The following is a 54674-nucleotide window of genomic DNA, read 5'->3' as shown; positions in this document are numbered from 1 at the left end:
GCCTCTTTGGTCCCGTTTTTTTATGCGTTGCCGGCTGCGGTGCGGACTTAGGTCCCCCTCGGCCGGAATCCAAGTTCGCAGAGCAGTGAGAACAGAAACGCCAGCTACATCTGCCTGAACAACTCCACATAATTCCTGCTCACCACCAGCTGCTCCTCCCGCCCCTTGAGCCGCACCAGCAACCTCCCGCGAAAATCCGTCCTCGTCCCGGCCACATGCTTCGCCGCGACAATGACCCCGCGATGAATCTGCCAGAACCGCTGCGGATCGAGCTGCTCCTTTAACTTGCTGAGCGGCGTCCGGATCAAGCTCTCCCCATCCGCCAGGAACACGCTGGTGTACTTGTCGTTGCTCTGAAAGTAAATCACCTCGTCGATGGAAATCAGCCGCGTCTCCTGCCCATGCGCCGCCCGGATCCACTGCAAAGGCGCGGGCGTCCCGACGCCGATCTGGCGCAGCAGCGCCTGCAGCGCATCCGCCGCCGGAACCGGCGTAGGCAGGGCCTGCTTGAGCCGATCCACCGTCCGCTGCAGCCGCTCCAGCCCGATCGGCTTGAGCAGGTAATCGAAGGCCGCATGCTCGAATGCCTGCAAGGTGTAATGCTCATACGCCGTCGTGAAAACCACCCTCGGCGGCTTCGGCCCAGTGCACAGGCGGGCCGCCAGCTCGATCCCGGTCAGCCCCGGCATCTGGATGTCGAGGAACACCACGTCCGGCGCCAGTTCGTCGATCAGTTCCAGGGCCTGTATGCCGTTGGCGGCGCGCGTGACGCGCAGCTCCGGCCAGGCTATGGCCAGTTGGGAAGCGAGGTAGTCGAGCAGATGCGGTTCGTCGTCTGCGATCAGGGCGCGGGGATGGTCGATGATGTCACCGTCGGAGAAGGGAGCAGCAGGCGCGCGGTCACGCCGCCCTCCGGGTTTTCAATCAGCTGGACCTGGCCGCCGAGCTGGCGCAGCCGCTCCCGCAGGTTCGCCAGCCCCAAGCCGCCGCCGGGACGCGGCGGCGCCAAGCGCAGTCCGAGGCCGCTGTCGGCCACTTCGACGCACAGCATGCCGCCGTCCAGGCGCGCACGGATGACGATCTCGCCGCCGTCCAGCTTGGGCTCGATGCCGTGCATGATCGCGTTCTCCACCAGCGGCTGCAGCAGCATCGGCGTCATCGGCAGGGCGCGCACCGAAGGCTCGGCCTCGATCCGCCAGCGCAGGCGCCCGGCCATGCGCACGTCCAGCACGTCGAGGTAGGCACCGGCCAAGTCGAGTTCACTGCCCACGGTCGCATGCTCGGCGCGGCTGGCCGCCAGGCTGGCGCGCAGGTAGTCGATGAAGCGCTCCAGCATGCGGCGCGCCTGCGCCGGCTGGCTGTCGATCAGGCTGACTACGTTGGCCAGGGTGTTGTAGAGGAAGTGCGGTTCGATCTGCGCCTGCAGCGCGCGCAGGCGCGCCTCGGCCACCAAGCGGCCGGCGGCGGCGATCTGTTCCTGCTGCCGCGCCATCTCGGCCGCGCGCCGCATGCGCCGTTCGCCAGCGGACAGCACCATGACCATCAATGCCGCCGTGATCAGGGCGAAGGCCAGCAGGAAGGTCAGGGTGTCGGTGTACTGGAAAAAGCGCAGCGGGCTCCTGCCGACGACCAGCGCATTGCCGAAGGGGATGCCGATCACGCTGGCCAGCGCGATCGCCAGCACCTGGGCTGCACGGAAGCGCCACAGCTTATCGCGCGGGAAGTTACGTTCGAGGAGCTCCAGCATCCCGTGGATCATGAAGCCGATCAGGTTGCTGATGACCAGGGTGGCGAACAGCAGCCGCGCGAAGGACATGCCCGAGCGGCCCATCAGTTTCTGCAGCACGGTCAGCACGAGCGCGAGCGCGCTGCTCCAGATCGCCGTATAGAGCAGGTTGCGCAGGAGCGAAGGCGGCCAGCGCCGGAACAGCGGAATCAGTTCCAGCGGATGGTGGCCGCGCTCGCGGGCCAGGTTGGCGGCGGCAGGTTCTTGGGTAGTGATCATGCGGACAAGAAATTACCATGAAAGCAGTGCGGCGTGCGATAGGGCAGCCTCGCCAGCGCCAGCGGCCCGGCGCTGACCCGCGCCGCATCGAACACGGTCAGCACGCCCACGCCTTTGCGCAGGTCCTGCGCCACGCCGACCAGGTAGCCGTCGGTTTCGGAGCGTGCATGACGGCGCGGGACCAGGACGTGCTCTTCCACCTGCCAGCCGGCGCCGAAGCGGTAGCTGTCCACCGTGCCCGTGTCCGTGTCCACCAGGTTGACGCTCGACAGCACGGCCTCGCCGCCGTCGCCGAGCAGGACCAGGCGGCGGTGGCGGCTGCCGACCACCTGCGGCGCCACGCGCGGGAATTCACTGGGCCCGAACAGGCGGCTGGTGCGCGCCTGGCCGGCCGCATAGTCGAGGCAGACCTGCACCGCTTCGCTACGGGACTGCAGGCTGGCGGGGCGCTCGCCGGCCATCAGGCCGCCCAGCTCGGCCAGCACGTCGCCCGCATGCAGCACCACGTCGAAGCGGGTGCAGGCGCCGTCTTCCCAGGCGTTCCCGAAGTGGAACACCATCTGCGGCGGCAGCTCGAACACCTTGCGCACGGTTAAGCTGTCTTTCGACACCACGACCACGCGCAGCGGACGGGCCGAGGGACCGTCGCCGGCCCAGCGGTGGCGCTCGGCGAAGCTCATGCTGTTGCCGGGCTGCAGATCGTAGGGCGGCACCAGGAAGATCAGGTGGCTCGCGCTGACAGCGAAGTCGTGCACCATGGCTTGCCGGGGCACCTCGATCACGCCCGTGCGCAAGACCTGGCCGTCGCTTCCGATCTGGTACAGGGCAATGCGGCCCGAGCCGGGCAGGGCGCCGAAGTTCCACATGCCGCCCTGGGGATCCAGCTTGGGATGGGCCGAGAAGGGCATCGCGCGCAAGTCATCGCGCCAGGTCTTGAGGCCCACCGTGGCCAGGGTGTCCGGATCGACTTCGGTGGCCGACCCGCCTTCCCACAGCGCGTACACGCGGCCATTGAAGGGCAGCAGGTTGGTATTGGCGGCGTTCAGGGTGTCGTTGTCGCGAAAGCCCCGGCGCGCCAAGTGGGTGCCGAACGAGGGGTAGAGGAACTGCCCAGCCTGGGTTTCATCGAGGTAGCGGCAGGTTTCGACGAAGCGGCCCCGGTGGCTCACGCGGCCGCCGGCGATGGTCCAGCGCTGGGCGAAGCCGTCGCCATCGAACCAGTGTTGGTAACGCTCGCCGCCGAGTTCGAAGCGGCCAGGGCCGTTACGGTAAAAGCTGCCCTGCAGGTCGGCGGGAAGCCGTCCGCTGATCACCGCCTGGCCGGCCTGGCTGCCGACCGTGTCGGCATACACGGCCAAAGCCGGCTGGCGGGCGAGGGCGGCGTGAAAGCGGCGGTAGGTTTCCGCATCGGCGCGGGCGGCGCCCGTGAGCGCCAGGGCGGCCAGGCCGAGTCCGGATTCGAGAAAGCGGCGGCGGTTCATGGCCTTAGCGCAGCGAAATGGTGGTGGCCGTGCCGGCGGCGGGAATGGCGAACTTCACCTGCTCGAAGGATGGCGGGCCCATCTTGCCGAGGGCATTGTTGCTGAAGGCATAGTCCTCGGTCGGGATACCGACCAGGTTGCGGTCCATCTTGCCGTTGCCGTTGGCGTCATGGAACAGGCTGAAGCCGAACTCTCCTTCCGGCACGTCCTTGATCAGCACATTCACCGTACCGGCGCTGGCCGGCACGCGCGCTACCTTGGCAGGGCGTTTCAGGAAGCTGTCGGCGGAATCGAAGAGCGCCACCATGATGCTGCCTTCGGAGGATTTGACGTCGTCGATGCGGATCGCCAGGTCGCCGGCCTGGGCGGCGGCGGACATCAGGAAGAGACTGCAGCAGGCAGCGGTGCGGATGAGGGTCATTGGTGTCTCCATTCGTTGGTTGATGGAGGCACTGTAGCGGCCCGGATGCGCGCGTGCGGGGGCGTGCGACGAGCCGGGGCCCGGACGGCGCGAGTTGCAGCTTAACGGCGCGAAATGTCATGACCCAAGCGTGCGCCGGTTGCCGCCGGCTGGCGAATCGTTATGATGGCGGCATGAGGCGGCAATTCCTTTGCCGCGGTCGCGTCTGGCTCAGGAGGCTGACATGGACGAACACGGCAATGAATACATCGGCACGGTCTTCGTGCTGCCCGAATCCCGCTGCTTCGAACTCAAGACCACGATCCGCGGCGAACCCGGGACCGTGCACGGCACCATTTCCCAGCAGTTGGCGGCCCGTTTCGAAGATCACGGGCAGGACGCCATCGATCCGCGCCAGGTGGCGCTGCGCCCGAGGAGGGTGGAGGTGGTGACCCGCGAGATCCACGAGCGGCACCGGGCGTCACGCACGGTGCATTGCTTGACGCGGGTGTATGACATGGAGGATTTGGGGTCGGCGACGCCGGTGCCGGTGGCGACGGTTTGAAGTTAGTGGTTTGCGTAGTTCAACCAGCGCCTGCAGAAACAAGCAGACGAAAAAAAACCGCCCAGTAAATACTGGACGGTTTTTTGCGACCCTACGCCTGCTCAGCCGAAGCTGACGAAGCGCTGCGGAATATCGATTGCCCCCGACTGCGCAGCAGCCGCGTAGGCACGCATTTCGGCAACGACGGCTTCGAGCTGTTCATTGCCGGGATTTTCGATAAAGCACTTCATGCGTTCTTGCAGCGACGCCTGCTGGTCACGCCATTCGTAACGGGAAGACTTACTCATGCTGCCTCCTCGCGGTGCGCCGCTGTTGTGTTGTTAGTATTCATGACATCCTCCTGTAAAGGCCTTCAGGGTCTCACACAAGGCAGAGGCGGGTCGGTGCGATGACGCACAATCTTGCCTTATGGACTCTTGAGAATACTACGATAAAACAGTTCCATGCGCTGACTCAGCAGGCGCTGCGCTTCCTCGCCACAGGGTTCCTGTTCAGGGAACAGGAAGCGGCCGATCGGATCGCCGCTGATGCAGCCGATCAGGTAGGCCGGCAGCAGCTCGTAGGGCAGGCCTTCGCGTAATTGCGCGCGCACCTCTAGCCGGGAAAAATAACGGTCCAGCATCTCGCGCGTCAGGCGCGGCCCGGCGTCGTAGAAGGCTTCCGCCAGTTCCGGATTGCTGGCCGATTCCGCGATCACCACGCGCTGCAGGGCCACGGCTTCCGGCTCGCACAGCAGCACGGAAAACACACGGGCGAAGTCGTCCAGCACCTCGCGTATGGGACGCGTGTCGTCTTCCATGCTGCCGGCAGGGAAGAAGCGCTCGCGTCGCGAAGCCAGCGCGGCCTTGAGCAGGCCCGCCTTGCCGCCGAATTTCACGTAGATGGTGCGCACCGCCACCCGCGCCTCGCGCGCGATCGCCTCCAGGCTCACCTTGGTATAGCCATGCTTGAGGAACAGGCCGGCTGCGGCCTGGATCAGTTCCTGGGTACGTGCTTCCACCTCCGACGCTTTCGGCCGGCCGGCTGATTTGACGCCGCAGGTGTGAGGGGACATCGGTTTGCTCATGAAGCGGACTTTAGAGGAAACTCTAATGAAATGCAACCGTTTCATTTCTTGACTTCCGGCGCGGAGTGGAAAATAATGCGCATAACCCATTTCATTTCTTCGGAGTACTCCATGGCAGAAGCGCACACCCCGGCCGAGCACAAGCCAGCCGCAGCCGCATCCAACCCCGCCGCACCCGTCCCGCCGTCGGCCCCTGCCAAGGCGCCGCCGAACAAGCGCGTGCTGACCGTGGTCGGGCTGATCGCGCTGGCGGCCCTCGGGGCGGGTGGACGCATGTGGTACAAGAGCCAGCACTTCGTGGAGACCGAGAACGCCTACGTCACCGGCCGCGTGCACCCGGTGTCGGCACGCGTGGCCGGCGTGGTCACCCGCGTGCTGGTGGACGATAACCAGATGGTCAAGGCGGGCGACGTGATCGCCGAGCTGGATCCGGCCGACCACGCCGTGCGCGTCGAGCAGATCGAAGCCCAGATCGCCAGCGTGCAGCAGCAGATCGAACAAGCCGGCGCGCAAGTCGCGCAGGTGCGCGCCCAGGCGGCCGCGGCCGGCGCCCAGGTCAAGCAGGCCGAGGCCCAGCTGGTGCGTGCGCGCCAGGATGCCGAGCGCTTCGGCCAGCTGTACAACGAGACCATGAAGGCGGTTTCGAAGGCCGAGGTGGACGCCTCCAGCGCCGCCCGCGCCGGCGCGGTGGCCGACGTGGCCGCGCGCCGCGAGAGCGCCAGCGCGGCCCAGGCCCAGGTGGCCTCCGCCGATGCCGCGCGCGACGTGCTCAAGGCCCAGGTCAAGGTGCTGGAAGCCCAGCTCAAGGACGCGCGCCAGCAGATGGCCTACAACCGCATCGTGGCCCCGGTGGCGGGCCGCGTCGGCAAGCGCAGCATCGAAGTGGGCGCGCGCGTGCAGCCGGGCCAGCAGCTGCTGGCCGTGGTCGAGGACAATGTCTGGGTCGTCGCCAACTTCAAGGAAACCCAGCTGGCCGGCCTGGAGCCGGGCCAGCAGGTACACCTGGAAGTCGATGCGCTGCCGGGCAAGGAACTGGTCGGCCGCGTGGACAGCTTCTCGCCGGCCTCGGGCAACCAGTTCGCGCTGCTGCCGGCCGATAACGCGACCGGCAACTTCACCAAGGTCGTGCAGCGCGTGCCGGTCAAGATCACCCTCGATCCGCAGGACATGAAGAAGTACGCCGGCCGCCTGGTGCCGGGCATGTCGGTGGTGGCCGAGGTCGAACTGGGCCAGAAGGCCGCACACACCCAAACCGCCTCCGCGGCGCACTAAGGAAGCGCCATGACTTCCCTGAGCAAGCCCGCGACCGCGGGCGGCGCTCCCGCCACGCCTTACTCGCCGCCGGTCGGCGCGCGCGTCGACGCCCGCACCTGGGTCGCGGTCGCCGCCGGGATGCTGGGCGCCTTCATGGCGGTGCTCGACATCCAGATCACCAACTCCTCGCTGCGCGACATCCTCGGCACCTTGTCGGCCACGCAGGAGGAGGGTTCCTGGATCTCGACCGCCTACCTGTGCGCCGAGATCGTCGTGATCCCGATGACCGCGCTGCTCACGCGCGCCTTCGGCGTGCGCAACTACATGATGGGCACGACCGCCTTGTTCCTGCTGTTCTCGACCCTGTGCGGGGCGGCCTGGAACCTCGAGAGCATGATCGTGTTCCGCATGCTGCAGGGCTTCACCGGCGGCGCCCTGATCCCGATGGCGATGACCCTCGTGATCACCCGCCTGCCCGCCAACAAGCGCGCGGTCGGCATGGCGATCTTCGGCCTGACCGCGACCCTGGCGCCGGCCATGGGGCCGACCCTGGGCGGCTACCTGTCCGAGCTGTACGGCTGGCCCTCGATCTTCTACATCAACTGGGTGCCGGGCGTGCTCCTGATCGCCGGCCTGATGTATGGCCTGGACAAGGAAAAAGCGAACCTCAGGACCCTGGTCAACGCCGACTGGCTCGGCATCGGCCTGATGGCGATGGGCCTGGCCTGCCTGACCATCTTCCTGGAAGAGGGCAACTCGAAGGACTGGTTCGAGTCCGAGTTCATCGTGACCTTCGCCGCGCTGTCCTTGACCGGCATCCTGGGCTGGGTGGCGGTGAGCTTCTCGCGTCCCGATCCTTTCGTGAACCTGGCCCTGTACGGGCAGCGCAACTTCCTGGTCGCGACCACGCTGTCGGCCGTGACCGGCATGGGCCTGTACGGCTCCTCGTTCCTGCTGCCGCTCTACCTGGGCCAGATCGCCGGCTATACGCCGATGCAGATCGGCGAAGTGATCGCCTGGGTCGGCCTGCCGCAGCTGTTCGTGATGCCTTTCGCGGCGGCGCTGTCCTCCAAGGTCGACAACCGCATCCTGTGCTCCTTCGGCCTGCTGCTGTTCGGCGGCTCCTGCCTGATGAACGCCTTCATGGACGCGAGCACCGGCTACGACCAGCTGATGCTGACCCAGATCGTGCGCGCCATCGGCCAGCCCTTCGTGATGCTGACCCTGTCGAACTTCGCCATGTCAGGCCTGCCGCCGCGCGACATGCCTTCGGCCTCGAGCCTGTTCAACATGACCCGCAACCTGGGCGGCTCGATCGGCATCGCGCTGCTGGCCACCTCGCTGACCAACCGCGAGCACTTCCACTCGGCGCGCCTGGGCGAGGCGGTGTCGAACTACGCGCCGGCGACCCAGCAGCGCCTGGAACAGCTGACCCAGGGCTTCATCGCCAACGGCATGGACCCGGCCACCGCCGCCAGCCAGGCGCTCGCCGTGATCGACCGCATCGTGCGGCGCGAATCCTATGTGATGGCCTACAACGACGGCTTCCTGATCATCGGCCTGGTGCTGATCGGCTGCATCGCGGCGATCTGGATGGCCGACAAGGTCAAGTCGCCGGGCGGCGCCTCGGGTGCACATTGAATACGAAAGCAGAGAACATGAAGAAGCCATTCGCACTTACCATGATCGCCGCCTCGCTGCTGCTGGCAGGCTGCACCACTGTCGGTCCCGACTTCAAGGCCCCGGCCGCGCCAGGCGACGCGGCCTTCCGCCACGCGGCAGCCGGCGGCGACAGCGCGCGCCTGCCCGCCAGCTGGTGGACCGTGTTCGGCGACGCCACGCTCGACAGCCTGGAGCAGCGCGCCCTGCGCGACAACCCGGGCGTGCAGGCCGCCGCGCAGCGCCTGCTGCAGGCCCAGGCCCAGCTGGGCGTGGTGCGCGTCGGACAGGCGCCCACGGTCGCCGTCGGCGCCGGCATCTCGAACTCGCGCACCTCGTCCGAGACTTCGCAGGGCATCGCGCTCGGCCGCCGTTCGATCGAGGGCAACAACTTCAGCGTCGGCGCTTCGCTGTCGTATGAGCTGGACCTGTGGGGCCGCGTGCGCCGCGTGGTCGAAGCGGCCGACGCGCAGGCGCTGGCGGCCCAGGATGACCGTGACGGCGTGATCCTGCTGCTGTCGAGCCAGGTGGCGTCCTCGTACTGGCAGCTGCGCGGCCTGGACACCGAGCTGGCGATCCTGCGCGGCGCGCTGGACACCCGGCGCGAGGCCCAGGAACTGGTCGAGGCGCGCTTCAAGGCCGGCCTGTCGAACGAGCTGGATGTCTCGCGCGCCCGCATCGAACGCGCCAACGCCGAGGCCGACCTGCACGAAGTGCAGCGCCAGCGCAACCTGGTCGAACACGCGCTGGCCACCCTGGTCGGCGCCTCGCCGAGCGCGCCGCTCATGCAGGCGTCAAACGCCGCGCTGCCGCAGCCGCCAGGCATCCCGGTCGGCCTGCCGGCCAGCCTGGTGGGCCAGCGCCCGGACCTGGCGGCCAGCGTGGCCCAGCTGCGCGCGGCCAATGCCCAGGTGGGCGTGGCGGAAGGCGCCTTCTATCCCTCGCTGTCGCTGACCGGTAACTTCGGTTTCGCTTCCGAGCACCTGCGCGACCTGGCCAGCGGCGGCGCGCGCCAGTTCTCGGCCGGTCCGCTGGCGCTGTCGCTGCCGATCTTCGACGCGGGCCGCAACCGCTCCAACCTGGCGCTGTCCAAGGCGCGCTACGAGGAAGCGGTGGCCAGCCACCAGGGCAAGCTGCTCACGGCGCTGCGCGAAGTCGAGGATGCGCTGTCGGACGTGGAGCAGCGCCAGAAGCAGGGCGAGGTCCAGGCCCAGTCGCAGCAGGCGGCCAGCCGCGCGCTGCTGGTGGCGCAGGCGCGCTATGAGCGCGGCGTGTCGACCTACCTGGACGTGACCGACGCCCAGCGCAGCGCGCTGGCGGCGGACCGGGCTGCCGCGCAGATCCGCACCCAGCGCCTGCTGGCCACCGTGGCCGTGGCGCGCGCCATCGGGGGCGGCTGGGAGCAGGGGCCCGCGCTGGCGACCGTCCGCTAGAGCATAGGCCGGTTGAACGCGTCGGCGGGTTTCCCGCCGCCGCGTTCAACCATCTTATGCATACCTGATAATTCATCTTTCCTTATCCCTTGCGGTTTACAATGGTCCGGTTGCCAACACAACCATAAGAGACCATGAAGAATCTCCTCGCACCACTCGTGCTCGCCGCAGCCGTCGGCGCCGCCTTCAACGCCCAGGCTCAACAGGCCACGGGCCCGGCCACCGCGGAACAACTGCAGGCCATGAGCAAGCGCTTCGCCCCGGCCGAGCTGCGCGCCGACGTATCGAAGCTGTCCAAGGGCGACCGCGTCGCCATCGCCAAGCTGATCGATGCCGCCAAGATCGTCGACACCCTCCAGCTGCGCCAGCGCTGGGCCGGCAACGAGGCCCTGCACGCCGCGCTGCGCAAGGACACGACGCCGCTGGGCCGCGCGCGCCTGGAAGCCTTCTGGCTCAACAAGGGCCCGTGGTCGGGCCTGGACGACAACCGCTCCTTCATGCCGGCCGAGTACGCGGGCATCAAGATCCCGGCCAAGAAGCCGGAAGGCGCCAACTTCTATCCGGAAGGGGCCACCAAGGCCGCCCTCGAAAGCTGGATGAATGGACTGAATGCCGAGGACAAGCAGCAGGCCCAGTGGTTCTTCACCGTGATCCGCAGCGACAGGGACGGCGGTTTCCGCACCGTGAAGTATTCGGACGAATACCGTCCGGAGCTGGAACTGCTGGCCAAGCTGCTGCGCGAAGCGGCCGCCGCCACCGACAACGCCTCGCTCAAGAAATTCCTGACCTTGCGCGCCGACGCCTTCCTGTCGAACGACTACCTGGCGTCGGATTTCGCCTGGATGGACCTGGATTCGCCGGTCGACGTCACCATCGGGCCCTACGAGACCTATAACGACGAGCTGTTCGGCTACAAGGCCGCCTTCGAAGCCTATGTCAGCATCCGCGATCCGCAGGAAACGGCCAAGCTGAACTTCTTCGGCAAGCACCTGCAGGAGCTGGAAGACAACCTCCCGCTCGACAAGCGCTACCGCAATCCGAAGGTGGGCGCGATCGCGCCGATGGTGGTGGTGAACGAGGTCTATGGCGCGGGCGACGGCAACATGGGCGTGCAGACCGCCGCCTACAACCTGCCCAACGACGAGCGCGTGATCCGCGAGCGCGGCTCCAAGCGCGTGATGCTCAAGAACGTACAGCAGGCCAAGTTCAGATCGACCCTGACCCCGATCAGCAAGCAGGTATTGCGGGCGCAGGACCAGAAGGACCTGGATTTCGAATCCTTCTTCACCCACATCCTGGCCCACGAGATCATGCACGGCCTGGGACCGCACCACACGAAGAAGGACGGCAAGGACTCGACCCCGCGCCAGGACCTGAAGGACACCTACTCGACCATCGAGGAAGCCAAGGCCGACATCACCGGCCTGTGGGCGCTGGGCTACATGATGGACAAGGGCCTGCTGAAAGACACCCTGGGGCAGGGCGAGGCGGCCGAGCGCAAGCTGTACAACACCTTCCTGGCCTCCGCCTTCCGCACCCTGCACTTCGGCCTGACCTCCTCGCACGCGCGCGGCATGGCGATCCAGATGAACTACCTGCTCGACAAGGGCGCCTTCGTCGCCCACCCGGACGGCACCTTCTCGGTCGACTTCAAGAAGATTAAGGCCGCCGTGGCCGACCTGGACCGCGACTTCCTGACCATCGAGGCGACCGGCGACTATGCCGCGGCCCGCCAGATGATGGACAAGTACGTCGTGATCCGTCCGGAAGTGCGCAAGGCGCTCGACAAGCTCAAGTCGGTGCCGAACGACATCCGACCGGCCTTCGTGACAGCGGCGGGCTTGACGAAAAAGTAAAGCGCGCAGCACCTGGTGGACGCCGCGCTGTGGCGCGGTGTCCACAAGCGCTCGGGCGATTGGCGTCATTACAACGCTTGTGCCGTTAAAGTGGGTAAAAGCGGAAGGGCTGTCTAATAATGAAACGACAGCCATGCTATATTCGTTTCCGTTGCTTTACGGAAAAGCGGCGAACGCTCCCCGCATTCTCGCCGCATAGCGAACCATGATTCCCACGACCCCGACCATTGGCGCCCGGCTGAGACTCAGCTACGGCGTGGTCTTCCTATTGATGATCTGCCTGAGCGCGCTGGCCATGATGCGCATGGGCGAGGTCAGGAAGGACCTCGACCGCATCGAGGACAACAAGATCAAGCTGCGTTATGCGGCCGAGATGCGCGTCAGCGTGCACGACCGCGCCACCGCGCTGCGCGACGTGGTCCTGGCGGCCGACCCCGCCGCGGCCACCGCCCCGATCAGCCAGATCAAGCTGCTCGACGACAGCTATGCCCGTTCGGCCGAACCGCTGGACACGCTGTTCAAGGAATTGAAGGGCGTCCTGCCCGAGGAGAAGGAAGCCCTCGCCGCGATCAGGGCGCAGGAGCACCGCGCCAAGACTCTGATGAATCGCGTGATCGAACTGCATGCCGCCGGCGAGGCCGCCGAGGCCAGCCTCCTGCTGTCGCAGCAGGCCGCGCCGGCTCTGGTGGACTGGCTGGCGACCGTGAAGCGCTTCATCGAGCTCGAGGACAAGCTCAACGAAGAAGCGGCGCTGAATGCGCGCCGCACGGCCGGTGGCTTCTCCGGCTGGCTGGCGCAACTGTGCGTCATCGCCATCGCCGCCGCCGCGTTCAGCGCCTGGTTCGTGGGACGCGGCCTCGGCAAGCCGGCTGCGCAGCCGGAGGAACCCGCCGCCGAACCCGCGGCGCCGATATCGGACAAGGCCGCCGAGTTGATCGGCGTTATCGACGGCATCGCTTTCCAGGCGCATATCCTGGCCCTCAACGCCGCGGTCGAGGCCGCCAAGACGGCCGAGCAGGGCGGAGAGTGCGCGATGGCGGTTGCGGACGTGCGCGACCTGGCCCGGCGTTCGGCGACGGCCGCGCGCGACATCCGCACGCTGGTCGGCCGCTCACCCGGTCAGACGCCGGCCGAGCCGGTCGGGGAAGTCGAAGCATAGGATGCGAATACAAGGGCTGCCACGGCAGCCCTTTCTATTTGCGCCTCGGCGTTGCATCCTGTCCTCGTTTTATTGCCGTCTTAGCCATCCCCAAATATTTTCTTTAAAGCAGGCCTTGATCCAGGGCTAGAATTGCCGATAGGCATTTCATCAATCCTGGGAGCATCATCATGTTCAAGCCCCTGCCGTCGGTGGCCATCCTTGCGGCAACTCTCGCCGCTCATCTCCCGCTTCACGCCGCTGACCTGACGGCGCAGGAAACGCGCTGGCTGCGCGCCGCGGCCCCGGTGCTGGGCTACTCGAAGCAGCTGAAACTGCCCGTCGACATCATTGTCCAGCCGAAGGCCAAGGCGGGCGACGTGCCGCTGGCCATGGGCTTCGCCAACGGCCGCTGCAAGCTGGTGCTGTCGATGCGCGGCAACCCGGACGCGGAAAACGTGCTGGCCGGCGTGCCCGAAGCCGACCAGGAACTCCTGATCGAAGCCATGGCCGCGCACGAGCTGGCGCATTGCTGGCGCTACGCCGAAGGGGCCTGGCATGCGCTGCCGGCCGGCTTCGTCGAAGTGGGCGAAGAGACGGCCCAGGACGCCGAGCTGCTGGCCGCCTCCAAGGCCATGCGCGAGACCCGGCGCGAGGAAGGGTTCGCCGACCTCGTGGCCCTGGCCTGGATCCAGCGCAGCCATCCGCAGGACTATGCGCGCGTGCACGGCTGGCTGGCGAAGGTGCGCGGCAATGTGGCCGTGCCGGGCAGCGGCCACGACACCCGCGTCTGGGTCAAGCTGGCGGAAAACGGGACGCGCTTCGGCACCTCCGCCACGCCTTTCGAAGCGGCAAACCTCATGTGGCGCGAAGGCTTGCTGCGCGACGAGTAAGCGCCTGCCGCCGAGTTTCCCGGCCAGCGTTCGCTGTCGCACAGAGCTCTCCCATGTGGAGGAGTGTAATGACACTTCCATAACAACCCTCGGGAGACCCACAGTGAAAACCATGATCGCTTCCCTGGTCGCGGCCCTTGCCGGCGCCAGCTTCGCCGCCGCTCCGGCCTTCGCGGCCGACACCACGGCCTACGACAAGATGGTCGACAAGGCCAAGACCGACTACCGCGCCGCCAGCAAGAAATGCGGTTCCCTGAAGGACAACGCGCGCGATGTCTGCCGCGAAGAAGCCAAGCTGGCGCGCGCCCGCGCCGAACTCGACGCCGCCACCAAGCACAACACCGACCGCGTGAAGGCGGCGCGCCGCGGCGTGATCAATGCCGAGCACGAAGTATCCGAAGAGAAATGCGAAGTGCTGCGTGGCGAAGCCCAGGACGATTGCGAAGACAAGGCCGACGACGTGCGCGACAAGGCACTGTCGGCACTGGTCGACTGAGTGACCGAGGCAGTGAACTAATCAGGCGTTGCGTCCATCGGACGCTGGCCGCCGTGTTTCAGCGGCCAGCGTTCGGTGTCGCACAGATGCTACTTATGGTGGAGCGTTTAATGACGCTATCACAACAACTGAATGGTAGGGACCCCTCATGAAAACCCTCATCGCTTCCCTGATCGCGACCAGCTTCGCCGTCGCCCCGGCATTTGCCGCAGACACCACGGCCTATGACAAGGCAGCCTCCAAGGCCCAGGCCGACTTCCGCACCGCCAGCAACAAATGCGACGCCCTGAGCGGCAACAAGCGCGACGTCTGCCGCGAAGAAGCCAAGCTCAAGCGCGCCCGCGCCGAGCTCGACGCCGCCACCAAGCACGACAAGGACCGCATGAGCGCGGCCCGCCGCAACGTGATCCAGGCCGAGCACGAAGTGGCTGAAGAGAAATGTGAAGTGCTCCAGGGCGAGGCCCAGGACGATTGCGAAGACAAGGCCGACGACGTGCGCGACAAGGCCCTGGCCAAGCTGGGCGACGGCGACATGCGCGCTGTCGGCGCCAGCGCCGCCGGCCAGACCGCCACCAGCGACGACCGCGCAGCCGCCAAGGCCATCGAGCGTTGCGAAAAGATGACCGGCGACGACAAGACCGCCTGCGTCATGGATAACAAGGGCAACATGACCGCCGGCGCAGCCGCCGGTGCCGGCGCCACCCTCGGCGAGCGCACCCGCGAAGCCCTGCACAACGTCAAGGAAAAAACCAAGGACGCCTTCACGCGCGCCGATGACAAGGCCGAGAACGCGGCAGACCGTGCCGGCCGCGCCACCTCGGACGCCGCCATCACCAGCAAGGTCAAGGCCAGCCTGGTGGCCGAGAAGGACCTGAGCGGCATGGACATCAATGTCGACACCGAGAAGGGCGTGGTGATGCTGAGCGGCTTCGTCGAATCGAAAGCCGAGGCCGACAAGGCCGTGCGCGTCGCCAAGGGCGTCGATGGCGTGAGCAAGGTGAAGAGCACCCTCAAGGTGAAGTAATCCTTCGCTCGATGCCGGGCCCGCATGCTTTGCATGCGGGCTTTGTCTTTTTAACAGTTGTGGATCGCTCGCCACAGCGCGGCGGCAGGAGAGGGAAAGGCAGGGCCCCGGCCGCAAGAGTTGGTCACACAGCAAGGTATAATTCGGCGCGTGAATAAACTCGAAGCCTTCGGATACATCGCGGCGCAGGCCGTACGCGGTGAGATCTCGTTCCCCACCAGCGTCAATGCCGTGCTGCGACTGCAGCTCGCCCTCGACGATCCCGATTGCCATGTGGAAGAGGCGATCCGCCTCGTGCTGTCCGAACCGCAGCTGGCCGCGCGCACCGTCGCCATGGCCAACACGGCCGCGTTCGGCGGCAACAGCGGCGTGCCGGTGACCAATGTGCGCGCCGCCGTGACCCGCATCGGCTACCGCCGCCTGCAGGCCCTGGTGGCGAGCCTGGTGGTGCGCCAGTTCGGCAGCCGCATCAAGGATCGCAGCCTGCGCGCCAAGGCCGGACAGCTGTGGGAGCACACGGCCCATGTCGCCGCGCTCGCCTATGCGCTGGCGCGCAAGGTCACCTACGTGAATCCGGACACCGCCATGTTCGCCGGCATCGTGCATGAAGTGGGCGGCTTCTACCTGCTCTCGCGCGCCGACGAATTCCCAGGCCTGCTCGACGACGATGTCGAGAACTGGGGCGAGCTGTGCGAAGACGTGGTCAGCGCCGAAGTGATGAAGAAGCTCAACATTCCCAGCCCGGTGGCCGAGGCCATCGCCGACATGCGCGGCGGCTGGCTCAACATGCCGCCCGGCAGCCTGCTCGACACCCTGTTGCTGGCCAATCAGTACGCGCCGGTGCAATCCCCCCTCGGCAACAAGCCATCGCCGCTGCCGACCCATGCCGAAAGCGCCATCGACTTCGTGCTCGACGAAGACACCCTGCGCCAGATCCAGGACGAGGCTGCCGAGATGGCGTCGGCGATGGGCGACGCCGTCCTCGTCTGATCAGTCCCGTTTGCCGATTCAGGCCGGCTGCAGTGCGCGGCGCCGGCCCAGCATGAGCAGCGACAGGCCGACACCGGCCAGCGCCAGCGCCGCCGCGACCCACTGCGGCGAGGAATACGAATAGCCCAGGGTCAGCGGAATGCCGCCCAGGAAGGCCCCGGTGGCATTGCCGATATTGAAACCCGACTGGCCCAGCGAGGAGCCGAGCATCTCGGCTTCGCGCGAATGGTCGATCAGGAGCATCTGGATCGGCGGACCGAGCGCCAGCGCGTTGGCGCCGGTGGCGAAGGCCAGCACCAGCATCATCGGCTGCGAATCCGCCAGCAAGCCATTGCACAGCAGCAGGGCCGTCATCGACACCAGCAGGATCAGGATCGCGGGCAGCGGATGGAAGCGGTCGGCCAGGCGGCCGCCCACCAGCACGCCGGCCGTCATGCCGACCCCGACCACGGTCATGATCATCGGGATGGTGGCCGGCTGGAACCGGGTGACGTCGGTGAGCAGGGGCGTGATGTAGCTGAACCAGGCGAAGAAGCCGCCGGTGCCGATCGCGGTGATGCCGAGCGCCAGCCACAGGCCGCCGCTGCGGAAGATGCGCAGGTCCTGGATGAAGCCGGCGCGCTGCTTGGCCTCGATGTGCGGCACCAGCTGGCGCAGGCTGACGACGGTCGCGCAGCCGATGGCGGCCACGATCAGGAACACCAGGCGCCAGTCGACCGTGTGGCCGAGCCAGGTGCCGATCGGCACGCCGATCACGTTGGCCACCGTCAGCCCCGCGAACATGGTGGCCATGGCCGCCGCCACCTTGCCCTCGTCGGCCAGGCGGCTTGCCACCACGGCGCCCACGCCGAAGAAGGCGCCGTGCGGCAGGCCGGCGAGGAAGCGCGACACCATCATCACGTGAAAGTTCGGCGCGAAGGCCGACATGGCGTTGAAGACGGTGAACATCAGCATGAACCACACCAGCACGGTACGCGGCGGACGGTTGGCGAACAGGCTGACCAGGGTAGGCGCGCCGACCACCACGCCCAATGCATAGGCGGTGATCAGGTAGCCGGCCTGGGGAATGGTGATGCCGAGGCCGGTGGCGATATCGGGCAGGATGCCCATCATGACGAATTCCGTCATGCCGATGCCGAAGCCGCCCAGTGCGAGCGGGATGAGACTTTTCTTGATCACGATTGTTCTTCTTGACGAGGGCTGGTTGGACACGGCCGGTCGATGCGCGCCGGCTGTGGGACCGGCCACTATACCGGCCAGCCCGGGCCGCGTCCGCTTTCGAGTCGTGATGACGGGTATAGCGAGGGCTTATTCGGCATCTTCGCGCGGCCAGCCGATGCGGCCGTGGCCGGCGTCGTCCAGGCGCGTGCGCAGTGCCGGGGCGGTGCCGGCGGGCAGGCTGAAGGCGAAGCTCACTTCGTCGCCGTGCAGGACTTCGTCGAGGCTGGCGCCGGCGGCGTCGAGTTCGCGCCGCACCAGGCCTTCGAGGGCGTAAGGCGCCGTGCAGCGCAGGTGGGCGAGCTTGATGATGGGAACTTTCTGCGCCTGCAGCAGGGCCTGGGCCACGCTGTCGGTGTAGGCGCGCACCAGTCCTCCGGCGCCCAGTTTGACGCCGCCGAAGTAGCGCACCACGGTGGCCAGCACGCCTTCCAGGTCCTGGTGGCGCAGCACGTCGAGCATGGGCCGGCCGGCGGTGCCGCTCGGTTCGCCGTCGTCGACCGCCGCCGACTGGCCGCCCGCCAGCAGAGCCCAGCACACGTGGGCGGCGCCCGGATGCTCGGCGCGCAGCGCCGCCACGATCTGCTGGGCGCCGGCCCGGTCCGCCATCGGCTGCACGCAGGCGATGAAGCGGCTTTTCTTGATGATCAGTTCGTGGTGAACGGCGCTGGCGATGGTCTGGGCCATGAAGTGCGGACGTGGAAACAACAACGCCAACCCGAAGGCTGGCGTTGTTGTTGAATCTTTGGTAGGCCGTGCTGGGCTCGAACCAGCGACCAACGGATTAAAAGTCCGCTGCTCTACCAACTGAGCTAACGACCCGAAGAAGCCAAGATTATAGCGGCGCCCTTGCGAATTTTCAAGAACTTCCTGCAAGACCGAGAAAAACTCAGGTTTCGACGTGTTTGTCCTCTTCCTGCGCCTGGTGCATCGCTTCGGGTTCTAGCTTTTCCGCTTCGACATTCAGGCGCACGAACAGGCCCCAGCTTGCGAGCAGGAGGGCTGCGGCGGCGCCGATCGACGCAACATGCGGCAGCAGTTCGGGTTTGGTGTGCGCGAACTGGAACACGCCGACCAGGCATTCGACCCCGAGCGACACCACCACCACGACCAGGAAACGCGACAGAAAGCGGCGCAGGCGGGTCGGCGAACTGACGTGGACTTCGCGCTGCACCTCTTCCTCCAGGACAGTCTGGCCCAGTTCGAAGGCGGCGACCGCGATGGTCAGCAGGCCCACGCATTCCAGGATGAGCTGGAAGCGCGCCTGCACCGACGCGTGGCTGTCGCCGAACAGGGCCGACCAGATTTCAATGGAAGCGAGGACGATCAGGGAAAAGCCGCAAACAAAAAAGAGCAGGGCGACGAGGATGTAGCCGGCGGAGCCTATTTTTTGCAGGTATTTCATCGGACACCTCGCTGCGAGCATTGCGGGAACTGTAGCACTGCCCGCACTATCTCTTCTGTTCGGCAAGGCACGTCGCGCGCAGGAGCGCGATGAGGCGGCGCACCGGATTGCTCCGGCAATCCGCCGAGGCGATTAGAAAGCAAAAAGCCCACAAACCGTAGTTGTGGGCTTTCTGTGTATTCGTGGTAGGCCGTGCTGGGCTCGAACCAGCGACCAACGGATTAAAAGTCCGCTGCTCTACCAACTGAGCTAACGACCCGAAAGAGGCAGCATTATAGCCGGCGATTCCGGATTGCGCTAGAGGCAAGTGAGCATTCGTTCACGACAGCGCCGACGTAACCTTCAACACCTCGTCCGCCGTGGTCACCCCTTCGACCACTTTCATGGCTCCCGCGATGCGCAGCGGCTTCATGCCATCCGCGATGCTCTGCCGGCGCAGCGCCTGCATGTCGCCCGACTCCCGCACCAGCTTGCCGAAGCCCTCGCTCACGCTCAAGAGTTCGTAAATACCTGTCCGCCCCCGATACCCGGTCTGCCGGCATTCCGGACAGCCGATCGGCCGATATACGGTCGCCGGCTTGGCGATATCCCAGTTCCCCGCAATGCTTTGCCATACCTCGTCGCTCAACTCGCCAGTCGGCGACTTGCACGAAGGGCAGAGCATCCGCACCAGCCGCTGCGCCATCACGCCGATCAGGGTCGCCTCCAGCAGATAGTCCGGCACCCCCAGCTCCAGCAGGCGCACCACGGCCGCCGGCGCATCGTTGGTATGCAAGGTCGAAAACACCAGGTGCCCCGTCAGCGCCGCCTGGATCGCCATCTCGGCCGTTTCCAGATCGCGAATCTCGCCCACCATGATGATGTCCGGATCCTGGCGCATCAGCGCACGCACACCGTCCGCGAAGGACAGATCGATCCCGGGCTGGATCTGCATCTGGTTGAACGACGCCTCCACCATCTCGATCGGATCCTCGACGGTGCAGACATTCACTTCATTCGTCGCCAGCGCCTTCAAGGTCGTGTACAAGGTCGTGGTCTTGCCCGACCCGGTCGGCCCGGTCACGAGGATGATCCCGTGCGGCTTGCCGGTCAGCGCATCCCAGCGCCGCGCATCCTCGGGCGGGAAACCCAGCTCCGGCAAGGTCTTCACCACAACTTCCGGATCGAAGATACGCATCACCAGCTTTTCGCCAAACGCAGTCGGCATGGTCGACAGGCGCAGCTCCACTTCCTGTCCGCCGTTGGTGCGGGTCTTGATGCGCCCGTCCTGCGGCCGCCGTTTTTCGATGACGTCCATGCGTCCCAGCAGCTTGATGCGCGCCGTCATGGCGATCATCACCACCGCCGGCACCTGGTAGACCTGGTGCAGCACGCCGTCGATGCGGAAGCGGATCACGGCGAACTCGCGCTTCGGCTCCAGGTGGATGTCCGATGCGCGCTGCTCGAAGGCATAGCTCCACAGCCAGTCGACGATGTTGACGATGTGCTGGTCATTGGCGTCGACCTGCTTGTTCGACTTGCCCAGTTCGACCAGCTGCTCGAAGTTGTTGCGCATGGCCAGGTCCTGGCCGGTGCTGCGGTTGGCGTCGCGGATCGACTTGGCCAGGCTGAAGAACTGCGAGATGTACTGCGCGATATCGAGCGGATTGGCCAGCACCAGCTCGATCTTGCGGCGCGAGACCTTGGCGATCTCCGCTTCCCATTCGGTAGCTCCGGGGTCGGCCGTCGCCACCACCAGCGAGGTCGCCGTCATCTCCACCGGCAGGATATTGAAGCGGGCCGCGTAGCTGGCCGACATCACGTCCGCCACCTTGGTGAAATCGATCTTGAGCGGATCGATGCGGATGAAGGGCAGGCCGACCTTGGTCGCGCACCATTCGGTCAGCACGTCCAGCGTGAGCAGGCGGTGCGGCGGCTGGTTCGACAGCAGTTTGCACTGGGCGACTGCCGTCAGCGGATGCATCGAGCCTGCGGCGCTCTTGAGAATTCCCTGCGCCTGGGCGAAGCGCGCCTTCACCTCTTCCTTGCTGACGATGCCGTCCGCCAGCATCCAGGAAAAGATCGATTGCAGGTCGAGCTTGCGCAGGCTGGGCGGCTTGTTGGCGGCGGCGTTCATGATGGGAGGATGTTCAGCTTGCGGCCAGGATGCCCTTGACCCAGGACTTGGCCGGCAGCTTGGTAGCAGCATTGACCTGTGCGGCGCGCGCGTTCAAGGCGTCCTTGTCGATCTCGGGGCGGGTGTTGAAGCACAGCGCCACCACATTGCCATCGTGGACTTCCGGCAGGCAGATCACGTGCTCGAATGCGAACTTCATGGCTTTGATGTTCTTGGCGAAGCTGGGGTGGTCGCCGAACAGGTTGACCGTCATGACGCCGTGCGGCGCCAGGCATTCCGAGCAAGCCTGGTAGAACTCGGGCGTGTCGAGCACCGGGCCGCGCGCGGTGGCGTCGTACAGGTCGCACTGCAGCACGTCGAAGGCGCCATGGTTGGCGGAATCCTCGACGAAGTCGAGCGCATCCATCTCCAGCACCTGCAGGCGTTCGTCCTCGGGCGGCAGCTTGAACATCGAAGCACAGATGCCGATCACCGACGCGTTCAGCTCGACCGCCGTCACGCTCGCTTCAGGGAACTGGCGATAGCAGAACTTGGTAAGGGTCGCCGCCCCCAGGCCCAGCTGGGCAATGGCCTGCGGGGCGTCGATGAACAGCATCCAGGCCATCATCTGCTGCGCGTATTCGAGCTCGGGCCAGTCCGGCTTGCGGATGCGCATGGCGCCTTGCACCCATTCGGTGCCGAAGTGGAGATAGCGGACACCGTCCTGTTCGGACAGCGTGACGGGCGCGAACTTGGGCTTGCGCGCGGGACGGCGCGACGATTCGGCCTGTTCGATGGATTTGCGTTTGATGAGCATAGGGCAGCCTGATGGAATCGCCCTATTATCGGTGGATGGGTTCCCGCAGCGCAAGCTCAGGAACCCGCTGTGATGAAGGCGGCAACACGACCGCCCAGGGTTCAATAGCGCTGGCTGTACTGGTCGTTGTAGGCGTCCAGCGGTTCGACCGAGACGCGCAGGCGCACGCGGTTGCCCGGATCGCGGTTCATCAGCGTGGTGTAGGTCTGGCCACGGTACTCATAGGTCACGTCATAGCCGTTGGTGCGCGATTCGACGGCTTCGACCATGCGGCACTGGCGCACCGCCTGTTCCTGCACGCCAGGCGCCAGGTTGCGGCCATTGTTTTCGACGCGGTCGCCGACCATGGCGCCGGCAATCGCGCCCGCCGCCGCCGCGGCGACCTTGCCGTTGCCGCTGCCGACCTGGCTGCCGAGCAGGGCGCCGGCGATGCCGCCGACGATCGAGCCGCCCTGGCCGCGTTCCTGCTGCGCCGGCACCTGCACGTATTCAGTACGGCATTCCTGGCGCGGGGTGCGGATCTGTTCCACACGCGGCTGCACGCGCACCACGCGGCCGAAATCCTCGAAGTCCGCCGCCTGCGCCAGCGGCAGGATGGCCATCCCCAGGGCCGAAATCATCAGTTTGGCTTGGAAGTTCATGTTCTACCTCGTTATAGGTGAGCGATCGCGTGGAATCGGATCGCCAGGACTTTATGGTAATCCCAACGCGGCAAACCGAACCGATCCGCATGGCAACAAATTGTAACAAGCTCGTTCTTTCGTCCCAGCTGGCCACAGAATGAAAACCTGCTTGTCAAAGCGAAATTTTGATGACATGCAGACATACTGATTTTTACAAATGGAGCTGCCGTACTCACATTTGGGTTGCTTCCAATACCACAAAACGTTACCCTTACACAAATTAGGGATTTTTATTGGCGCGTGGAAACGACAGCGGGGGAAGAAGCGGCGGCGGTGCCAAACGTCGCAAGGGGATGACGTCTTGGCGAAACCAAGTATTCCAGGTCGACTTGAGGAAAAAATGAGTTTGTTGATGAGAGTGCCGCCCAATCTTGTGCAGTCGATCCGCGCCTTCCGCGTGGCCGATCTGCAGCAGGAAGCAGGGCGACTGGGCCATCACTTCCTGTACGCGCATTGCGCCAATACCCTGACCAAGCAGCAGGTGTGTGCACGCATCGGCGAAAACTTCCATTTCCCCAAACCCTGCAGCAAGAATTTCGATGCACTGCGCAAGTGCCTGACCGAGACGATCAGCGAAGCCGGTCCGCAACCGGGCTTTATCGTTGTACTGGAACAACTCCCAATCGCACAAAAATTCGACAAGGATGCGCGCGAGAATTTGCTCGACGTCTTCCGCGACGCCGCCGAGTTCTGGGCCGAGAAAAAGGTCCCGTTCCGTGTCTTCTATTCCTTCGACCTGAACCCCGCCTGAGTCCGCCAGGCGGATCGCCGTCCTCCGAAACCCCCCGCCGAATGCCGGTTGCCCCATGGCGATACGGTACAATGCCCGCTTATGAAAAACATCGTGATCCTCATTTCCGGCCGCGGAAGCAATATGGAAGCGGTCGTGCGCGCGCTCGACGCCGAGAAGTGGCCCGCCCGTATCGCGGCGGTGATCAGCAACAAGGCCGACGCCAAGGGCCTGGAATTCGCGCAGTCGCGCGGCATTCCGACCGCCGTGGTGCCGAGCAAGGAATTCGCCAGCCGCGCAGAGTTCGACGCTGCGCTGCAGGAAACCATCGACCGCTACGCGCCCGACCTGGTCGTGCTGGCCGGCTTCATGCGCATCCTGACCGCGCCCTTCGTGGAACACTACGCGGGCCGCATGCTGAACATCCACCCGTCGCTGCTGCCGCTGTTCCCGGGGCTGCATACGCACCAGCAGGCGCTGGACGCCGGCGTCGCTGAACATGGCGCCACCGTGCACATCGTGACCGCCGAGCTCGACCATGGCCCGGCGATCGCGCAGGCGCGGGTGCCGGTGCTGCCGGGCGATACGCCCGAAGACCTGGCCGCGCGCGTGCTGGTCGAGGAACACAAACTTTACCCTTATGCCGTACGCCTGTTCGTCGAAGACCGCGTGGTCGTCGAAGGCGACAGCGTCCGGCTGCTCGACCGCGCACCCGCGGCCGAGACCACCAGTTAATTCAGGAACACCCATGAGATTGCCACCAGCAATCCTCGCCAAGACCGAAGAGATCTTGCGCGAGGTTCTGCGCTTTACCGCGCCCGCCGACGTCACCCTGTCGCGCTTCTTCAAGGACAACCCGCGCTTCGGCGGCCGCGAGCGCGGCGTCATCGCCGAAGCCGTGTACGCGGTGCTGCGCAACAAGTCCTTCTACACGGACTTCGCCGGCTCGGGCAATACGCCCTCGATGCGCCGCCTGGCCCTGCTGGGCCTGAGCGAGACCGTCGGCATCGACGCCCTCGGCGGCTTGACGGAAGACGAGACCCATTTCCTGACCCGCGTCAAGGAAGTCGACCGCTCGCTGCTGCCGAAGCAGATGCAGGCCAACCTGCCGCAATGGCTGTACGAGAAGCTGGTCGCCCAGTTTGGCGAGGACGAAGCGCTCAAGCTGGCCGCCGTGCTGAACACCCCGGCGCCCCTGGACCTGCGCGTGAATTCGCTCAAGGCCAACCGCGAGGAAGTCATCGCCAAGCTGGCCGAGGCGCCGATCGCCGCCGAGCCGATGACTTACGCGCCGCTTGGGCTGCGCGTATACAAGAAGCCGGCGCTGCAGAACCTGGAGCTGTTCAAGCAGGGCGCGATCGAAGTGCAGGACGAGGGCAGCCAGGTGCTGGCCCAGATCCTGGGCGCGCGCCGCGGCGAGATGGTGGTCGATTTCTGCGCCGGCGCCGGCGGCAAGACCCTGGCCGTGGGCGCGCTCATGCGCAACACCGGCCGCCTGTACGCCTTCGACGTGTCGGAAAAGCGCCTCTCGAAGCTCAAGCCGCGCATGGCGCGCAGCGGGCTGTCGAATGTGCACCCGGTGCTGATCGCGCACGAGCGCGACGCCAAGGTCAAGCGCCTGGCCGGCAAGATCGACCGCGTGCTGGTCGATGCGCCGTGCTCGGGCCTGGGCACCCTGCGCCGCAACCCGGACGTGAAATGGCGCCAGAAGCCGGACGCCATCGCCGAGATGCAGGAAAAGCAGGCCTCGATCCTGGACGGCGCGTCGCGCCTGCTCAAGAGCGGCGGCCGCCTGGTCTACGCCACCTGCAGCCTGCTGAACGAAGAAAACGACATGATCGTCGAGCAGTTCCTGGCCACCCATCCGGACTTCGAACTGGTGCCGATGAACCAGGTGCTGGCCGAGCAGAAGATCCCGCTCGAGATGAACAACTACCTCAAGCTGCTGCCGCACAAGCACCAGACCGACGGCTTCTTCGCCGCCGTGCTGGAACGCAAGGCCAAGGCCGCTGCGGCCAAGGACGAGAAGGCCGACGAGGCCGACAGCGCGGAATAAGGAGCCCGGATGCCGCTCTCGGACTTGCTGGCCGACCTGCTCGGCGACATCCGCCAGCCCGCCATCGTCTGGCAGGCGCTGGCCATCGTCCTGTGCGTCGGGGCCGGCTGGGGCCTGGCGCGGCTGATCCACCGCTCCTGGCTGCACGAGCGGGCGGAGCAGGGCGGCTTGCTGGGCCTGGGCATGGCCAGTTTCGGCCGCGTGCTGCCGCCGCTGCTGGCCCTGGCCTTCCTGGGCATGGCCAAGCTGGTGATGGAGCGTTACCAGAGCGTGCACCTGCTGCGCGTGGCGCTGCCGCTGCTCACCTCGATGGCGGTGATCCGCACTTTCTTCTACCTGCTGCGGCGCGTGTTCGCGCGCCACGGCCCGCTGGGCGCCGCCCTGCAGACCTTCGAGCGCGTGTTCGCCCTGATCGTCTGGCTCGGCGTGGCGCTGCACCTGACCGGCGTGCTGCCGGACGTGATCCGCTTCCTGGAGCGCACCGAGCTGCCGATCGGGAAGAACCACGTGAGCCTGGCCGAACTGCTGCAGGGCGTGGTCTCGATCGTGGTGCTCATGATGCTGGCCTTGTGGGCCGGCGCGGCGCTGGAAGAGCGCCTGATGGGCCTGGAACGCGTGCACAGCTCGCTGCGCGTGGCGATGGCGCGCGTCAGCCGTGCGCTGCTGATCCTGGTGGCGGTGCTGTTCAGCCTGTCGCTGGCGGGCCTCGATCTCACCGTGCTGTCGGTGTTCGGCGGCGCGCTCGGCGTCGGCCTCGGTCTTGGCATGCAGCGCATTGCCAGTAACTACGTATCCGGCTTCATCATCCTGCTGGAACGCAGCCTGACCATCGGCGACCCGATCACGCTCGACAAGTATTCCGGAAAAGTTGCGCGCATCAATACGCGCTACACGGTGCTGCGCAGTACGGACGGCACCCAGACCTTGCTGCCGAACGAAATGCTGATCACGGGCGTGGTGCTGAACCAGTCGGTCACCAACCGCAACCAGCGCCTGACGACGAAACTCGTCGTGTCCTACGAATCGGACCTCTCCAGCGTCATGCCCCTGCTGGAAGCCCAGCCGAGAGGCGTGGCGCGGGTGCTGGAGGAGCCGGCGCCGAACGTGCTGCTCAACGCCTTTGTCGCTGACGGTTACGAGCTGGAAGTCGGCTTCTGGATCGCCGATCCGGAAAACGGCGCCGGTGGGCCGATTTCGGATGTCAACAAGAAGATTTATGCCCTGGTGCAACAAGGCGCCATCAAACTTGGCCATCCAAGCATGGATACCCGCCTGCTCGATGCGCATATTGCATCGGTAGTGTCGCGTACCCCTCAATCCGGCGCAAATTAAGCTGACTAGCGTGCCGTGTGTTACTAGAACCGCGTAAAATATGCGCGTTACGTGAGCGTATGGCTTATTGCGCCTCGGACACGACCCACATGGAGACTGAATGAATTTCTTTAGCGACATCCTGCAGAACGTGCTGGCCTTCCTGGACACCGGCCTGCTGGACCTTTCCGCATGGCAGCTCGTGGTGTACACGCTGGTCGTCACGCACATCACGATCGCGAGTGTGACGATCTACCTGCACCGCCACCAGGCGCACCGCGCCCTCGACCTTCATCCGATCCCCAGCCATTTCTTCCGCTTCTGGCTGTGGCTGACCACGGGCCAGGTGACCAAGGAGTGGGCATCGATCCACCGCAAGCACCACGCCAAGTGCGACACCGAGGAAGACCCGCACAGCCCGCAGACCCGCGGCATCCGCAAGGTGCTGCTGGAAGGCGCCGAGCTGTATCGCGCGGAGAGCAAGAACAAGGAAACCCTGGAGAAGTACGGCCACGGCACCCCGGACGACTGGATCGAGCGCCACGTGTACACCGGCCACAGCGCCATGGGCGTGGCCCTGCTGCTGATCATTAACGTCGCGCTGTTCGGCGTGATCGGCCTGACCATCTGGGCCGTCCAGATGCTGTGGATCCCGATCACCGCGGCCGGCATCATCAATGGCCTGGGCCACTGGTGGGGTTACCGCAACTACGACTGCAACGATGCGGCCACCAACGTCTTCCCGTTCGGCATCCTGATCGGCGGCGAAGAACTGCACAACAACCACCACACCTTCGCCACCTCGGCCAAGCTGTCGAGCAAGTGGTACGAGATCGACCTGGGCTGGGGCTATATCCGCACCCTGGAAATCCTGGGCCTGGCCAAGGTCAAGAAAGTGGCGCCGGAGCCGAAGTTCGCCAAGAACAAGCAGGCGGCCGACCTCGACACCCTGCAGTCGGTGATCGCCAACCGCTACGACGTGATGGCCAAGTACGCCAAGTCGGTGCGCCTGGCCTTCCGTGAAGAGATGGAACACCTGAAGCACAAGGCCGAGCTGGAAGCGCGCTTCCTGAAGAGCTCGCGCAAGCTGCTGCAGCGCGAGCCGGCCAAGCTGGAAAGCTCGCAGAAGCAGCAACTGGTCGAGCTGTTCCAGCACAGCAAGGCACTGGAAACCATGCACCAGATGCGCGTGGAACTGGGCGCGATCTGGGAACGTTCGCACTCGACCCGCGACCAGCTGCTGCACCAGCTGCAAGACTGGTGCGCACGCGCCGAAGCCTCGGGCATCAAGGCGCTGCAGGAATTCTCCTTCCGCCTGCGCAGCTACGCCTGATCCGCTTTACGCCTTCAACGACAACGGCTCCTTCGGGAGCCGTTGTTATTTCTGCACTCGTGTAGGATCGGGCTTATCTCAAGCATGCATGGAGACGGCGCGATGGAATCGATCAGGAACTGGGCCCGGCGCATCAAGCGCGATGCGCTCATGCTGTGGTTTGCGCGGCGCCATCCGGACACGCCTTTCCTGACCAAGGCCTTGTGCGTGGTCACGGTGGCCTACGCCCTGAGCCCGATTGACCTGATCCCGGACTTCATCCCGGTGCTCGGCTATCTCGACGATGCGATCCTGCTGCCGGCCCTGATCTGGATGGCGGTGCGCATGCTGCCCGAGCATGTGATCCAGGAATGCCGCGCCAAGGCCGAGGAGTGGATGGCGAACCAGAAAGCCAAGCCGTCCAGCACTGCGGGCGCGATCGCCATCGTCGTGCTCTGGCTCGGCCTGCTGGCTCTGAGCTGGTGGTGGTGGTATGGGGCGCGCTAGGGGGGCGCTCCAAAACAAAAGAGCCGCCAGTGTGAACGGGCGGCTCTTTCTTGGAACAAGATCGAATTACTTGATCTTGGTTTCCTTGTAGATCACGTGCTTACGTGCCTTCGGGTCGAATTTGGTGATTTCCATCTTCGCCGGCATCGTGCGCTTGTTCTTGGTGGTGGTGTAGAAGTGACCAGTGCCTGCGGTCGATTCCAGCTTGATTTTGTCGCGGCCAGTTTTTGCCATGATAGCTCCCTAATTAAACTTTTTCGCCACGGGCACGCATGTCGGCCAGCACGGCGTCGATGCCGAGCTTGTCGATCACGCGCAGACCGGCGTTGGACAGACGCAGGGAGACCCAGCGGTTTTCCGATTCCACGAAGATGCGACGGTTCTGCAGGTTCGGCAGGAAACGACGCTTGGTTTTGTTGTTAGCGTGGGAGACGTTGTTGCCAACCATCACTCCCTTGCCGGTAACTTGGCAGACACGTGCCATAGTGCACTCCTTAAATATGTTCCAGGATTGGAAAAACGAGAGTATAGCGCGAAAAACGATGCGGAATCAATCACTTGCGAAAAACAATTGTGTCTTATGCTCTTGGTTGAATTTAACAATTCCGGATGAGTGATGTAACGTACTGTTTACGCGATGTTAATTGTGGGTATGGATGTGCTTTTGGTACGTGGAGAAGTGTTGGCCTTATCTCCTGCCGTTACCCCTAGCACGTCGTTCCGGCGAAGGCCGGAACCCAATTCCCATGCTCAGCGACTGCGTCAAACGTTAAGTGAGTGCGTGCAAACTTGGGTTCCGGCCTTCGCCGGAACGATGGGCTGCGGCACATGTAAGGTGGGAAGCAGGCGGTGTGCCAACATTACAACTGCCCACTCTCCGCAAACGAATGCACCTGGCTCCCCGCCACCACGAAGTGATCCAGCACCCGTATATCCACCAGCGCCAGCGCCTGCACCAGCGCGCTGGTCAGCCGCAGATCCGCCTCGCTCGGCTCCGCCACCCCCGACGGATGGTTATGCGCCAGGATCACCCCCGCCGCGTTGCGCCTGAGCGCCGCCTTGACCACCTCGCGTGGATACACGCTCGTATGCGTCAAGGTGCCGCGAAACATCTCCTCGCCATGAATCAGCCGATTCTTCACATCCAAAAACAACACCACGAAGGACTCGTGCGCCTGCAGCGCGAACCGGTTGCGCAAGTAATGCCGCACGGCCGACGGCGAACACAGCGCCTCGCGCTCGAACTGCTCGGCCACCGCCCGCCGGGACAATTCCATGGCCGCCTGCAGCTGCGCATACTTGGCCGGCCCCAGCCCGTGCAGTTGCCCGAACTCGCTCGAATCCGCATGCAGCAGCCGGTGCAGCGAGCCGAAATGCGCCAGCATGTCCTGCGCCAGCGCCACCGCGCTCTTGCCCGCCACCCCCACGCGCAGGAAGATCGCCAGCAGTTCGGTGTCGCTCAGCACCCCCGCGCCCGAACGCAGCAGCCGCTCGCGCGGGCGTTCCTGTTCGGGCCAGTCGCAAATTCCCATGTCTCGTCCTTGTCAGGATTCGTCGCCAAAAAAGAAGGCAGCGGCGGCGTAAGCCCCGCGCCTGGCTTACAATAGCGGTTTGCCCGAACAGGGTTGCCTGCTACAACAAACGAACATGTCCAACGCTTCTCCCGTCGTCAACGAATCGTCCTACCTGACCCTGCATTACCGTCTGGCCGTTGCCGGCGGCGCCGATATCGTCACCACCTTCAATGGCACCCCGGCTACCCTGATGCTGGGCCAGGGCCAGCTCGCCCCTTTCCTGGAGCAGCGCCTGATCGGCCTGCCGGAAGGCACGCACCAGACTTTCGAGCTGAGCGCGCCTGAGGCCTTCGGCGACCGCAACCCGGAATTGATCCAGGCCGTGTCGAAGACGACCCTGGAACAGAATTCCGTGCCGGGTACCGACTACGCCGTGGGCGAAGTGGTGGAGTTCAACGCCCCCAAGGGCGGCCGCTTCGCCGGCGTGCTGCTGGAAATGCGCGACACCTCGGCCGTGTTCGACTTCAACCATCCGCTCGCAGGCCAGGCCCTGCAATTCGAAGTGAAACTGATTTCGGTTCTCTAAACGATATGGAAAATGAAATCCTGCTAGCCCAGCCGCGCGGCTTCTGCGCCGGTGTGGACCGTGCGATCGAGATCGTCGAGCGCGCCCTGAAACAGTTCGGCGCCCCGATCTACGTACGCCACGAGATCGTGCACAACGCCTATGTGGTCGAAGACCTGCGCAACAAGGGGGCGATCTTCATCGAGGAGCTGGACGATGTCCCGGCCGGCAACACCCTGGTGTTCTCGGCCCACGGCGTGTCGAAAGCCGTGCGCGCGGAAGCCGAGGCCCGCGGCCTGAGCATCTTCGATGCGACCTGCCCGCTGGTGACCAAGGTGCACGTCGAAGTGGCCAAGATGCGCAAGCAGGGCTGCGAGATCGTCATGATCGGCCACGACGGCCACCCGGAAGTCGAGGGCACCATGGGCCAGGCCGAAGAGGGCATGCACCTGGTGGAAACCGTCGAGGACGTGGCCAAGCTCCAGGTCCGCAACCCGGACCAGCTGGCTTACGTGTCGCAGACCACCCTGTCGGTCGACGACACCGCCGAGATCATCGAAGCCCTGAAGGCGCGCTTCCCGAACATCATCGAGCCGAAGAAGGGCGACATCTGCTACGCGACCACCAACCGCCAGGAAGCGGTCAAGTTCCTGGCGCCGCAGGTCGAGGTGGTGATCGTGGTCGGCAGCCCGAACAGCTCCAATTCCAACCGCCTGCGCGAAGTGGCCGAGAAGAAGGGCACCCCGGCCTACATGGTCGACAACGCCAGCAAGATCGACCCGGCCTGGATCGAAGGCAAGAAGCGCATCGGCGTAACCGCCGGCGCCTCGGCCCCGGAAGTGCTGGTGCAGGCCGTCATCGACCGCCTGAAGGAACTGGGCGCGGCCAGCGTGCGCGCCCTGGAAGGCGTGGAAGAGAACGTCACTTTCCCGCTGCCGAAGGGCCTGGACGGTGTCCGCGCAGAACGCGCGTAAACACGCATAGTCAACAAACAATCGGACAAATCCGGCATTTTCCGGTGCAAGTTTTCCAATAGCCAAGCTATGATGGCGGCGTTCGGAAGACAACCATGAGCGGCACTTCAAGAACTTGAAGTGCCGTTTTTGTTAGATCAGGAGAAAGCAGCGGAACGATGGAGACTTTTGTCCAACAGTTACTCAACGGCCTCGTGCTGGGCAGCATGTACGCCTTGGTCGCGCTTGGCTACACCATGGTGTACGGCGTGCTCAACCTGATCAACTTCGCCCACGGCGACGTGCTGATGATCGGCGCGATGGCCGGACTGTCGATCCTGAAGCTGCTCGACACCTATGCCCCGGGCCTGCCCGGCTACCTGCAGCTGGCGGTCGCGATCCTGGGCGCGATTCCCGTGGCCATGCTGGTCAACATCGTGATCGAGCGCGTCGCCTACCGCCGCCTGCGCAACGCGCCGCGCCTGGCGCCCCTGATCACGGCGATCGGCGTGTCCATCCTGCTGCAGACCTTCGCCATGATGATCTGGGGCCGCAGCCCGATTCCCTTCCCGCAGTTGCTGTCCTCCGAGCCCATCATGATCGGCGGCGCGCTGATCACGCATACCCAGGTGCTGCTGCTGGTGCTGGCCGCCGTGGCCATGACCGCCCTGGTGCTGCTGGTCGAGCGCACCCGCATGGGCCGCGCGATGCGCGCCGTGGCCGAGAACCCGCGCGTGGCGGGCCTGATGGGCGTGGATTCGAACCGCGTCATCGTCGCCACCTTCGCCATCGGCGCGGCGCTGGCCGCCGTGGCGGGCGTGATGTGGGGCGCCAACTACGCCACGGTCACCTTCACCATGGGCGTCCTGCCGGGCATGAAAGCCTTCTGCGCCGCGGTGCTGGGCGGGATCGGCAACATCTACGGCGCCATGATCGGCGGCATCCTGCTGGGGATCATCGAAGCGCTGGGCGCCGGCTACATCGGCGACCTCACCGGCGGCTTCCTGGGCAGCCACTACCAGGACATCTTCGCCTTCGTGGTGCTGATCCTGGTCTTGACCCTGCGCCCGTCCGGCATCATGGGCGAGCGCGTGGCCGACCGCGCCTGAGGAGGAAGACGACATGGCATTCCTGAGCTTCGACCTCCAGCACAAGCCGCGCCAGGCCGCGATCACCATGGCCGCGAGCCTGGCGCTGCTGCTCGTGTTCCCTTTCTTCGCGGCGCAATTCGGCAATTCCTGGGTGCGCATCATCGATATCGCGCTGCTGTACATCATGCTGGCGCTGGGTCTGAACATCGTAGTCGGCTTCGCCGGCCTGCTGGACCTGGGCTATATCGCCTTCTTCGCGGTCGGCGCCTACCTGGTCGGCCTGTTCGCCTCGCCGCAGTTCGCGGCGCTGCTGGAATCGGCGGTGTACTACTCGCCGGCGCTGGGCGACGCCCTCATCGCTTTATTCGGTCCCGGGATCCAGCAGGACGGCATCCACCTGTCGGTGTGGTTCATCGTGCCGCTGGCGGCCCTGGTCGCGGCCCTGTTCGGCGCGCTGCTGGGCGCCCCGACCCTCAAGCTGCGCGGCGACTATCTCGCCATCGTGACCCTGGGCTTCGGCGAGATCATCCGCATCTTCATGAACAACCTGAACGACCCGATCAACTTCACCAACGGGCCGCAGGGCATCAACATGATTGATCCGATCCGCATCTTCGGCGTCTCGCTGGCGGGGGAGGCGGGATCGAACGCGACGGTCAATGTGTTCGGCGTCGCCATGCCCTCGGTGAACGCCTACTACTTCCTGTTCCTGGCGCTGTGCATCGCGACCATCTTCATCACTAGCCGCCTGCAGCATTCGCGCCTGGGCCGTGCCTGGGTGGCGATCCGCGAGGACGAGATCGCGGCCAAGGCGATGGGCATCAACACCCGCAACGTCAAGCTGCTGGCCTTCGCCATGGGCGCCTCCTTCGGCGGCGTGGCGGGTGCGATGTTCGGCGCCTTCCAGGGCTTCGTGTCGCCGGAATCCTTCTCGCTGACCGAATCGATCGCCGTGCTGGCGATGGTGGTGCTGGGTGGGATCGGCCACATCCCCGGCGTGGTGCTGGGCGGCGTGCTGCTGGCGGCGCTGCCGGAAGTGCTGCGCCACGTGGTGGAACCGGCCCAGCAGGCCATGTTCGGCACCGTGCTGATCGAGGCGGAAGTGCTGCGCCAGCTGCTCTACGGCCTGGCACTGGTCCTGATCATGCTGGTGCGCCCGGCCGGCCTGTGGCCCTCGCCGAACAAGGAAGACCGTCCGAACGCAGCCCTGGCGCGCGAGGAGTGAAGAGAACCATCATGAGCGAACGCGTACTCCTGAACATCTCCGGCGTGAACAAGCGCTTCGGCGGCCTGCAGGCCCTGACCGACGTCGGCATCCGGATCATGCAGGGCCAGATCTATGGCCTGATCGGCCCGAACGGGGCGGGCAAGACGACCTTCTTCAATGTCATCACCGGCCTGTACCAGCCGGACACCGGCAGCTTCGAGCTGGCGGGCAAGCCGTATTCGCCGTCGGCGCCGCATGAAGTGGCCAGGGCCGGCATCGCGCGCACCTTCCAGAACATCCGCCTGTTCGGCGAGATGACCGCGCTCGAGAACGTGATGGTGGGACGCCACGTCCGCACCCGCCAGGGCGTGTTCGGCGCCATCTTCCGCCACAAGGCGGCGCGCGCGGAAGAAGCGGCGATCCGCCGGCGCGCGCAGGAGCTGCTCGACTTCGTCGGCATCGGCGCCTTCGCCAACCGGACGGCGAAGTACCTGTCCTATGGCGACCAGCGCCGCCTGGAGATCGCGCGCGCGCTGGCCACCGACCCGCAACTGCTGGCGCTGGACGAACCGGCGGCCGGCATGAACGCGACCGAGAAGCTGGCCTTGCGCGAGCTGCTGTTGAGAATCAAGGCCGAAGGCAAGACCGTGCTGCTGATCGAGCACGACGTGAAGCTGATGATGGGCCTGTGCGACCGCATCACGGTGCTGGAATACGGCAAGCAGATCGCGGAAGGCCTGCCCGCCGAGATCCAGAAGAACGAGGCCGTGATCAAGGCCTACCTGGGAGGCGCGCACTGATGGGCGAGAACATTCTGAAGATCAGCGGCCTGAAGGTCGCCTACGGCGGCATCAAGGCGGTCAAGGGCGTGGACCTGGAAGTGAACCGCGGCGAGCTGGTGACCCTGATCGGCGCCAACGGCGCGGGCAAGACCACCACGCTCAAGGCCATCACCGGCACGCTCCCGCCGTGCAAGGTGGAAGGGACCATTTCGTATCTGGGCCAGCCGTTGAAGGGCTTGTCCTCGTTCCGCCTGGTGCAGCAGAAGCTGGCCATGGTGCCGGAAGGGCGGGGCGTGTTCACGCGCATGACGATCCACGAAAACCTCCTGATGGGCGCCTACACGCGCAAGGACCAGGCGGGAATCAATGCGGATATCGAGAAGTGGTACGAGGTCTTCCCGCGCCTGAAGGAGCGCTCGGCGCAGCTGGCGGGGACCTTGTCGGGCGGCGAGCAGCAGATGCTGGCGATGGCCCGGGCGCTGATGTGCCATCCGACCCTGCTGCTGCTGGACGAGCCGTCGATGGGACTGTCGCCGATCATGGTGGAGAAGATCTTCGAGGTGATCCGCGATGTGTCGGCGCAGGGTATCACCGTCTTGCTGGTGGAGCAGAACGCCAAGCTGGCGCTGCAGGCGGCGCACCGGGGGTATGTGATGGATTCGGGGGCGGTGACGATGACGGGGAATGCGCAGGATATGCTGCATGACCCGAGGGTGCAGGCGGCGTATCTGGGGGAGTGACGCCGCTGGCGTCCCCGAAGTCACATCAGCCGCATTCCCCGCACCTCTTACCAACGTCATCCCGGCCTTCGCCGGGATGACGTTGGAAAGGGTGCGGGATGAGTGGAGGATGCGACTTCGATGAGACGAGTGCGCGACGCACGACCCCAAAAACAAAAAGCCGGAACGCTCACGCGCTCCGGCTTTTCTTTTACTTGACGCGAACCAGCTTAGGCCGCTGCGGCAGCGTTCGCTGCGTTGGTAGCCTTGCGAGCAGTCGCCGAAAACTGGGCAACCGCCGCGTTCAGGTTGGCTTCCACGGCTTCCACTGCCTGCTTGGTGGTCTTGCTGATCTGCTCGTAGCCGGCGTTGGCGTTGCTGATCGCGGTCTTGACGGCGGCAACGAAGCTCTCCGAACCGGCCGGAGCGTTCTTGCTCACTTCGTCGACCAGCGAGATCACCTTGCGGTTGGCTTCGACGATCTGGCTTTCGGCGGCCTTCGAGAACTCGGCGCCGGTGCCGGCGGCGATCGACGCCAGCTGGCGGCTGTACGACAGCGCCTTTTCAGCAGCCGGCTGGGCCTGCGAAGCCGACACCGAGAAGAATTCTTGCGGGTCCTTGGCGCCCAGCAGCTGGCGAGCCACGGCCGACGAATCTTCCAGGGTGGCGCGCGCCGCGTTGATGTTCAGGTCGACCAGCTTCTCAACGCCTTCGAAGGTCTTCTGCGTCAGCGACGAGAACAGGGCAAATTGCGATTCCAGGCTGGCCTTGGTGGCGTTCGAGAACTGCTCAGGGATTGCAAACATGTGGCTCTCCAAAATGAATACGTTTCTTAAAGAAAGGGATCTTGCTAAGGTGAGACAGGTTCCTGCGAAAACTGGCTGAAACTCTTTTTTGTGCACCGCAACAGAACGAATTGTCGGCCACTTCCAAGAACGCGTCAAGCATTTTTGATGCGACGCACCATCTATTATTCATAAATTTCTTGAATGCATTTAATGCAAGAAACAACGCTTGATTTAGCGCAAAGAATCGGCAGAAAAACGCGCGTTTTCCAGGGGCTAAACGCGGCGAAAGCGCCCATGCTAGACTAAGCGCTTGTGTTTTATTCAATCCGCCGTGGCAACGGCGCGACAGCCAGGCCATGCAGACCAGCGCAACTTCCGTTCCCAGCACTTCCTGGCTTTCCCCGATTCCCCTGTTTTTCGTGTTCCTGTGGAGCACCGGCTTCATCGTCGCCAAGCTCGGCCTGCCGTATGCGCCGCCGCTGACCTTCCTCATCGTGCGCTGCCTCGGCGTGCTGGCCGTGCTGCTGCCGGTCGTGCTGCTGTTCCGCGCGCCATGGCCGCGTGGCCAGATGCTGCACGTGGCCGTGGCCGGCATCCTGCTGCAGGCCGGCTATTTGGGCGGTGTGTGGGCGGCGATCAAGCTGGGCATGCCGGCCGGGCTGACCGCCCTGATCGTCGGCATGCAGCCGATCCTGACCGCGGCCGCGGCGCCCCTGATCGGCGAGCGCGTGCGTCCGCTGCAGTGGCTGGGCCTGCTGCTCGGCCTGGGCGGCGTGGCGCTGGTGGTCTACGCCAAGATGAGCGCGGCCGGGCTGTCCGCCGCCGGCATCGCCTTGTGCGTGTTCGCACTGCTGTCGATCACGGCCGGGACCATGTACCAGCGGCGCTGGTGTCCGCGCTTCGACCTGCGCACCGGCACCGTGATCCAGTTCGGAGCCACCGTCGCGGTACTGCTGCCGCTGGCGGTCTGGCTGGAAGGACTCGACCCGGCCTTCTCCAGCATCGCCTGGACCCGCGATTTCGTCGTCGCCTGGCTGTGGTCGGTGTTCGCGCTGTCGATCGGCGCGATCTTCCTGTTGTTTACCCTGATCAGCCGCAGCGCCGCCACCGAAGTCACCAGCTTGCTCTACCTGACTCCGCCCACCACGGCCCTGATGGCCTGGCTGCTGTTCGGCGAATCCTTCACCCTGCTCGGCCTGGCCGGCATGGTGCTCGCCGTCACGGGCGTCGCTTTCGTCGTCAAAAAACCAACATCCAAACCTATGGAGACTGCATGATTTCCAGCCCCAGCCAAGAAGCCGTCGATGCCGCCATCACCTCGCGCCGTTCGATCCGCGCCTTCCTCGACAAGCCGGTCGCACGCGAGGATATCGAGCGCATCCTGGACGTGGCGGCGCGCGCGCCGTCCGGCACCAACACCCAGCCGTGGAAGGTCTATGTGCTGACCGGGGAGGCGAGGAAACAGCTGTCCGATGCGATCCTGGCGGTCAACGCCGATCCCCAGCAGGCGCGCGAGCACACCGAGGAATACGCCTACTATCCACGCGAATGGGTCTCTCCCTACATCGACCGGCGCCGCAAGGTCGGCTGGGACCTGTACAGCCTGCTCGGCCTGACGCGCGACAACAAGGCCGGCATGGCGGCCCAGCATGCGCGCAACTATGCGTTCTTCGACGCGCCGGTGGGCTTCATCTTCACCATCGACCGCATCATGGAGCAGGGTTCCTGGCTGGACTACGGCATGTTCCTCCAGAACATCATGGTCGCCGCACGCGCCCGCGGCCTCGATACCTGCCCGCAAGCTGCTTTTACGCAATATCATCGGGTGATTGCAGCGCAGCTCGGATTGCCGGACAATGAAATGGTGGTGTGCGGCATGGCGCTCGGCTGGGCCGATCCGGCACGGATCGAAAACAGCCTGGTGACCGACAGGGAACCGATCGCCGGCTTCACCCGCTTCATGGAATAAAGAGCTTGCGTTCGATATCTCATTGATACGTAAGGGCTTCGTTGGCGCAGCGTTTTGTTGTTTTTGTGAATTGTTGCCGCACGGAATGTGAATTCTTCTTGCGATCACACGTTGTTCGGCTACACTTTGCTTCGTACCTCATCCGTTCGCACCGAAGGGCTTCCAGATGTATAAAATTGCTTTCGCTGCCATTGTCTCCCTGCTGCTCGCCCTCCCGCCGGCGCAGGCTGCCAGTGCGGGCGCTGGAGCCGGCGCCGGTGCCGAGAAGACCCAGACCGTCAAGAAAAAGCAGAAGCGGAAGGCCGCACGCAAGGCTGTGCGCTCCAAGAAGCGCCAGGACCTGGCCAAGACCATCGCCGCCGACAACCGCCAGCGCATGGTGCGCCGCGTCGCCATGGTGCGCGGCAAGCGCGTGGTGACTTACCAGAGCGTGCGCCGCGCCGCGCCCTCCTACGCTTCGCGCAGCCTCGGCGACATCGCCGGCCTGAGCCGCACTCCCGATCCGCTGGCCCTGCGTTCCAACGTGGCTTTCGTACTCGACCAGAACAGCTCGGAAGTGCTGTTCGAGAAGAACGCCAACGTGGCGCTGCCGATCGCCTCGATCACCAAGCTCATGACCGGGCTGGTCGTCGTCAAGGCCAACCAGGACCTGGACGAAGTGCTGCGCATTACCGACGCAGACGTCGACCGCCACAAGTACAGCAGCTCGCGCCTGCCGGTGGGCGCGCGCATGACGCGCCGCGAACTGCTGCACATTGCGCTGATGAGTTCCGAGAACCGCGCCGCGTCCGCGCTGGGCCGCAATTATCCGGGCGGGATCGAGGCCTTCGTCGAGGCCATGAACGCCAAGGCGCGCGAGCTGGGCATGAACGACACCCATTACGTGGATGCGAGCGGGCTGTCGAGCCGCAACGTCTCGAGCGCGCGCGACCTGGCCAAGCTGGTGGCCAACGCGCACCAGGAACCGCTGCTGCGCGAGTATTCGACCACCAAGGATTCCGTGGTCAAGGCCAGCGGACGGCCGATGCGCTACGCGAACACCAACTACCTGGTGGCGCTGCCGGACTGGAACATCGGCATCCAGAAGACCGGCTTCATCAACGAAGCAGGGCGCTGCCTGGTGATGCAGGCCATGATCCAGGGACGCAATGTGATCATGGTGTTCCTGGATTCGAAAGGGAAGATGTCGCGCACCGCGGACGCGGGACGCATGCGGCGCTGGCTGGAGACGGTGACGCCGGCCGGGCTGGGCGGCACGCCCCCCGCGCCGACGGTGACCACGGCGGCCGCGCCGGCCGAGTTGCCGCCGAATTGATCCTTGGGCTGGCGGCGCTGCCGCCAAGCCCGCACATGCCTCAGACTGCCGGCGTCGGCCGGTACCCCAGGGTGGACGAAATGCTCGCCGCCGTCTGCACCAGGTCTTCCAGCCAGTCTTCCTGCAGGCGGTCCGCCGGCGCAGAGATCGACAGCCCGGCCACCAGCTTGCCGCTGTCGTCGTGGATGCCGGCCGCCATGCAGCGCACCCCCATCTCGAGCTCCTCGTTGTCGCGCGCATAGCCGCGCGAGCGCACCAGGCTCAGCTCGCGCTCCAGGCGCGACAGCTCCGTGATCGAATTCTTCGTGTGCCCAGCCAGCCCGGTGCGGGTGGCGTAGGCGCGGATCGCCTTGACGTCGTCCACCGACAGGAACAGCTTGCCCGTCGAGGTCAGGTGCAGCGGGCCGCGCCCGCCAATGGCGCGCACCACCTGCATGCCCGAACGTTCCGAGAACGCGCGGTCGATGTAGACGATCTCGTCGCCCTGGCGCACCGACAGATTCACGGTCTGCTGGGTCTTGCGGTGCAGGGCGCGCATCGAGTCGAGCGCCGCTTCGCGCACCGACAGGCGGCTCTTGACCACGTTCCCCAGTTCGAGCAGCCGCATGCCGAGGCGGTAGGTGCCCGGTTCCACGCGGTCGACGAAGCGCGTCACGACCATGTCGTTCAGGATGCGGTGTGCTGTGGATGGGTGCAGGCCCGAGACCTTGGACAATTCCTTCAGGCTCACCGGGTCCGAATAGCTGGCCAACGCGTCGAGCAAGGCCATCATGCGTTCGATGACCTGGATCGACGTCTTGGCTGGTTCTGGACTTTCCATTTTCATGATGTGGTTGGTGCAGTGCAGTATGGGTAGCTTCTTTATACCATGATGTGAAAAGCACATGCAAACACATGGGCTAGTGTGTGTCGTCGGTTTTTACACATTCCGCGCGCCGGGCGGCATAATGGCATTCCTGCATGACTTAATTTCAAGAACGATGGAACACCCGATCAGCGAATTCAAGACCAAACGCGGCCTCAGCCGCATCCTCGCCGCCTGCCGCAACACCTGGGATGGCTTCGCCTGGGCCTGGCGCAGCGAGGCGGCGTTCCGCCAGGAGATCGTGGTCATCGCCATCGCCGTCGCCATTGCGCTGGCGCTGCCGGTGTCCGGCTTCCAGAAGCTGGTGCTGATCGGCGTGCTGATCGTGGTGCTGGTCGTCGAACTGATCAACTCGGCCATCGAAGCCGTGGTCGACCGCATCTCGCTCGAGCGCCATCCGCTCTCGAAAGTGGCCAAGGACATGGGCAGCGCCGCGGTCGCCCTGACGCTGCTGCTGGCCACGGCGACCTGGGCCGTCGTGCTGTACAACCGCTTTTTCTGACCCGTGTGTTCAAACTAGGAGATTGATATGACCTTACGCCTCGGCGATACCGCCCCGGACTTCGAGCAGGACTCCAGCATCGGCAAGATCCGCTTCCACGAGTGGGCGGGCGACTCCTGGGTGGTGCTGTTTTCGCACCCGGCGGACTTCACCCCGGTCTGCACCACCGAGCTGGGCCTGACCGCCAAGCTCAAGCCTGAATTCGACAAACGCAATGTCAAGGCGATCGCCCTGTCGGTCGATCCGGCCGAGCAGCACAAGGAGTGGATCAAGGACATCGAAGAGACCCAGAAGACCGTGGTGGGCTTCCCGATCGTCGCCGACGCCGACAAGAAGGTGTCCGAGCTGTACGACATGATCCACCCGCAGCAATCGGCCACCGCCACCGTGCGTTCGCTGTTCGTGATCGACCCGAACAAGAAGATCCGCCTGACCATCACCTACCCGATGAGCACCGGCCGCAACTTCGACGAAGTGCTGCGCGTGATCGACGCCCTGCAGCTGACCGACGGCTACACCGTGGCCACCCCGGGCAACTGGAAGGATGGCGATCCGGTCATCATCCCGCTGACCGTGCAGGATCCGGAAGTCATCAAGCAGAAGTATCCGAAGGGCTTCGAGGCGCCGCGTCCCTACCTGCGCCTGACTCCGCAGCCGAACAAGTAATCGGCGCGATTCCCTAACGGCTGACCACGCGCCTGATGGCGTTGAGCTAGCCGAAAGACCGTCGTCCCCGGCCTCGGCGGCCCCCTTGGCGGGGACGACGTCTTTATGTTCGCGGCGCCAATGGCGGGGAGGCCGTTCTTCAACGTCTTTGCGTTGCAAAATGGCAACGCGCCATGCTCATCCGTACGAATATCTCTGCATAAGCAAATAAGGAAGCTGTTGTTTGTTTAACTGCCGAGCAGCTTTACCCTGTGTGCCACATTGGGAGCAAAGCATGTCGATGACTTACATAGTGGCGGGTTTCGCAGTTGGGCTGCTGGTCGGAATGACCGGGGTAGGGGGCGGTTCGCTCATGACCCCGCTCCTGACCCTGCTGTTCGGCGTCTCGCCTTCGGTCGCGGTCGGCACCGACCTGGCCTTCGCGTCCATCACCAAGGGCGCCGGCACCATCACCCACCGTTTCAACCGCACCGTCCAGTGGCCCATCGTCGGCCGCCTCTGCCTGGGCGCGCTGCCTGCGGCCGTGCTGGCCACGCTTGCGCTGCGCGAATTCGGCGCGCTGGACAAGGAAATCGGCCTGGTAATCCGCTATTCGATCGCCGGTTCCGTGCTGCTGACCGTGATCGCGCTGCTGTTCCGCGGCAAGCTGCTGGCCTGGATCAACGCGCACCCGGAGCGCCAACTGCAGGGCAAGGCGCTCGCCGCCGCCACCATTTTCTGCGGCGCCGTGCTGGGCGTGCTTGTCACCGTATCGTCCATCGGCGCGGGCGCGATCGGCGCCACCCTGCTGGTCTTCCTGTATCCAAAACTGACCCCTGCCGAAGTGGCGGGAACCGACATTGCTTATGCGGTCCCGCTCACGGCCATCGCGGCCGTCGGCCACTGGTGGCTGGGTTCGATCGACTGGATGCTGCTGCTGACCCTGCTGGTGGGTTCGGTGCCCGGCATCACCCTCGGCGCGATGGCATCGCGTGCCGTACCGGAGCGTTTCCTGCGCGCGCTGCTTGCCACCACCTTGACCGGCGTAGCGGCGAAGCTGGTCCTTTGAGCCAGGCCAAATAGGGAAAGTGTCTATGCAAATGAGGAAAGTTTCGTTTGCTTTATGAGACTCAGGTGAGATTATTGTGGCCCGTTAGAAGAATTTGTAATAAGGGCTTCCATGACTTTCCCAGCACAGCCGAGCATCGGTGTGAGCAAGAGCGCCAGACGCTCCCCAGGCCGGGTCATCCCCGGCTTCGGCATCTCGCTCGGCTTCACCATCTTTTACCTGGCGCTGATCGTCCTGATCCCGCTGTCGGCGGTCTTCCTCAAGACCTTCACGATGACCTGGGACGCGTTCTGGGCCGCCGTGACCTCCGAGCGTGTGATGGCGTCCTACCGCCTGAGCTTTGGCGCCTCGCTGATCGCCGCCTTCATCAACGTCATCTTCGGCGGCATCGTCGCCTGGGTGCTGGTGCGCTACCAGTTCCCCGGCAAGCGCTTCATCGACGCCCTGGTCGACCTGCCGTTCGCGCTGCCGACCGCGGTGGCCGGCATCACGCTCACGGCCCTGTATTCGCATAACGGCTGGATCGGCCAGTACCTGGCCAGCCTGGGCATCAAGGTCGCCTTCACGCCGCTGGGCGTGGTGCTGGCCCTGACCTTCATCGGCCTGCCGTTCGTGGTGCGCACCGTGCAGCCGGTGCTGGAAGAGGCCGAGCGCGAGCTCGAGGAAGCCGCCGCCAGCCTGGGCGCTTCGCCGCTGCAGACCTTCATCCGCGTGGTGCTGCCTACCATCGTGCCGGCGCTGCTGACCGGTTTCGCGCTGGCTTTCGCCCGCGCCACCGGCGAATACGGCTCGGTGATCTTCATCGCGGGCAACCTGCCTATGGTGTCCGAGATCACGCCGCTGTTCATCATCACCAAGCTGGAGCAGTACGACTACGCGGGCGCTACCGCCATTGCAGTCGTCATGCTGATCATCTCCTTCATCCTGCTGCTGACGATTAATCTGCTGCAGGCCTGGACACGCAAACGGGCGGGCAAGAAATGAGCGCAGTCCTCGACAACGTGGCGTCCGCGCCTTCCAAGCCCGTGCCGGCCAGGCGCCCGGCCACCAATGTGTTCGAACCGAACTGGGTGCGCTACACCCTGATCGCGGTCGCGCTGGCCTTCCTGACCCTGTTCCTGTTCGTGCCGCTGATCGCGGTGTTTACCGAAGCGCTCAAGCGCGGCTGGGAAACCTATGTCGAATCGATCAAGGACCCGGATGCGCTGTCGGCCATCAAGCTGACCCTGATCGCGGCCGGCATCTCGGTGCCGCTCAACCTGGTGTTCGGCGTCGCCGCGGCCTGGGCCATCGCCAAGTTCGAGTTCCGCGGCAAGAGCATCCTGCTGACCCTGATCGACCTGCCGTTCTCGGTGTCGCCGGTGATCGCGGGCCTGATCTACGTGCTGCTGTTCGGCGCCCAGGGCTGGTTCGGCGATTGGCTGGCCGAGCACGACATCAAGATCCTGTTCGCGGTGCCGGGCATCGTGCTGGCGACGGTGTTCATCACCTTCCCCTTCGTGGCGCGCGAGCTGATTCCGCTGATGCAGCAGCAGGGCACCGAGGAAGAAGAGGCCGCGCTGGTGCTGGGCGCTTCGGGCTGGCAGACCTTCGTCAAGGTCACGCTGCCGAACATCAAATGGGGCCTGCTGTACGGCGTGATCCTGTGTAACGCCCGTGCCATGGGCGAGTTCGGCGCGGTGTCGGTGGTGTCGGGCCACATCCGCGGCGAGACCAACACCATGCCCCTGCAGGTCGAGATCCTCTACAACGAATACAACTTCACGGCCGCGTTCGCGATCGCATCGCTGCTGGCGCTCCTGGCGCTGGTGACCCTGGCGGTGAAGAGCTTTATCGAATGGCGCCTGCACCAGGTCAAGAAGGCCGCCGCCGACGAACGCAATACGGAGCACGCAGCATGACTATCGAAGTCCAACACATCCACAAGCAATTCGGCCAGTTCACCGCGCTGGACGATGTCTCGCTCAAGTTCCCGGACGGCGAACTGACCGCGCTCCTGGGCCCTTCCGGCTGCGGCAAGACGACACTGCTGCGCGTGATCGCGGGCCTCGAGCATCCGGATTCGGGCAGCGTGCTGCTCGACGGCCAGGATGCCTCGCACCACCACGTGCGCGAGCGCCAGGTCGGCTTCGTGTTCCAGCACTACGCGCTGTTCAAGCACATGACCGTGTTCGAGAACGTCGCTTTCGGCCTGCGCGTCAAGCCGCGCAAGGAGCGTCCGAGCGAGCAGCAGATCCGCGAAAAAGTGAAACAGCTGCTGGAGCTGGTGCAGCTGGACTGGATCGCCGACCGCTATCCGCCGCAGCTGTCCGGCGGCCAGCGCCAGCGCATCGCGCTGGCCCGCGCCCTGGCCGTCGAGCCGCGCGTGCTGCTGCTGGACGAACCCTTCGGTGCGCTGGACGCCAAGGTGCGCAAGGAACTGCGCCGCTGGCTGCGCCGCCTGCACGACGACCTGCACGTGACCTCGATCTTCGTGACCCACGACCAGGAAGAAGCGCTGGAAGTGGCCGACCAGGTGGTCCTGATGAACAAGGGCCGCGTGGAGCAGCAGGGCGCGCCTGGCGATGTGTATAACAAGCCGGCTTCGCCGTTCGTGTACGGCTTCCTGGGCAACGTCAACCTGTTCCACGGCCGCGTGCACGAAGGCGTGCTGGCGTCGGGCGACGTCACCTTCAATGCGCCGCAGTTCGCCGGCGTGCGCGACGGCGCCGGTATCGGCTACGTGCGTCCGCACGACCTGGATGTGGAACGCTATACGCCGGGCGCCGAAGGCGTGGTGGCCAAGCTGCGCCGCGCCCATGCGATCGGACCGCTGGCCCAGCTCGACCTGGAGCGCGCCGACAATGCGCAGCTGATCGAAGCCGTGCTGCCGAACGAGCGCTTCGCCAGTCTCGGATTGAAAGAGGGCGAGACCCTGGTCGTGCGTCCGCGCCGCATCGAAGTGTTCGTGGACCAGGGGGAAGGCATATGAATTTCCAGCAGCTGCGTTCCGTACGCGAAGCGGCGCGCCGCGACTTCAACCTGACCGAGGTGGCGAATGCGCTGTTCACTTCACAGCCGGGCGTGTCGCGCCAGATCCGCGAACTGGAAGAAGAACTGGGCGTCGAGATTTTCGAGCGCAACGGCAAGCGTTTGACGGGCCTGACGCCGCCGGGCAAGGGCATCCTGCGTATCGTCGAGAAGCTGCTGGTGGAAGCGGAAAACCTGCAGCAGGCCAGCCGCGAGTATGCGGCCCAGGACAGCGGCACCTTGACCGTGGCCGTGACCCACACCCAGGCGCGCTATGCACTGCCGCAGGTGGTGCAGTCCTTCCGCTCGGCCTTCCCGGGCGTGCGCATCGCCCTGCAGCAGAGCGCACCGGAGCATATCGCGGAGTGGGTCTTGTCGGGCAAGGCCGACATCGGCATCGCGACCGAGGGCTTGTCGGCGTTTCCGGACCTGGTGTCCTTTCCGTGCTACCGCTGGAGCCACCTGGTGGTGGCGCCGGAGGGGCATCCGATCTTCGCGACTTCGCACCCGCTGCGGCTCGAGGACCTGGCGGAGTATCCGCTCATTACCTATGACGTCGGCTTCACGGGCCGCAGCCATATCGATGCGGCCTTCGTCGAAGCGGGGCTGGCGCCGGATATCGTCCTTACCGCGATGGATTCGGACGTCATCAAGCAGTATGTGTCGCTGGGGCTGGGCGTCGGGATAGTCGCGTCGATGGCCTTCGACCATGGGCGCGACAAGGGGCTGAGGGCGATCGAGTCGTCGCACCTGTTTGCGCAGAATGTGACCAGGCTGGCGGTGCGGCGCGGGTCTTACCTGAGGGCGTATGCGTATCACTTCATCGAGCGGTTTGCTCAGGGGTATACGCGGGCGGATATCGAGAAGGCGTTGCAGGCGGCGGAGTGAGTTGAGCTCGTGGCTGCTCGAAGAAACTTGGGTTCCGGCCTTCGCCGGAACGACGGTCTTTAGGTTAGTGGTTATCTTTTAATGCACCACCGCCCTCAGCACGTCGTTCCGGCGAAGGCCGGAACCCAAGTTTTGCGTGAACAGCGTTAGCGCCGATCACTGCCCAGGATTGGTGAACCGCGCATGAATCTCATCGATCGCTGCAACCACATCCGCTGACAGCTTCACCTCCACCGCCCCGATGTTCTCCTCCAGCTGCGCCAGCGACGTCGCCCCAATAATGGTCGACCCCACGAACCACCGCGAATAACACCACGCCAGCGCCATCTGAGCCGGGCTCAATCCATTCTCCCGCGCCAGCTTCGCATACTCCGCGCACGCCGCCAGCACCGCCGGCCGCAGGTAACGCGGACTCCAGCTCTTCGGAAAAATATTCAGCCGCCCCTGCGCCTTGGGATCGTCCAGGTACTTGGCCGTCAGCTGCCCGAACGCCAGCGGGCTATACGCCAGCAAACTGACATCGCTGCGGAAGCACGCTTCATCCAGCAAACTGGTCTCGAAGGCCCGCGCCGTCAGGTTGTACAGATTCTGGATCGTCGCGATCCTCGGCAGGCCCTTCATCTCCGAAAGCTTGACGAACTCGCACACGCCCCAGGCGCTCTCGTTCGACACGCCGATGTGGCGGATCTTGCCCTCGTCGATCAGCTCCCCCAGCGCCATCAGGCTCTCTTCGATCGGCACCGCCGCGCGCTCGGCCTCCGGGTTGAACTGGTTCGCCCCGAAAACCGGCAGGTTCCGGCTCGGCCAGTGCAGCTGGTACAGGTCGATATAGTCGGTCTGCAAACGCCGCAGGCTGTCCTCGACCGCCGCGCGGATGTCGGTCCGGCCGAGGTTGTGCTGCGGCCCGCGAATCCAGGGCGCGTGCGGATTCGGCCCGGCCACCTTGGTGGCCAGCACCACGTCCGGGCGCCGGCCGCTCTTCTTGAGCCAGGTGCCGATGAAGCGCTCGGTCGAGCCTTGCGTGGCCGCGTTCGGCATCACCGGGTACATCTCGGCGGTGTCGATGAAGTTGACGCCGCGCTCCAGTGCGAGATCGAGCTGGCCGTGCGCGTCCGCTTCGCTGTTCTGCTCGCCGAAGGTCATGGTGCCGAGGCAGACCGTCGACACCATCAAATCCGTGCGGCCCAGCTGCCTGCGTTCCATGTTCACGCTCCTGTCATGTGCGCAGCGCGTCGGCGCACTCGCGCACCAGCGCCGGGCCCGCGTAGATCAGGCCGCTGTACAGCTGCACCAGCTTGGCGCCGGCAGCGATCTTGGCGCGCGCATCCTGGCCGCGCATGATGCCGCCCACGCCGATGATCGGCACTTCCTCGCCCAGCTCGGCCTTGAGCGCGCGGATCACGATGTTCGACTGCTCGAACACCGGCGCGCCCGACAGGCCGCCGGCTTCGTTCGCATGCTTCATGCCTTCCACATCGCGGCGGTTGAGCGTGGTGTTGGTGGCGATCACGCCGTCGATCTTGTGGCGCAGCAGGGCGCCGGCGATGTCGCGGATCTGGTCGCCGTCCACGTCCGGCGCGATCTTCAGCGCCACCGGCACGTAATGGCCGTACTCGTCGGCCAGGCGCGACTGCTCCTGCTTGAGCTGGGAGAGCAGGGCGTCCAGTTCCGACGCACCCTGCAGCTGGCGCAGGTTCTTGGTGTTGGGCGAGGAGATATTGACCGTCACATAGCTCGCGTAGGGATAGACGCGGCGCAGGCAGTGCAGGTAATCCTCGGCGGCGCGCTCGATCGGGGTGTCGGCGTTCTTGCCGATGTTCAGGCCCAGCACGCCCTGGCGCTCCTGGTAGAAGCGCGAAGCCTGCACGTTGGCCACGAAGGCGTCCACGCCGCCGTTGTTGAAGCCCATGCGGTTGATGATGCCGCGCGCCTTCGGCAGGCGGAACATGCGCGGCTTCGGGTTGCCCATCTGGCCGCGCGGCGTCACGGTGCCGATCTCGATCGAGCCGAAGCCGAGCGCGGCCAGGCCGTCGATGTAGGCGCCATCCTTGTCCAGGCCGGCGGCCAGGCCGACCGGGTTGGGGAAGGTGATGCCCATGACGGTGCGCGGGTCGGGCTGGGGTTTCTTGACCACGCTGGTCAGGCCGAGTTCGGCGGCGCGGCGCAGGGCCGGCAGGGTCAGGTTGTGGGCCGCCTCGGGATCGAGCGAGAACAGCACGGGACGGGCAAGGGCGTACAGGAGTTTGTCGGACATGGGGTGCTCAGTGTGATAATCCCCGCCATTCTACCGTGCGGCGACCCGTAGAGGATCGCCGGGCGTTGTCAGCGCTCCAGGACGCTCCAGACGCCGTTGACGCGCGCTTCCAGCGGGCGGAAATTGATCTTGTAGGCCATCTTCGGGCTTTGTTCGATCCAGTAGCCCAGGTAGACATAGCCCAGGCCGAGCTCGCGCGCCTGGTTCACCTGCCACATCACGTTGTAAGTGCCGTAGGAGGCGCCTTCGACGTCCGGATCGAAGAAGGTGTACACCGAGGACAGGCCGTCCGACAGCACGTCGATGATCGAGACCATGCGCAGGGTGCCGTCCGGCTCGCGGAACTCGACCAGGCGCGTGTTGACCCGGCTCTGCAGCAGGAACTGGGCGTACTGGTCGCGGCTGTCCTGGTCCATGCCGCCGCCGACGTGGCGCGTGGTCTGGTAGCGCAGGTAGAGCGCGTAGTGCTCGTCCGAGAAAGCCAGGTTGGCCACCATCGCGACCAGCTCGCCGTGGCGCTTCCACGCGCGGCGCTGGGTGCGGTTGGGCGTGAAGTCCTCGCACTTGACACGCACCGGGATGCAGGCCTGGCAGCCGTCGCAATAGGGACGGTAGGTGAAGATGCCGCTGCGGCGGAAACCGTTCTTCACCAGCTCGGAATACACGTCGGCATTGATGAGGTGCGAGGGCGTCGCCACCTGCGACCTGGCCTGGCGGGAATCGAGATAGCTGCACGGATAGGGCGCCGTGGTATAGAACTGCAGCGTTGCGAAGGGCAGGTCATTTAGGTGCGTCATGCAAAAAGCTCTCGAGACGACGTGGTGAAACCTATTTTAGCGAAATCGCGCTGCGCACAGTGTTAGCCAGTCAACGGTGCCGCCACCTTCCATTGCGTGATGGCCGGTTCGCGGATCGCAGCGCGCAGATGCTCGAGGAAGCGGCTGCGCGGGATCGGCGCAGCGCCCAGCGACGCCAGGTGGCCGGTCTCCTGCTGGCAGTCGATCATGCGCACGCCATGCCCGCGCAGGAAGGACACCAGGTAGGCGAGCGCCACCTTGGACGCATCCGAGACGCGTGCGAACATCGATTCGCCATAGAACATGCGGCCGATGCACACGCCATACGCGCCGCCGACCAGCTCGCCGTCCAGCCAGACCTCGGCCGAGTGGGCATAGCCCATCTGGTGCAGGCCAGTGTAGCCGTCGATGATGTCTTCCGAAATCCAGGTTCCGGGTCCGTCGCGCCGCGGAGCCGCGCAGGCGCGCATCACCTCTTCGAAGGCGGTGTCGAAGCGCACGTCCCAAGGCCCGCCCTCGACGCGGCTGCGCTCGACCTTGCGCAGGGTCTTTTTCAGGCTGTCGCTGACCTTGAACTGCTCGGTGAGCAGCACCATGCGCGGATCGGTGCTCCACCACAGGATGGGCTGGCCTTCCGAAAACCAGGGGAAAATCCCGTTCTGGTACGCAAGCAGCAGGCGCTGGGGCGAGAGGTCGGCGCCGGCCGCGAGCAGGCCGGGCGCGTCCACGGTCAATGCCTCGGACACGTCGGGAAAAGGCGTATCGCTCTCGAGCCAGGGGATCATGCGGGCCTCGCCGGGTCAGTCGGGCCCGCGCGGCGCGAGCATGGGGCGCACGATATCCCGGCTGTGGAATCCATAGCTGCCGCCCTCGCGCACTTTGATCCGGTCGGCAAAGAAGAGTTCCAGGGTGCTGCGGATGGTGGGGAAGGCCAGCTCGTCCCAGGGGATCTCGGCTTCCGTGAACAGTTTGACTTCCAGGCTTTCGATACCCGGCGCGAAATCGAGGTCGCGCAGGCGCGCCAGGTAGAACAGGTGCACCTGGTGCACGTGGGCCACGTTCAGCAGGGTGAACAGGTTGCCGAGCTCGACGTTGGCGCCGGCTTCCTCTTCGGTTTCGCGCACGGCGGCCTGCTCAGTGGTCTCTTCGTTTTCCATGAAGCCGGCCGGCAAGGTCCAGTAGCCGTAGCGCGGCTCGATGGCGCGGCGGCACAGCAGCACTTGCAGCTTGCCGTCCTGTTCCCAGACGGGAATGGAGCCGATGACCAGCTTGGGATTGTGATAATGGATCGTGTGGCAGTGCGTGCAGACGTAGCGCGGCCGGTTGTCGCCTTCAGGAATGGCCAGCGCGACAGGATGGGCGCACTCGGAGCAGAATTTCATAGGTCATCGACGAATTGGTATTGCCCTTTACTTTACACTGATTGCAGTGCTCATGTGGTCCGGCAAGGGCCTGGAAAGCGGGCTGCGGCGCTTATGCATGAGTCATAAGCTGCTGCAATCGCACATCGCGGCTGGATTGAGTTTGCCTAAAAGGTAGAAGCTGCGTATAATACGAACCATCAGACGCGGGGTGGAGCAGTCTGGCAGCTCGTCGGGCTCATAACCCGAAGGTCACAGGTTCAAATCCTGTCCCCGCAACCAGAATTCGAAAAGCCGCCGGTTCGCAAGAATCGGCGGCTTTTTCCATTTCGGCGCGTATCTTCCTCGATCCAGGTCAATCCTGCCGCGTTCGCCTGCAATCTTCCCGCATCCCCCTGGTCCAACCGGCAAAGGCTGGCGCATGCCGGCCGTACTGCAAGGGGCGAGCATGCAAGGGGCAACCATGATCCATGTCGACGATATCAACGATTCCTGGGGCTGGGTCGGCCTGAAGGCCGTCGAAGTCCTCGGGGCCAATGCGTTCGGTAACCTCATCATCCGCGACGAGGACGACCACTACTGGCGACTGCGCCCGCAAGACCTGTGCTGCGAACCGGTGGCCAGCAGCAGGGCCGATTTCGACGCGCTCTCGTACAACCAGGATTTTCTCAACGATTGGTATATGCCGGAAGTCGTGTGCCTGGCCGAGGCGGCGCTGGGGCCGCTCCCGGACGGGCGCAAGTACTGCCTCAAGATTCCCAGCGCGCTCGGCGGGCACTACGGCCGCGACAACCTGGCCACCGTGCCGCTGGCGGAACTGATCCGGTTTTCGGGAGAAGGAGCGCAGCAGTTCGAAGGCCTGCCGCGCTGGAATTAAGTCCGCCTGGGCTCAGCCGGCCTGGTCGCTGAGGCTGGCCCACAGGTAGGCGGCGGCCATGGTCCGGTGCGGCTTGTAGCGCTCCAGCAGGCGTTCGGCTTCGGCGATGTCCGGCCGTGCTTCGCCTCCCATCAGCTGGTGGAAGGCTGTGCGCACCGCCACGTCGCCGTGCAGCGAGCAGTCGGGGTAGCCATAGCCGCGCAGCAAGGCGTAGTTGACGGTCCAGGGGCCGATGCCCTTGACGGCCAGCAGTTCGCGGCTGACCTCCATGGGGTCGCGGTCGCGCGCCAGGGACAGCTTGCCTTCGTCCACCAGCTGGGCCAGGCGCAGGACGGTCTCGGCTTTCGCGCGCGAAAACTTGCGGCTGGTGAGCTCGTCGAGCTGCAGGCGGGCGACGTCGGACGCTTCCGGGTAGCACCACAGGCCGCTGGAATGCGGGCGGCCGGCGACCTGGATCAGGCTGCGGCGCAGCGAGATGGCAAAGCTCAGGTTGATCTGCTGGCCAATGATGGCCCAGGTCAGGGCCTCGAACACGGTGGCGGACTGCACGATGCGCAGCCCCGGCTGGCGCGCCAGGATGGGGCCGAGCACCGGATCGGCGCGCGCGAAGTCTGCGAAGGCGGCCGGGTCGATGCGCAGCCCCAGCATGTTGAGCAGGGCGTCTTCTACTGCCTGCTGTTGGGCCGCCGTGAGCTCGCCGTCCGGAACGACGCGGCACAGGGCCATGCCTTCCACGGCCTTCGTGGTCTTGGCCTTTTTCGCCGCGTTGGTAGCGTCCTTGGCATTCGTAGGGAAGGCGATGTCGATCAGCACCGGCACGCCGCCGAGCAGGATGCCTTTGCGCAGGCCTTGTTCGGTGATCTGCTCGGCCACGCCTTCCGCATCGCGGCTGTGGAAGGCCAGCACGTCCTGCACGCGGTAGCCCGCGGGCAGGGGGATGTTCAATTCGCCCATCATTTCCCTTGCGCGGCTGCGGGTGCGCGCAGGAAGGAGGGCGTGAAGCCGGTCACCAGCGCCGTGCCCAGCAGGACGATGGCCGAACCGGCCAGCGTGTGCCAGCCCACCACTTCATGCAGGAAGATCGCGCCCCACAGGATGCCGAAGACCGGGTTCAGGAAGGTCACGGTGAGGGCCGAGGTGGTGCCGACTTCCTCGATCAGCTTGAAGTAGATGATGTAGGCGATGCCGCTGCACAGCACGCCGAGCGCGAGCACGGCGGCCATGATGCCGACGGTCGGTTCGCCGGGCGAAGGGAAGAGCGGAATCACCGGCAGCACCAGGAGCGCGGCCGCCCACATCGAGCCATGGGCATTGGCGAAGGGCGGCACGGCCTTGGCCGACTTGGCGTACTGGCTGGCGATGCTGTAGCTGAGCGCCGCGATCAGGGCCGCGCCCACGGCCAGGCCGGCGCCGGGCAGGTCGGACACGTGGTCGAAGCCGACCAGCAGGGCCACGCCGATGGTGCCCAGCACCAGGCCCAGCGCCGCCCGTCCGCTGACCGGCTGGCGCGCCCACACGAAGGCCACCAGCGCGCCCCACATCGGCGCGGTGGCGTTCAGCACCGACAGCACCGATGCCGACAGGGTGCGGGCTGCGAAGGCGAACAGCACGAAGGGCAGGGCGGAATTGAACAGGCCCAGGATCAGGTAGTGCTTCCAGTGCTCACGCAGATTGAGCGGCGCGGTCGAGGCGCGCTTGCGCAGCACCCAGGCGACACCCGCCAGGAACAGGGCGGCGAAGGCGACCCGGTATTCGATCAGCACGGCGGGACCGAGTACCGGCGCGGCGATGCGCATGAAGAGGAAGGAGCCGCCCCAGATGGCGGCCAGCGCGACCAGGCGCAGCATGTTTGCAGTGTTCATGATGTTGATGCTCGAAGTACGGGAGAACAGGTGATGGTGGCGGCGCCGCCCGGGACGCGCCATCCGTTTTTTGCTTTTACATTGCTTTCGAATTCAGGCGGCGCGTGCGCAGACCTCGGTGGACGCCGTTTCGATGGCCGCCGCATGCGGCACCAGCATCTCCGCGGGAACGCCGTTCTTCACGGCGGTGAGTTCGGCCATGATCGAGATCGCGATCTCGGCCGGCGTCTTGCTGCCGATGTAGAGGCCGATCGGGCCGTGCAGCCTGGCCAGCTGGTCCTCGGTCACGTCGAACAGCTTGAGGCGTTCGCGCCGCTTGCTGTTGTTCAGGCGCGAGCCGATGGCGCCGACATAGAAGGCCTCCGACTTGAGCGCTTCCATCAGCGCCAGGTCGTCCAGCTTGGGGTCGTGGGTCAGCGCGACCACGGCGCTGCGCGCGTCCAGCTTCGCCTCGATTACCAGGTCGTCCGGCATCACGTGGACCAGTTCCACGCCGGGCAGGTTCCAGCCGCTGTGGTATTCCTCGCGCGGGTCGCACACGGTGACGCGGTAGTCCATGCCGGCCGCCACCTGGGCCAGGAAGCGCGACAGCGGGCCGGCGCCGATGATGTACAGGCGCCAGCGCGGACCGTGGATGGTGTGCAGCACATCGCCCTCGACGCGCTGGATGGCGGAGGCTTCCGCGCGGCGCAGGCTGACCGCGCCGGTTTGGAGGTCGATGCTGCGCTCGACCAGTTCGCCCTGGCCGAGGCGCTCGAGCAGTTCGTCGATGCGGCTGTCGCGCGACAGCGGCTCGATGGCGAGTTCGATGGTGCCGCCGCAGGGCAGGCCGAAGCGGTGGGCTTCGTCGGCGCTGATGCCGTAGCTGACGATTTCCGGACGGGTAAATTCGATGCCGTTGCCGCGCACCTTGGCGATCAGGTCGTCCTCGATGCAGCCGCCCGAGACCGAGCCGACCACCTGGCCGTCTTCGCAGATGCCGAGCGTGGCGCCGATCGGGCGCGGACTGGAGCCCCAGGTCTTGATCACCGTGACCAGCTGGCAGCGGCGGCCGGCGGCGAGCCAGGCGGCGGAAGTCTTCAGTACTTCGAGGTCGATACTGTCCATGTGCGCGCGGCCGGGGTGCGGCGTGAAAAGGTTGATGAAGAATAATACAAAAAAAGCGGGGGGCGTGTTGGCGGGGGCGGAAGTAAGCCGTGCGCATAAAAACTTGAGCGGGACCTTGCCAATGGCAAGGTCCCGGCCTGC

The 54674-nt window shown here is 65.2% G+C and carries 59 protein-coding genes and 3 tRNA genes; 34 read left to right on the top strand and 28 right to left on the bottom strand.

The annotated features are described in order from the left end of the window. Positions 1-104: 104 nt before the first annotated feature. From KBW95_RS20635 to KBW95_RS20620, 4 genes are read right to left on the bottom strand one after another with little or no spacing between them, the layout of a single operon-like run. Entirely contained in the window at positions 105-821 is a 717-nt protein-coding gene (locus tag KBW95_RS20635) for a LytTR family DNA-binding domain-containing protein (protein WP_229429916.1), read from the bottom strand. Between the two features lie 20 nt (positions 822-841). Next, positions 842-2005, bottom strand: coding sequence for a sensor histidine kinase (locus KBW95_RS20630; protein WP_211527115.1), 1164 nt, complete (start codon positions 2003-2005; stop codon positions 842-844). Beyond that, positions 2002-3486: a carotenoid oxygenase family protein gene (locus tag KBW95_RS20625; protein ID WP_211527114.1), complete on the bottom strand. Its 1485-nt coding sequence runs from the start codon at positions 3484-3486 to the stop codon at positions 2002-2004. Before KBW95_RS20625 ends, KBW95_RS20630 begins: the two co-directional genes overlap by 4 nt. A 4-nt stretch (positions 3487-3490) precedes the next feature. Continuing rightward, positions 3491-3907 carry a DUF2141 domain-containing protein gene (locus KBW95_RS20620; protein WP_211527113.1) on the bottom strand — a complete coding sequence of 139 codons (417 nt, stop codon included), beginning with the start codon at positions 3905-3907 and terminating at the stop codon, positions 3491-3493. Between the two features lie 223 nt (positions 3908-4130). Here KBW95_RS20620 and KBW95_RS20615 point away from each other — a divergent pair, with 223 nt between their 5' ends. Next, positions 4131-4451 carry a hypothetical protein gene (locus KBW95_RS20615; RefSeq protein ID WP_211529200.1) on the top strand — a complete coding sequence of 107 codons (321 nt, stop codon included), beginning with the start codon at positions 4131-4133 and terminating at the stop codon, positions 4449-4451. A gap of 101 nt (positions 4452-4552) precedes the next feature. On the opposite strand, the gene KBW95_RS20610 is transcribed toward KBW95_RS20615, so the two are convergent. Both KBW95_RS20610 and KBW95_RS20605 read right to left on the bottom strand, forming a co-directional pair. Further along, the gene (locus KBW95_RS20610; protein ID WP_211527111.1) at positions 4553-4738 is read right to left on the bottom strand and encodes a hypothetical protein; all 186 of its coding nucleotides are present in this window, start codon (positions 4736-4738) and stop codon (positions 4553-4555) included. A gap of 119 nt (positions 4739-4857) precedes the next feature. Next, positions 4858-5451 carry a TetR/AcrR family transcriptional regulator gene (locus tag KBW95_RS20605; protein WP_373888835.1) on the bottom strand — a complete coding sequence of 198 codons (594 nt, stop codon included), beginning with the start codon at positions 5449-5451 and terminating at the stop codon, positions 4858-4860. 177 nt (positions 5452-5628) lie between these two features. Here KBW95_RS20605 and KBW95_RS20600 point away from each other — a divergent pair, with 177 nt between their 5' ends. The 9 genes from KBW95_RS20600 (at position 5629) to KBW95_RS20560 (ending at position 16260) form a co-directional block, all read left to right on the top strand. Further along, positions 5629-6789 carry an HlyD family secretion protein gene (locus tag KBW95_RS20600; protein ID WP_211527109.1) on the top strand — a complete coding sequence of 387 codons (1161 nt, stop codon included), beginning with the start codon at positions 5629-5631 and terminating at the stop codon, positions 6787-6789. A gap of 9 nt (positions 6790-6798) precedes the next feature. Next, positions 6799-8412 carry a DHA2 family efflux MFS transporter permease subunit gene (locus KBW95_RS20595; RefSeq protein WP_211529199.1) on the top strand — a complete coding sequence of 538 codons (1614 nt, stop codon included), beginning with the start codon at positions 6799-6801 and terminating at the stop codon, positions 8410-8412. A 17-nt stretch (positions 8413-8429) separates the two neighbouring features. Next, positions 8430-9863: an efflux transporter outer membrane subunit gene (locus KBW95_RS20590; protein ID WP_211529198.1), complete on the top strand. Its 1434-nt coding sequence runs from the start codon at positions 8430-8432 to the stop codon at positions 9861-9863. A 134-nt stretch (positions 9864-9997) separates the two neighbouring features. Continuing rightward, positions 9998-11719, top strand: a complete 1722-nt coding sequence (locus tag KBW95_RS20585; RefSeq protein ID WP_211523920.1) for a hypothetical protein — start codon at positions 9998-10000, stop codon at positions 11717-11719. Positions 11720-11924: 205 nt separating this feature from the next. Then, positions 11925-12878: a methyl-accepting chemotaxis protein gene (locus KBW95_RS24830; RefSeq protein WP_307727672.1), complete on the top strand. Its 954-nt coding sequence runs from the start codon at positions 11925-11927 to the stop codon at positions 12876-12878. A 170-nt stretch (positions 12879-13048) separates the two neighbouring features. Beyond that, entirely contained in the window at positions 13049-13750 is a 702-nt protein-coding gene (locus KBW95_RS20575; protein WP_211523919.1) for an NUDIX hydrolase, read from the top strand. 103 nt (positions 13751-13853) lie between these two features. Then, positions 13854-14246 (top strand): cell envelope biogenesis protein TolA, encoded by a 393-nt coding sequence (locus KBW95_RS20570; RefSeq protein ID WP_211523918.1) that lies wholly within the window; start codon positions 13854-13856, stop codon positions 14244-14246. Positions 14247-14394: 148 nt separating this feature from the next. Next, positions 14395-15270 (top strand): BON domain-containing protein, encoded by an 876-nt coding sequence (locus tag KBW95_RS20565; protein WP_211523917.1) that lies wholly within the window; start codon positions 14395-14397, stop codon positions 15268-15270. Positions 15271-15420: 150 nt separating this feature from the next. After that, a complete protein-coding gene (locus KBW95_RS20560; protein WP_211523916.1) occupies positions 15421-16260 on the top strand; it encodes an HDOD domain-containing protein in 840 nt (279 codons plus the stop codon). 18 nt (positions 16261-16278) lie between these two features. Here KBW95_RS20560 and KBW95_RS20555 read toward each other — a convergent pair whose 3' ends face one another. From KBW95_RS20555 to KBW95_RS20520, 8 genes are all read right to left on the bottom strand, one after another. Continuing rightward, complete coding sequence (locus KBW95_RS20555; protein ID WP_211529197.1) at positions 16279-17439, bottom strand: MFS transporter; 1161 nt, start codon at positions 17437-17439, stop codon at positions 16279-16281. Between the two features lie 129 nt (positions 17440-17568). Continuing rightward, a complete protein-coding gene (locus KBW95_RS20550; protein ID WP_211523914.1) occupies positions 17569-18165 on the bottom strand; it encodes a YigZ family protein in 597 nt (198 codons plus the stop codon). A gap of 59 nt (positions 18166-18224) precedes the next feature. Further along, positions 18225-18300 (bottom strand) — tRNA-Lys (locus KBW95_RS20545). Positions 18301-18367: 67 nt separating this feature from the next. Beyond that, the gene (locus tag KBW95_RS20540; RefSeq protein WP_229429912.1) at positions 18368-18883 is read right to left on the bottom strand and encodes a hypothetical protein; all 516 of its coding nucleotides are present in this window, start codon (positions 18881-18883) and stop codon (positions 18368-18370) included. Positions 18884-19066: 183 nt separating this feature from the next. Further along, a tRNA-Lys gene (locus KBW95_RS20535) sits at positions 19067-19142 on the bottom strand. A gap of 60 nt (positions 19143-19202) precedes the next feature. Then, positions 19203-20999, bottom strand: a complete 1797-nt coding sequence (locus KBW95_RS20530) for a GspE/PulE family protein (RefSeq protein ID WP_211529196.1) — start codon at positions 20997-20999, stop codon at positions 19203-19205. Positions 21000-21012: 13 nt separating this feature from the next. Then, positions 21013-21795 (bottom strand): spermidine synthase, encoded by a 783-nt coding sequence (locus tag KBW95_RS20525; RefSeq protein ID WP_211523911.1) that lies wholly within the window; start codon positions 21793-21795, stop codon positions 21013-21015. Between the two features lie 101 nt (positions 21796-21896). After that, on the bottom strand, positions 21897-22436 hold the full coding sequence (locus KBW95_RS20520) for a glycine zipper 2TM domain-containing protein (protein WP_211523910.1): 540 nt from the start codon (positions 22434-22436) through the stop codon (positions 21897-21899). Between the two features lie 382 nt (positions 22437-22818). Between KBW95_RS20520 and KBW95_RS20515 the strand changes: the two genes are divergently transcribed. The 6 genes from KBW95_RS20515 to KBW95_RS20490 all read left to right on the top strand — a co-directional run bounded on the left by KBW95_RS20515 (position 22819) and on the right by KBW95_RS20490 (position 28394). Next, on the top strand, positions 22819-23229 hold the full coding sequence (locus KBW95_RS20515) for a barstar family protein (RefSeq protein ID WP_211523909.1): 411 nt from the start codon (positions 22819-22821) through the stop codon (positions 23227-23229). A gap of 81 nt (positions 23230-23310) precedes the next feature. Continuing rightward, positions 23311-23943, top strand: coding sequence for a phosphoribosylglycinamide formyltransferase (gene purN, locus KBW95_RS20510; RefSeq protein WP_211523908.1), 633 nt, complete (start codon positions 23311-23313; stop codon positions 23941-23943). A gap of 13 nt (positions 23944-23956) precedes the next feature. Further along, positions 23957-25264 (top strand): RsmB/NOP family class I SAM-dependent RNA methyltransferase, encoded by a 1308-nt coding sequence (locus KBW95_RS20505; RefSeq protein WP_211529195.1) that lies wholly within the window; start codon positions 23957-23959, stop codon positions 25262-25264. Between the two features lie 9 nt (positions 25265-25273). Next, the gene (locus KBW95_RS20500) at positions 25274-26596 is read left to right on the top strand and encodes a mechanosensitive ion channel family protein (RefSeq protein WP_211523906.1); all 1323 of its coding nucleotides are present in this window, start codon (positions 25274-25276) and stop codon (positions 26594-26596) included. Between the two features lie 100 nt (positions 26597-26696). Beyond that, positions 26697-27908, top strand: coding sequence for a fatty acid desaturase (locus tag KBW95_RS20495; RefSeq protein WP_211523905.1), 1212 nt, complete (start codon positions 26697-26699; stop codon positions 27906-27908). A 102-nt stretch (positions 27909-28010) separates the two neighbouring features. Beyond that, entirely contained in the window at positions 28011-28394 is a 384-nt protein-coding gene (locus tag KBW95_RS20490; protein ID WP_211523904.1) for a YkvA family protein, read from the top strand. 66 nt (positions 28395-28460) lie between these two features. Here KBW95_RS20490 and rpmG read toward each other — a convergent pair whose 3' ends face one another. From rpmG to radC, 3 genes are all read right to left on the bottom strand, one after another. Continuing rightward, the gene (gene rpmG, locus KBW95_RS20485) at positions 28461-28628 is read right to left on the bottom strand and encodes a 50S ribosomal protein L33 (protein WP_005665735.1); all 168 of its coding nucleotides are present in this window, start codon (positions 28626-28628) and stop codon (positions 28461-28463) included. A gap of 13 nt (positions 28629-28641) precedes the next feature. Beyond that, a complete protein-coding gene (rpmB, locus tag KBW95_RS20480; protein WP_026354825.1) occupies positions 28642-28878 on the bottom strand; it encodes a 50S ribosomal protein L28 in 237 nt (78 codons plus the stop codon). A 376-nt stretch (positions 28879-29254) separates the two neighbouring features. Beyond that, complete coding sequence (gene radC / locus KBW95_RS20475; protein ID WP_211523903.1) at positions 29255-29926, bottom strand: DNA repair protein RadC; 672 nt, start codon at positions 29924-29926, stop codon at positions 29255-29257. A 115-nt stretch (positions 29927-30041) separates the two neighbouring features. Here radC and KBW95_RS20470 point away from each other — a divergent pair, with 115 nt between their 5' ends. From KBW95_RS20470 to KBW95_RS20445, 6 genes are all read left to right on the top strand, one after another. After that, positions 30042-30494 carry a peptidylprolyl isomerase gene (locus KBW95_RS20470; protein ID WP_211523902.1) on the top strand — a complete coding sequence of 151 codons (453 nt, stop codon included), beginning with the start codon at positions 30042-30044 and terminating at the stop codon, positions 30492-30494. A gap of 5 nt (positions 30495-30499) precedes the next feature. Then, entirely contained in the window at positions 30500-31447 is a 948-nt protein-coding gene (gene ispH, locus KBW95_RS20465; protein ID WP_211523901.1) for a 4-hydroxy-3-methylbut-2-enyl diphosphate reductase, read from the top strand. Between the two features lie 158 nt (positions 31448-31605). After that, positions 31606-32535, top strand: a complete 930-nt coding sequence (locus tag KBW95_RS20460; protein ID WP_211523900.1) for a branched-chain amino acid ABC transporter permease — start codon at positions 31606-31608, stop codon at positions 32533-32535. Between the two features lie 13 nt (positions 32536-32548). After that, the gene (locus KBW95_RS20455; protein WP_211523899.1) at positions 32549-33742 is read left to right on the top strand and encodes an ABC transporter ATP-binding protein; all 1194 of its coding nucleotides are present in this window, start codon (positions 32549-32551) and stop codon (positions 33740-33742) included. Positions 33743-33753: 11 nt separating this feature from the next. Beyond that, positions 33754-34524 (top strand): ABC transporter ATP-binding protein, encoded by a 771-nt coding sequence (locus KBW95_RS20450; protein ID WP_211523898.1) that lies wholly within the window; start codon positions 33754-33756, stop codon positions 34522-34524. Then, positions 34524-35246 (top strand): ABC transporter ATP-binding protein, encoded by a 723-nt coding sequence (locus tag KBW95_RS20445; RefSeq protein ID WP_211523897.1) that lies wholly within the window; start codon positions 34524-34526, stop codon positions 35244-35246. Before KBW95_RS20450 ends, KBW95_RS20445 begins: the two co-directional genes overlap by 1 nt. A 209-nt stretch (positions 35247-35455) precedes the next feature. Here the strand turns inward: KBW95_RS20445 and phaP are convergent, their stop codons facing one another. Continuing rightward, on the bottom strand, positions 35456-36031 hold the full coding sequence (gene phaP, locus KBW95_RS20440; protein WP_211523896.1) for a TIGR01841 family phasin: 576 nt from the start codon (positions 36029-36031) through the stop codon (positions 35456-35458). Then, the gene (locus KBW95_RS20435) at positions 36015-36458 is read right to left on the bottom strand and encodes a hypothetical protein (RefSeq protein WP_211529202.1); all 444 of its coding nucleotides are present in this window, start codon (positions 36456-36458) and stop codon (positions 36015-36017) included. The genes phaP and KBW95_RS20435 overlap by 17 nt, the downstream gene beginning before the upstream one ends. Here KBW95_RS20435 and KBW95_RS20430 point away from each other — a divergent pair. The 3 genes from KBW95_RS20430 (at position 36370) to pbpG (ending at position 39297) form a co-directional block, all read left to right on the top strand. Then, entirely contained in the window at positions 36370-37290 is a 921-nt protein-coding gene (locus KBW95_RS20430) for a DMT family transporter (protein ID WP_211523895.1), read from the top strand. The two genes, KBW95_RS20435 and KBW95_RS20430, sit on opposite strands and share 89 nt — an antisense overlap. Beyond that, positions 37287-37982 carry a nitroreductase gene (locus tag KBW95_RS20425; RefSeq protein WP_211523894.1) on the top strand — a complete coding sequence of 232 codons (696 nt, stop codon included), beginning with the start codon at positions 37287-37289 and terminating at the stop codon, positions 37980-37982. Before KBW95_RS20430 ends, KBW95_RS20425 begins: the two co-directional genes overlap by 4 nt. A 166-nt stretch (positions 37983-38148) precedes the next feature. Continuing rightward, a complete protein-coding gene (gene pbpG / locus KBW95_RS20420) occupies positions 38149-39297 on the top strand; it encodes a D-alanyl-D-alanine endopeptidase (RefSeq protein ID WP_211523893.1) in 1149 nt (382 codons plus the stop codon). A gap of 40 nt (positions 39298-39337) precedes the next feature. Here the strand turns inward: pbpG and KBW95_RS20415 are convergent, their stop codons facing one another. Then, entirely contained in the window at positions 39338-40123 is a 786-nt protein-coding gene (locus tag KBW95_RS20415; RefSeq protein WP_211523892.1) for an IclR family transcriptional regulator, read from the bottom strand. 154 nt (positions 40124-40277) lie between these two features. Between KBW95_RS20415 and KBW95_RS20410 the strand changes: the two genes are divergently transcribed. The 7 genes from KBW95_RS20410 to KBW95_RS20380 all read left to right on the top strand — a co-directional run bounded on the left by KBW95_RS20410 (position 40278) and on the right by KBW95_RS20380 (position 46275). Further along, positions 40278-40664 (top strand): diacylglycerol kinase, encoded by a 387-nt coding sequence (locus KBW95_RS20410; RefSeq protein WP_211523891.1) that lies wholly within the window; start codon positions 40278-40280, stop codon positions 40662-40664. A gap of 27 nt (positions 40665-40691) precedes the next feature. Then, the gene (locus tag KBW95_RS20405) at positions 40692-41330 is read left to right on the top strand and encodes a peroxiredoxin (RefSeq protein ID WP_211523890.1); all 639 of its coding nucleotides are present in this window, start codon (positions 40692-40694) and stop codon (positions 41328-41330) included. Positions 41331-41604: 274 nt separating this feature from the next. Further along, entirely contained in the window at positions 41605-42378 is a 774-nt protein-coding gene (locus tag KBW95_RS20400; RefSeq protein WP_211523889.1) for a sulfite exporter TauE/SafE family protein, read from the top strand. Between the two features lie 111 nt (positions 42379-42489). Continuing rightward, positions 42490-43362: a sulfate ABC transporter permease subunit CysT gene (gene cysT / locus KBW95_RS20395; protein ID WP_211529194.1), complete on the top strand. Its 873-nt coding sequence runs from the start codon at positions 42490-42492 to the stop codon at positions 43360-43362. After that, positions 43359-44279: a sulfate ABC transporter permease subunit CysW gene (gene cysW / locus KBW95_RS20390; RefSeq protein ID WP_211523887.1), complete on the top strand. Its 921-nt coding sequence runs from the start codon at positions 43359-43361 to the stop codon at positions 44277-44279. The genes cysT and cysW overlap by 4 nt, the downstream gene beginning before the upstream one ends. Next, positions 44276-45349, top strand: a complete 1074-nt coding sequence (locus KBW95_RS20385) for a sulfate/molybdate ABC transporter ATP-binding protein (protein ID WP_211523886.1) — start codon at positions 44276-44278, stop codon at positions 45347-45349. The genes cysW and KBW95_RS20385 overlap by 4 nt, the downstream gene beginning before the upstream one ends. Next, complete coding sequence (locus tag KBW95_RS20380) at positions 45346-46275, top strand: CysB family HTH-type transcriptional regulator (protein WP_211523885.1); 930 nt, start codon at positions 45346-45348, stop codon at positions 46273-46275. Before KBW95_RS20385 ends, KBW95_RS20380 begins: the two co-directional genes overlap by 4 nt. A 156-nt stretch (positions 46276-46431) precedes the next feature. On the opposite strand, the gene KBW95_RS20375 is transcribed toward KBW95_RS20380, so the two are convergent. From KBW95_RS20375 to KBW95_RS20355, 5 genes are all read right to left on the bottom strand, one after another. Next, positions 46432-47478 carry an aldo/keto reductase gene (locus KBW95_RS20375; protein WP_211523884.1) on the bottom strand — a complete coding sequence of 349 codons (1047 nt, stop codon included), beginning with the start codon at positions 47476-47478 and terminating at the stop codon, positions 46432-46434. A gap of 13 nt (positions 47479-47491) precedes the next feature. Further along, positions 47492-48529, bottom strand: a complete 1038-nt coding sequence (locus tag KBW95_RS20370; RefSeq protein WP_211523883.1) for a quinone-dependent dihydroorotate dehydrogenase — start codon at positions 48527-48529, stop codon at positions 47492-47494. A 68-nt stretch (positions 48530-48597) separates the two neighbouring features. Continuing rightward, the gene (locus KBW95_RS20365; protein WP_211523882.1) at positions 48598-49326 is read right to left on the bottom strand and encodes an arginyltransferase; all 729 of its coding nucleotides are present in this window, start codon (positions 49324-49326) and stop codon (positions 48598-48600) included. A gap of 62 nt (positions 49327-49388) precedes the next feature. Then, positions 49389-50111 (bottom strand): leucyl/phenylalanyl-tRNA--protein transferase, encoded by a 723-nt coding sequence (aat, locus tag KBW95_RS20360; protein ID WP_211523881.1) that lies wholly within the window; start codon positions 50109-50111, stop codon positions 49389-49391. A 15-nt stretch (positions 50112-50126) separates the two neighbouring features. Continuing rightward, positions 50127-50708 carry an NUDIX hydrolase gene (locus KBW95_RS20355; RefSeq protein ID WP_211523880.1) on the bottom strand — a complete coding sequence of 194 codons (582 nt, stop codon included), beginning with the start codon at positions 50706-50708 and terminating at the stop codon, positions 50127-50129. 184 nt (positions 50709-50892) lie between these two features. Here KBW95_RS20355 and KBW95_RS20350 point away from each other — a divergent pair. Beyond that, a tRNA-Met gene (locus tag KBW95_RS20350) sits at positions 50893-50969 on the top strand. A 166-nt stretch (positions 50970-51135) separates the two neighbouring features. Continuing rightward, on the top strand, positions 51136-51564 hold the full coding sequence (locus KBW95_RS20345) for a T6SS immunity protein Tdi1 domain-containing protein (RefSeq protein WP_229429911.1): 429 nt from the start codon (positions 51136-51138) through the stop codon (positions 51562-51564). A gap of 12 nt (positions 51565-51576) precedes the next feature. Here the strand turns inward: KBW95_RS20345 and KBW95_RS20340 are convergent, their stop codons facing one another. From KBW95_RS20340 to KBW95_RS20330, 3 genes are all read right to left on the bottom strand, one after another. After that, a complete protein-coding gene (locus KBW95_RS20340; protein WP_211523879.1) occupies positions 51577-52521 on the bottom strand; it encodes a DNA-3-methyladenine glycosylase 2 in 945 nt (314 codons plus the stop codon). Next, positions 52518-53426 (bottom strand): DMT family transporter, encoded by a 909-nt coding sequence (locus KBW95_RS20335; protein ID WP_229429910.1) that lies wholly within the window; start codon positions 53424-53426, stop codon positions 52518-52520. The genes KBW95_RS20340 and KBW95_RS20335 overlap by 4 nt, the downstream gene beginning before the upstream one ends. A gap of 93 nt (positions 53427-53519) precedes the next feature. Beyond that, complete coding sequence (locus tag KBW95_RS20330; protein ID WP_211523878.1) at positions 53520-54533, bottom strand: XdhC family protein; 1014 nt, start codon at positions 54531-54533, stop codon at positions 53520-53522. Positions 54534-54674: the final 141 nt, after the last annotated feature.

It is taken from the genome of Massilia sp. ZL223 (genome assembly GCF_018119395.1).
Lineage (GTDB): Bacteria > Pseudomonadota > Gammaproteobacteria > Burkholderiales > Burkholderiaceae_D > Telluria.
The sequence above is the reverse complement of the archived record's forward strand: the minus strand, read 5'-3'. Positions and strand labels throughout refer to the sequence as shown.

What these genes read in the sequence shown, in the direction of transcription:
- KBW95_RS20630 (WP_211527115.1), bottom strand. Translation starts at nt 2,005, where the DNA reads ATGATCACTACCCAAGAACCTGCCGCCGCCAACCTGGCCCGCGAGCGC.
- KBW95_RS20625 (WP_211527114.1), bottom strand. Translation starts at nt 3,486, where the DNA reads ATGAACCGCCGCCGCTTTCTCGAATCCGGACTCGGCCTGGCCGCCCTG.
- KBW95_RS20620 (WP_211527113.1), bottom strand. Translation starts at nt 3,907, where the DNA reads ATGACCCTCATCCGCACCGCTGCCTGCTGCAGTCTCTTCCTGATGTCC.
- KBW95_RS20615 (WP_211529200.1), top strand. Translation starts at nt 4,131, where the DNA reads ATGGACGAACACGGCAATGAATACATCGGCACGGTCTTCGTGCTGCCC.
- KBW95_RS20610 (WP_211527111.1), bottom strand. Translation starts at nt 4,738, where the DNA reads ATGAGTAAGTCTTCCCGTTACGAATGGCGTGACCAGCAGGCGTCGCTG.
- KBW95_RS20600 (WP_211527109.1), top strand. Translation starts at nt 5,629, where the DNA reads ATGGCAGAAGCGCACACCCCGGCCGAGCACAAGCCAGCCGCAGCCGCA.
- KBW95_RS20595 (WP_211529199.1), top strand. Translation starts at nt 6,799, where the DNA reads ATGACTTCCCTGAGCAAGCCCGCGACCGCGGGCGGCGCTCCCGCCACG.
- KBW95_RS20590 (WP_211529198.1), top strand. Translation starts at nt 8,430, where the DNA reads ATGAAGAAGCCATTCGCACTTACCATGATCGCCGCCTCGCTGCTGCTG.
- KBW95_RS20585 (WP_211523920.1), top strand. Translation starts at nt 9,998, where the DNA reads ATGAAGAATCTCCTCGCACCACTCGTGCTCGCCGCAGCCGTCGGCGCC.
- KBW95_RS24830 (WP_307727672.1), top strand. Translation starts at nt 11,925, where the DNA reads ATGATTCCCACGACCCCGACCATTGGCGCCCGGCTGAGACTCAGCTAC.
- KBW95_RS20575 (WP_211523919.1), top strand. Translation starts at nt 13,049, where the DNA reads ATGTTCAAGCCCCTGCCGTCGGTGGCCATCCTTGCGGCAACTCTCGCC.
- KBW95_RS20565 (WP_211523917.1), top strand. Translation starts at nt 14,395, where the DNA reads ATGAAAACCCTCATCGCTTCCCTGATCGCGACCAGCTTCGCCGTCGCC.
- KBW95_RS20550 (WP_211523914.1), bottom strand. Translation starts at nt 18,165, where the DNA reads ATGGCCCAGACCATCGCCAGCGCCGTTCACCACGAACTGATCATCAAG.
- KBW95_RS20540 (WP_229429912.1), bottom strand. Translation starts at nt 18,883, where the DNA reads ATGAAATACCTGCAAAAAATAGGCTCCGCCGGCTACATCCTCGTCGCC.
- KBW95_RS20530 (WP_211529196.1), bottom strand. Translation starts at nt 20,999, where the DNA reads ATGAACGCCGCCGCCAACAAGCCGCCCAGCCTGCGCAAGCTCGACCTG.
- KBW95_RS20525 (WP_211523911.1), bottom strand. Translation starts at nt 21,795, where the DNA reads ATGCTCATCAAACGCAAATCCATCGAACAGGCCGAATCGTCGCGCCGT.
- KBW95_RS20520 (WP_211523910.1), bottom strand. Translation starts at nt 22,436, where the DNA reads ATGAACTTCCAAGCCAAACTGATGATTTCGGCCCTGGGGATGGCCATC.
- KBW95_RS20515 (WP_211523909.1), top strand. Translation starts at nt 22,819, where the DNA reads ATGAGTTTGTTGATGAGAGTGCCGCCCAATCTTGTGCAGTCGATCCGC.
- purN (WP_211523908.1), top strand. Translation starts at nt 23,311, where the DNA reads ATGAAAAACATCGTGATCCTCATTTCCGGCCGCGGAAGCAATATGGAA.
- KBW95_RS20505 (WP_211529195.1), top strand. Translation starts at nt 23,957, where the DNA reads ATGAGATTGCCACCAGCAATCCTCGCCAAGACCGAAGAGATCTTGCGC.
- KBW95_RS20500 (WP_211523906.1), top strand. Translation starts at nt 25,274, where the DNA reads ATGCCGCTCTCGGACTTGCTGGCCGACCTGCTCGGCGACATCCGCCAG.
- KBW95_RS20495 (WP_211523905.1), top strand. Translation starts at nt 26,697, where the DNA reads ATGAATTTCTTTAGCGACATCCTGCAGAACGTGCTGGCCTTCCTGGAC.
- KBW95_RS20490 (WP_211523904.1), top strand. Translation starts at nt 28,011, where the DNA reads ATGGAATCGATCAGGAACTGGGCCCGGCGCATCAAGCGCGATGCGCTC.
- rpmG (WP_005665735.1), bottom strand. Translation starts at nt 28,628, where the DNA reads ATGGCAAAAACTGGCCGCGACAAAATCAAGCTGGAATCGACCGCAGGC.
- rpmB (WP_026354825.1), bottom strand. Translation starts at nt 28,878, where the DNA reads ATGGCACGTGTCTGCCAAGTTACCGGCAAGGGAGTGATGGTTGGCAAC.
- radC (WP_211523903.1), bottom strand. Translation starts at nt 29,926, where the DNA reads ATGGGAATTTGCGACTGGCCCGAACAGGAACGCCCGCGCGAGCGGCTG.
- KBW95_RS20470 (WP_211523902.1), top strand. Translation starts at nt 30,042, where the DNA reads ATGTCCAACGCTTCTCCCGTCGTCAACGAATCGTCCTACCTGACCCTG.
- ispH (WP_211523901.1), top strand. Translation starts at nt 30,500, where the DNA reads ATGGAAAATGAAATCCTGCTAGCCCAGCCGCGCGGCTTCTGCGCCGGT.
- KBW95_RS20460 (WP_211523900.1), top strand. Translation starts at nt 31,606, where the DNA reads ATGGAGACTTTTGTCCAACAGTTACTCAACGGCCTCGTGCTGGGCAGC.
- KBW95_RS20455 (WP_211523899.1), top strand. Translation starts at nt 32,549, where the DNA reads ATGGCATTCCTGAGCTTCGACCTCCAGCACAAGCCGCGCCAGGCCGCG.
- KBW95_RS20450 (WP_211523898.1), top strand. Translation starts at nt 33,754, where the DNA reads ATGAGCGAACGCGTACTCCTGAACATCTCCGGCGTGAACAAGCGCTTC.
- KBW95_RS20445 (WP_211523897.1), top strand. Translation starts at nt 34,524, where the DNA reads ATGGGCGAGAACATTCTGAAGATCAGCGGCCTGAAGGTCGCCTACGGC.
- phaP (WP_211523896.1), bottom strand. Translation starts at nt 36,031, where the DNA reads ATGTTTGCAATCCCTGAGCAGTTCTCGAACGCCACCAAGGCCAGCCTG.
- KBW95_RS20430 (WP_211523895.1), top strand. Translation starts at nt 36,370, where the DNA reads ATGCAGACCAGCGCAACTTCCGTTCCCAGCACTTCCTGGCTTTCCCCG.
- KBW95_RS20435 (WP_211529202.1), bottom strand. Translation starts at nt 36,458, where the DNA reads ATGAAGCCGGTGCTCCACAGGAACACGAAAAACAGGGGAATCGGGGAA.
- KBW95_RS20425 (WP_211523894.1), top strand. Translation starts at nt 37,287, where the DNA reads ATGATTTCCAGCCCCAGCCAAGAAGCCGTCGATGCCGCCATCACCTCG.
- pbpG (WP_211523893.1), top strand. Translation starts at nt 38,149, where the DNA reads ATGTATAAAATTGCTTTCGCTGCCATTGTCTCCCTGCTGCTCGCCCTC.
- KBW95_RS20415 (WP_211523892.1), bottom strand. Translation starts at nt 40,123, where the DNA reads ATGAAAATGGAAAGTCCAGAACCAGCCAAGACGTCGATCCAGGTCATC.
- KBW95_RS20410 (WP_211523891.1), top strand. Translation starts at nt 40,278, where the DNA reads ATGGAACACCCGATCAGCGAATTCAAGACCAAACGCGGCCTCAGCCGC.
- KBW95_RS20405 (WP_211523890.1), top strand. Translation starts at nt 40,692, where the DNA reads ATGACCTTACGCCTCGGCGATACCGCCCCGGACTTCGAGCAGGACTCC.
- KBW95_RS20400 (WP_211523889.1), top strand. Translation starts at nt 41,605, where the DNA reads ATGTCGATGACTTACATAGTGGCGGGTTTCGCAGTTGGGCTGCTGGTC.
- cysT (WP_211529194.1), top strand. Translation starts at nt 42,490, where the DNA reads ATGACTTTCCCAGCACAGCCGAGCATCGGTGTGAGCAAGAGCGCCAGA.
- cysW (WP_211523887.1), top strand. Translation starts at nt 43,359, where the DNA reads ATGAGCGCAGTCCTCGACAACGTGGCGTCCGCGCCTTCCAAGCCCGTG.
- KBW95_RS20385 (WP_211523886.1), top strand. Translation starts at nt 44,276, where the DNA reads ATGACTATCGAAGTCCAACACATCCACAAGCAATTCGGCCAGTTCACC.
- KBW95_RS20380 (WP_211523885.1), top strand. Translation starts at nt 45,346, where the DNA reads ATGAATTTCCAGCAGCTGCGTTCCGTACGCGAAGCGGCGCGCCGCGAC.
- KBW95_RS20375 (WP_211523884.1), bottom strand. Translation starts at nt 47,478, where the DNA reads ATGGAACGCAGGCAGCTGGGCCGCACGGATTTGATGGTGTCGACGGTC.
- KBW95_RS20370 (WP_211523883.1), bottom strand. Translation starts at nt 48,529, where the DNA reads ATGTCCGACAAACTCCTGTACGCCCTTGCCCGTCCCGTGCTGTTCTCG.
- KBW95_RS20365 (WP_211523882.1), bottom strand. Translation starts at nt 49,326, where the DNA reads ATGACGCACCTAAATGACCTGCCCTTCGCAACGCTGCAGTTCTATACC.
- aat (WP_211523881.1), bottom strand. Translation starts at nt 50,111, where the DNA reads ATGATCCCCTGGCTCGAGAGCGATACGCCTTTTCCCGACGTGTCCGAG.
- KBW95_RS20355 (WP_211523880.1), bottom strand. Translation starts at nt 50,708, where the DNA reads ATGAAATTCTGCTCCGAGTGCGCCCATCCTGTCGCGCTGGCCATTCCT.
- KBW95_RS20345 (WP_229429911.1), top strand. Translation starts at nt 51,136, where the DNA reads ATGCAAGGGGCAACCATGATCCATGTCGACGATATCAACGATTCCTGG.
- KBW95_RS20340 (WP_211523879.1), bottom strand. Translation starts at nt 52,521, where the DNA reads ATGATGGGCGAATTGAACATCCCCCTGCCCGCGGGCTACCGCGTGCAG.
- KBW95_RS20335 (WP_229429910.1), bottom strand. Translation starts at nt 53,426, where the DNA reads ATGAACACTGCAAACATGCTGCGCCTGGTCGCGCTGGCCGCCATCTGG.
- KBW95_RS20330 (WP_211523878.1), bottom strand. Translation starts at nt 54,533, where the DNA reads ATGGACAGTATCGACCTCGAAGTACTGAAGACTTCCGCCGCCTGGCTC.